The organism is Acidovorax delafieldii, assembly GCF_007993815.1.
Lineage (GTDB): Bacteria > Pseudomonadota > Gammaproteobacteria > Burkholderiales > Burkholderiaceae_C > Acidovorax > Acidovorax delafieldii.
In genome coordinates this window covers 1-57,671 of record NZ_VJWE01000004.1, presented here as the reverse complement: position 1 = coordinate 57,671, position 57,671 = coordinate 1, and the positions used below count along the sequence as shown (strand labels likewise).

Below are 57,671 nucleotides of genomic sequence, written 5' to 3'. Positions count from 1 at the left end.
GACCGGGGCAACCCACGCGGCGCAGACCGCAGGCCCCGGATTCCAACCCCACCATCGGAGACAACCGTGCCCCAGCCCACCCCTGCTTTTGACATGCACCGCATCGCGCCCGCCCGCCATGGCGTGCTCACGCGCCGCCAGGCGCTGGCCACCGGCGCGGCCGCGCTGGGCGCCGCCGCCTGGGGCCTGCCCCGCATGGCGCATGCCCAGGGCGACGGCAAGCCGCTGCGCGTGATCCTGCCGCTGTCGGCGGGCTCAGGGGCCGACGGCGCCATCCGCGCCATCAGCACCAGCCTGGCCAAGGCGCTGGGACAGCCCATCGTCATCGAGAACCTTCCGGGCGCGGGCGGCATCACCGGCACCACGCAGATCGTGCGTGCGCCCAAGGACGGCTCGGTGATCGGCGTGGTGTCCAACAACCACGTGGTCAACCCCAGCGTGTACAAGAACATTCCGTTCGACTCGCTGGCCGACATCACCCCCATCACCATCCTGGGCGCCACGCCGTTTGTGCTGGTCGCGCACCCTGCGGTGCCCGCCAAGACGGTGCAGGAGCTGATCGCGCTGGCCAAGTCCAAACCTGGCGTGCTCAACTACGGCTCGTCGGGCAACGGCACCATCCTGCACCTGGGTGCGGCCATGTTCGTGGACCAGGCCAAGCTCGACATCAAGCACATCCCCTACCGGGGCATGGGCCCGCTGATGAACGACATCCTGGGCGGGCAGGTGCAGCTGGGGGTGGTGGCAGTGGCACCGGCGGCTGCGCACATCAAGGCAGGCGCCTTGCGGGCCCTGGGGGTGACCACGGCCACCCGCGTGGCGGCACTGCCGGGCGTGCCCACCATTGCCGAACAAGGCCTGCCGGGCTATGAGCTGGACGGGTGGATCGCCCCTGTGGCGCCTGCGGGCCTGCCCAAGGCCGAGCTGGCGCGGCTGTACAACGGCTTCAAGGCCGCCATGGAGATGCCCGAGGCCCGTGATGCGCTGATCGCGCAGGGCTACGAGATCAAGCTCACGCCGCCCGAGCCGGCCGCCGCCTTCTTCCGCAGCGAAGCAGCGCGCATGGCGCAGGTGGTGAAGAACGCGAACGTGAAGATCGACTGACGCAGCGTAGGAACTGCCTGCAGCGTGTTTTTGCGCAGCAGCAGGCAGGTTTTGAGGGTTTTCGGGCGCTTGCGCTAGTGCAATATGCCTGAGTAGCTATTGTATTGATAGCATTTGCATGGCCGCCGTGGCCCTGTGCCCGCAGGGCTGCGGTGCCACCGCGGGTGCGGTGTGATGCGCAACTGCCTTGCGGCAACCCCCGTCAGGCGCGCGGCGCGGGGAGCGCGGGGTGGGCGGGATGGGCGTGGCGCAGGCGGAACACCTCCACGGCCTCCACCAGTTGCTGCGCTTGCCCGCTCAGGCTGCCTGCGGCAGCGGCGCTTTCTTCGACCAGGGCGGCGTTCTGCTGTGTCGCCTCGTCCATGCGCACGATGGCCTGCGTCACGCGCAGCATGTCGCTGGTCTGCGCGGCGCTGGCCTGGCTGATCTCTTCCATCAGCGCGCTCACACCCTGGATGGACGACACCACCTCGGCCATGGTGGTGCCTGCATTGCGCGCCAGGTCCGAGCCGGCCTGCACGCGCTCCACGCTGGTCTGGATGAGCTGCTTGATCTCGCGCGCGGCGCTGGCGCTGCGGGTGGCGAGGTTGCGCACCTCGCTGGCCACCACAGCAAAGCCCCGGCCTTGTTCACCGGCGCGCGCGGCCTCGACGGCGGCATTGAGCGCGAGGATGTTGGTCTGGAATGCGATGCCGTCGATGACGCCAATGATGTCGGCAATGCGGCGCGAGCTGTCCTGGATGCCCTGCACTACCTCCACCATCTGCGTGACCACATCGCCACCCCGCTGCGCCACGGTAGCGCCGTTGCGCGCCAGCTCGTTCGCGCGCTGGGCGTTGGAGGCGTTCTGCTGCACGGTGGACTGCAGCTGCTGCATGGACGAGGTGGTCTCGTCCAGCGACGAGGCCTGTTCTTCGGTGCGATGGCTCAGGTCGGCGTTGCCCTGAGCGATTTCAGCGCTGGCGCTGGCCACGCCCTCGGCGTTGCTGCGCACGCCGGAGACCACGTTTTCGAGGTTGTCCTGCATGGCGCGCAGGGCCTCCAGCAGGCGCGCGGGCTCATCCTTGCCCTCGACCTCGATGCGGGTGGTCAGGTCGCCCGCCGCCACTTTGTGCGCCACCGACACCGCCACCCCCAGGGGGCGCACCACCGAGCGGGTGAGCAGCCAGCCCGCGCAGGCGCCCAGCGCCGTGACCAGTGCAAGTGCCACCAGGCTGCTGAACAGTGCGCGCCGGGCGTCCTGCGCAGCCTCCTGGGCGATGGCCGCACTGCTGGCGGCCACCTGCTGGCTCAGCTCGGTGAGCAGCTTGGCGGGGCCCTGGTCGATGTCGGCCACGTCCGCATCGCCCGCCGAGGGCACAAAGCCCAGCGACTGGAACACCTCAAAGCCCTTGCGGTAGCCCTGCGCCATCTGGGCGTGGGCCTGGGTGAACTTTTGCAGCGCCGCCTTTTCCTGCGCGTCGGTCAGCTGGGGCTCCAGCGCCTTGGCGGCATCGGCTACCCGCTTTTCACTGGCCTGGAAGGCGTTCCAGTGCAGCTCGCGCTTGCGCGAGTCCTCGCCCCGCAGCAGGGTGTTCTTCCACTCCAGCACCTGGGTCTTGAACTCGCTTTCCATGCGGCTCACGGCGCGCTCCTGTGCCACGCGCTGTTGCACCGTGGTGTCGTAGGTGCCCAGCGTTTGGTACAGAGCCGCAATGCCGAACAGCGCGGCCCCCAGCAGCAGGGCCAGCACCAGGCCCAGGGCCGTGGCCATGCGTGCGCCGATGGAGTAGTTGGACATTTTCATCAGAGGCTCCAAAGGTTCTGCAGCAGGCCGGTCGGCTGGTGCTCAGAGGCGCTTGCGGCGGGGGTGTTCAGACCTTCTCAGGCCTTCAGCTTGAGCAGGTACACCATCACGCGGGCGGTCGTGAGGTCCAGTTCCATGAACTCTGCCAAATCCTTGCCGGTGAGCCAAGAGGGTTCCCACCGGTTCTGTTTGAGCGTGCGCAGCCAGGATTCGTGGCGGGTGGCGGCCTCAACGGCGGCCAGCATCTCCGCCGTGCGTGCGGCGGACACGCCCTTGCCGGTGAACACACCGCGCCAGTTCGCCATCACGGCATCCAGCCCTTGTTCGCGGAACGACGGCAGGCCAAAGACGCTGCGGCGCGACGACACGCCCACGGCGCGCAGCTTGCCGCTGGCAATGGTATCGTTGAACTCGCTGTAGCCCGACAAACCCAGGGCTGCGTTGCCCGACAGCACGGCCTCGACCACCTCGGCACCGCCAGGGAAGGGTTTGTAGACCAGCCCCTCCGGGTTGGCCTTGGCGGCGCGGGCCAGCACGCCTGCGTAGATGTGGTCCACACCACCGGCCGAACCGCCGGCAATCGGCACGGCCTTGAGGTCGGCACGCAGCGCATCGGCGAGGTCCTTGGTGGTCTTGATGGGCGAGTTGGCCGCCACGGCCGCCACCAGATAGTCGCTGGTGAGCCGCGCCAGGGGCTGGATCTGTGTCATGTCCACTGCAGGCTTTTGCAGCGCAACTGCGCCCACCATCACCATGCCACCCATCAGCAGCGTGTTGGGGTCGTTGCTGTACTTTTCGGCGTATTTGGCCAGGCCGATGGTGCCGCCCTTGCCACCGATGTTTTCGTATTCCACCTGGTCCGCAGCGCCGGCTGCGACCATGGCTGCTCCTAGGGCTCGGCCTGTCTGGTCCCAGCCGCCACCGGCATTGGCAGGGATCACGATGCGCACGGTGCCCGCCAGCTTGGCAGGCTTGGCGGCTGCAGGGGCAGGACGGGCTGCTGTCGCAGCGCTTTGCGCCCAGGCGGAGGGGCCGAGCGCAGTCCAGGCCAGGGCGGTCGCAACGGATTGGGCAAGGGCACGGCGGCGGTCGATGGCTGCAGACATGGAAAGTCCTTTGACAAGAGGGAAGGCAGGAAGGGCGTCGGGAACCAGATCTCAGGCCGCTGCGGGAGCGCCCTGACTGGGTTGCTTGCGCGTTGCCACGCCGAAGCAACGCAGTCAGCCTGTGGCGGCATGCACAGGGAAGGGACCTGCGCACCACCTGGGCTGCGCGCAATGGTCGCCAGCCAAGCTGTCAGTCTGCTGTCGCTGGCATCAGGGTAAACGCGGGGTTTATGGCCCCGTGCAGAGCGGTGCGCCGATCAGCGCACCATGAAAAACGCCCTGCGCCGCAGGTGCGGGGCAGGGCGTTGGAGCCAGTAAAGGCTGGGTCGCGAGGCTTACAGCGAGTCGATGAAGCTGCGCAGCTTGTCAGAGCGGCTGGGGTGCTTGAGCTTGCGCAGCGCCTTGGCTTCTATTTGGCGAATGCGCTCGCGGGTCACGTCGAACTGCTTGCCCACTTCTTCCAGCGTGTGGTCGCTGGTCATCTCGATACCGAAGCGCATGCGCAGCACCTTGGCTTCGCGCGGCGTGAGGCCGTCCAGGATGTCCTTGACCACGTCGCGCAGGCCGGCCTGCATGGCGGCTTCGATAGGCGCGGTGTTGGCACCGTCCTCGATGAAATCGCCCAGGTGGCTGTCGTCGTCGTCGCCGATCGGCGTTTCCATGGAGATCGGCTCCTTGGCGATCTTCATGATCTTGCGGATCTTGTCCTCGGGGATCTCCATCTTGGCCGCCAGGATGGACGCATCGGGCTCGAAACCAAACTCTTGCAAGTGCTGGCGGCTGATGCGGTTCATCTTGTTGATCGTCTCGATCATGTGCACCGGGATACGGATGGTGCGCGCCTGGTCGGCGATCGAGCGGGTGATGGCCTGGCGAATCCACCAGGTGGCGTACGTCGAGAACTTGTAGCCCCGGCGGTATTCGAACTTGTCCACCGCCTTCATCAGGCCGATGTTGCCTTCCTGGATCAAGTCGAGGAATTGGAGGCCACGGTTGGTGTACTTCTTGGCGATCGAGATCACGAGGCGCAGGTTGGCCTCGATCATTTCCTTCTTGGCATCGCGCGAGGTGGCTTCACCTTCGTTCATGCGCTTGTTGATGCCTTTGAGCTCGGCCAACGGCACGACCACGCGCGACTGCAGGTCGATCAGCTTTTGCTGCAGGTCCTGGATGGGCGGGATGTTGCGCGCGATCACGGCCGACCAGGGCTTGCCGGCGGTGGCCTGCTTCTCGACCCATTGCAGGTTCAGCAGGTTGGGCGGGAAGTCCTTGATGAAGGTCTCCTGGGGCATGCCGCACTTGTCCACGATGATGCGGCGCAGCTCGCGTTCCTTCTTGCGCACGTCGTCCACCTGGCCGCGCACCATGTCGCACAGCTTCTCGATGGTCTTGGCGGTGAAGCGGATGGTCATCAGCTCGGCCGACAAAGCGGCTTGTGCTTTGACATAGGCGGGCGTGCCGTAGCCTTCCTTGTCGTAGACCTTGTGCACTTTTTCGAACAGCTCGCGCAGCTTGTCGAAGCGCTCCAGTGCCTGCTTCTTGAGTTCTTCCAGCTTCTTGGTCAGCGCCTTGGAGCCGCCCTTGCCGTCGTCGTCATCGGCCTCGTCGAACTCGTCGAAGTCCTCTTCGGCCACATAGTCGTCGGCCTCGTTGGGGTTGGAGAAGCCGTCCACGATGGTCGAGATGACGACCTTGCCTTCGCGGATTTCCTCGCCCATGTTGAGGATCTCGGCGATGGTGGCGGGCGATGCGCTGATCGCCTCCATCATGGCCATCAGGCCGCCTTCGATGCGCTTGGCGATTTCGATTTCGCCTTCGCGGGTCAGCAGCTCCACGGTGCCCATTTCGCGCATGTACATGCGCACGGGGTCGGTGGTACGGCCGAATTCCGAGTCCACGGTGGACAGCGCGGCTTCGGCGGCTTCTTCGGCCTCTTCCTCGGTGGCACCTGCGGGAGCGTTGTCCGTGATGATCAGCGCTTCGGCATCGGGCGTCTGCTCGTACACCGCCACGCCCAGGTCGTTCAGGGTGGTGATGACGGCTTCGAGGGTTTCGGCATCGACCAGCTTGTCGGGCAAGTGGTCGTTGATTTCAACGTGCGTGAGGTAGCCGCGGGTCTTGCCCAGCTTGATCAGGGCCTTCAGGCGCTGGCGGCGCTTTTGCATGTCCTCTTCGGACAGGACGGTTTCGTCCAGGCCAAATTCCTTCATCAAGGCGCGTTCCTTGGCCTTGCTGATCTTCATGCGCAGGGGCTTGACCTTCTCGACCGTGGCGGCTGCCTCGGGGGTCTCTTCGATCTCGCCTTCGAGATCGGCCTCGATGTCCGACAGGTCGGTATCGTCCACGCTCTCATCGCCACCGGCGGCTGCCTTGGGCTTGCGGCCACGCTTGGCGGGGGCCTTGGCTTCGGCAGCACCAGCGGCCTTGGCGGGGCGGCCAGGCTTTTTCTTGGGCACTTCTTCGTCGTCGGCGGCTGCGGCGACGGCCTTGGCGCGGGCAGGTTTCTTCTTCAGCAACTCATCGGCAGCTTTGATCAGCTCGGCGGTACTTTTCACGGGCACAGTTTTCACTTTCTTGGCGACCGGGGCGGGCGCGGCGGCAGCGGCCTTTTTGGGGGGCGCTTTGGCCGGCGCTTTTGCCGCGGTTTTGGAGACAGCCTTTGCGGCGGTGCCTGAGGCAGACTTGGGCGACTTCGCGGACTTTTGAGCGGGCATGGAGCAACCTCAGAATCAAAAACGGACACAAAGAAAACGCAAGCGCCTCAGATCCCGGCGCGGGTGGCAACGCAAAGCAACGAGGGCTTTGCGCCTGGAGGGGACACCCTCAGCGGCAAGATGTCTGGGCGATCATTTGGTGTGCAGTCCTTGCGATAAGTGGGCCCATCAGCGCATAGGTGCGCGTTTGTCACGGTGGCCCGGCTCGGAGGTGCTGCTGTCGCTCTTGCCAATAACTAACCTTATATTATACCGCCCGCACTCGATTCAAGTGGTTTTTGGCGCTATTTGCTCCAGTTCCTTGCGCTTTTCGGCCAGCGCCCGGTAGCGCTCCAGGGCCGAGGGGTCTTGTGCCACCTGCAGCACCAGCACTTTTTGCTGCTCCTTGATGTCTTCGATCTGCATGCGGGTGAGCAGGTCGCGCAGCTCCAGCCGCAATTCGTGCAGTTCGCCCTCGGTCTGCGCATGCGAGCCGGTCATCACCTTGACGGCCAGCTCTTCGCACTCGTGATCGCGCAGGCTTTCGCGCAGCACGGCCCACGCCAGGGGGCCATGTTCGTGGAACTGCGCCTCCAGCCACGCAAACAGTGGCCCATGGGGCGCTGGTTGGGCCGCCAGTGTGGTGTGGTCGTCGTGCGTCAGCTCTTCCAGAAACGCCATGTGCGACAGCAGCAGCCGCGCCGCGTGGTCCGCCCGGCCCATGGCCGGCGTGCGGGGCAAACGGGGCTGGGGCGGCCAGGGAGCGTCCTTGTCGCGTTTTTTCCAGCCCCCGCCGCTTTTCCAGTCGCCTCCCTTGCGGAACGGAGGCTTGCCGCCGCTGCCATAGCCATTTTGGCCTCCGTAGCCTCCCTGATTGCCGTAACTGCCGTAGCCGGGGTCGTAGGCCGTGCCTGTCGACTCGCTGTGGGGTTGCCAGCCATCGGTGTCGAGCGGGGCATCCCAACTGGGGGCGTCATCAGGGGCGGTACGGGGCGGGTGGCGCTGCGGGGGGGCATGGTGTGCAGCGCGCAGGCCGTCGCGGGCGGCGGCCTGGCCCCACAGGTCGGACAGGTCGCGGGCATTGAGCTGGGTCAGCTCGGCCAGCTCGCCCAGCAACTGGCGCTTGAGCACGCCGTCGGGCAGCGCCGTCCACAGCGGGCGTGCATTGCTGGCCATGTGGGCACGTCCTTCGGCGGTGGCCAGGTCGCAGCCCTCGCTGGCCGATTCGACCAGGAAGCGGCTCAGCGGCATCGCGTCGCTCACATGGCGCGCAAAGGCGTCGGTGCCATGGTCGCGGATGAAGCTGTCCGGGTCGTGCTCTGCGGGCAGGAACAGAAACTTGATGCTGCGCGTGTCGGTAGCGTGGGGCAGGGCGCCGTCCAGGGCCTTGCGCGCAGCGCGCCGTCCGGCGTTGTCGCCGTCAAAGCTGAACACCACCGCGTCGGTAAACCGCAGCAGCTTTTGCACATGCTCTGGCGTGCACGCCGTGCCCAGTGTGGCCACCGCGTTCGGAAAACCCAGCTGCGCCAGGGCCACCACGTCCATGTAGCCCTCGGTGACCAGCGCGTAGCCCGCCTCCCGGATGGGCGTGCGGGCCTCGAACAGGCCGTACAGCTCGCGCCCCTTGTGAAATACCGGGGTTTCGGGGGAGTTGAGGTACTTGGGCTTGTCGTCCCCCAGCACCCGGCCACCAAAGCCGATGTACTCGCCCTTGACGTTGCGGATGGGGAACATCACCCGGTCGCGGAACCGGTCGTAGCGCTTGCCACCGTCTTCGTCGTTGACGATGACCAGGCCGCTTTCCTCCAGCAGCGGGTCGTCGTAGCTTGGGAACACGCTGGCCAGGCTGCGCCAGCCTTCGGGCGCGTAGCCCAGGCCGTAGCGCTTGGCCACCGCGCCCGAAACACCCCGGCCCTTGAAATACCCAATGGCGCGCTGCGACTCGCGCAGGTGGCGGCGGTAGGCGTCGGCGGCTTTCTCCAGCACCTCGTTCAGCGTGGCTTGTTTCTGTCGCGCGGCGGCGGCGCGTTCCTTTTCCTGCGGGGAGATGTCGTCATCGGGCACCTGCAGGCCCACGCTCTGGGCTAGGTCCTGGACGGCCTCGACAAACCCCATGCCCGCGTGGTCCATCAGAAAGCTGATGGCATTGCCGTTCTTGCCGCAGCCAAAGCAGTGATAGAACTGCTTGGCGGGGCTGACGCTGAAAGAGGGAGACTTCTCTCCGTGAAAGGGGCACAGCCCCATGAAATTGGCGCCACCTTTTTTCAGCTGGACGTAGCGCCCCACGATGTCCACCACGTCCACACGGGTGAGCAGTTCCTGAATGAAAGACTGAGGGATCGTCACGCGCCCTATTGTCCGCGTAAACTCTTTGTAACCAGTTATTGCTGGAAAGGCTTTTGGCATGGGGTTCGCGGCATGTGGGCGGGCGTTGGCGGGTAGGGCGCTGCACGGGTGGCGCGCCAGCCTGCCCGTGCTGCTGTTCGCGCTGGCGGGGCTCGCATGGCTGCCGGGGTCCTCGCAGGCCGCGACGGTCCTCAGGGTGCTGGCCTGGCCGGGTTATGCCGACCCGGACTTTGTCGCGGTGTTCGAGAAGCGCCACGGGGTCAAGGTGGAGATCACCATCGTGGCATCGGACGACGTCTTGCGCGCCAAGATGGACAGCACCGACGGGCCGGGTTTTGACCTGGTGGCTGCCAACACGGCGGAAATTGCGCGGCTGATCCTCCATGACAAGCTCGCGCCGTTGCCGCTCGGCAACATCCGCAACACTGCTGGGCAGCTGCCCCGGTTTCGCCAGCTGCACACCATCTCGGGCATTGGCTGGCGGGGCGAGGTCTATGCCATGCCCTTCACCTATTCCGAGATGGGGCTGGTGTACGACCGCCAGCAGTTCAGCACGCCACCGCAGTCGATCGCCGTGCTGTGGGACCCGCGCTGGCAGGGCAAGGTGCTGGCGTTTGACGGCAGCAGCCACGGGTTTTCGCTGGCCGCCATGCACCGGGGCCTGCCGCCGTTTCGCATCGACCCCGCCCGTTTCAGCCCGCTGGCCAAGGACCTGGTGGCCCTGCGGCGCAATGTGCGGTCGTTCTACAGCCTGCCCGAGGAGTCGGTGGAGCTGTTTCGCAAGCACAAGGTGGCGGTAATGCACGCCAACTACGGCCAGCAGCAGCTCAAGCAGCTGCGCGATGCGGGGCTGGATGTGGGCTACGTTGTGCCCAAGGAGGGCGCGCTCGCCTGGCTGGATTGCTGGGCCATCACCCGCCGCTCCACCCAGGTGGCGCTGGCTGCCGAGTGGATCAACTACATGCTCGACCCGGCCGTGAGCCGCGAGTTCACGCGGCGCCAAGGGCTGGCCAACACCCTGGACGAGCCACCAGCGCTGGCGGGCGATGTGCCCGGGGGCACCATGGGCCCCATCGTGTGGCTGGAGCCGGTGGAAGACGAAGCCCTGCGCGCACGCCTGTGGCAACGCATCGTGTCGGGCGACCGACCCAACCGGTTCTGACCGATGGCACGCGTGAAATGGAGCATCGCGCTGAGGCTGGGGGCCCTGCTGGCCTCGTTCAGCGTGTTCGCGGCCATTTTGGCGGGCTACTACACCTTTGACTCGAGCCGCGAACGCCTGCAGGGGCGGGCCGAGCGCTCGCTGCTGGCCACCACGCAGGTGCTGGCGCGCCACATGCAGGCTGGCTTTGGCACGGTGGCGCGCGACACAGCCTTTCTGGCCGACGCCGCTGCCGTCGAACAAGACCAGGGACGGCTGGCCGACCTGTTCAAGGCCAACCTGCAGGCCCATCCCGCCTATTTGCAGATCCGCTTCATCAGCGCCAGCGACTACGGGCTGGAGCTGGTGCGCATCGACCGCCAGGGCGACAAGCTGGTGCGCGTGCCCGATGACCAGCTGCAGGAGAAGTCGCACTTTCCGTTCGTTTTCGAGGCCCTCAGCCTGCCCGATGGGGAGGTGTATGTGTCCGAGTTCGGCATCAACCATGAAGACGCCGCGCAGGAGGCGGCCGTGCCCGTGTTCAACATGGCGTCGCCCGTGGTACAGGGGGGGCAGCTGCGGGGCGTGGTGGTGGTGCGGGTGGCGGCCGCGCCGTTCCTGCACAACTTCAACGCAGCGCTGCCGACCCCCTACGGTTTTTATCTGAGCAACCGCTGGGGTGACTTTCTGGTGCACCCGGACGCCGCGCAGACCTTTGGCTTTGACCGGGGCCAGCGCATCCTGATCCAGGAGTCGTTCCCGCAGGTGGCCGCGCTGGTCGATGGCCGTGCCGAAGAGGCGGTACTCAGCCAGTCCGGCACCGACGACGAGGAGGCGCGTGTTTTTGCCTTTGTGCGCATGCCCTTTGGCAACGCGGACGAGGGGCGTTTCATGGTCGTGGGGCTCTCGCAGCCGCTGGCCGTGGTGCAGGGCGAGGTGCTGGATCTGGGCCGCAGCATCCTCAAGATCCTGCTGGTGCTCAGCGTGGTGGGTGTGGCCCTGGCGGCCGGGGTGTCGCGCCTGGTGACCCAGCCGCTGCAGGCCATGGTGAAGGCGGCGCAGGCGTTTTCACGCGGGGAGGCCCACGGCGCGCTGCCGGTGCACCGGGGCGACGAGGTGGGCGAGCTGGCCCGCAGCTTCCAGGACATGGAGCAGCAGATCAGCCGCCAGTTGGCTGAGCTGAACCTGAGCCGTGACGCCATGGCCCACCTGGCGCACCACGACGCACTCACCGGCCTGCCCAACCGCCGCATGTTCGAGCAGCGCCTGGCCCAGGTGCTGGAGCTGTCGCGCCGCAGCGGCCGCAGCTGTGCCCTGTTGTTCGTGGACCTGGATGAGTTCAAAGCCATCAACGACACGCGCGGGCATGCCGTGGGCGACCTGGTGCTGCAGGCGGTGGCACGCACCATCGTCGGCGCCGTGCGGCAGGTGGACACCGTGGCCCGGCTCGCCGGGGACGAGTTCACGGTGCTGTGCGAAAACGTGGATTCCGAAGAGGCCGCGCTGCAGATCGTGACCAAGCTGCAGCACGCGTTCGAGCCACCGCTGGACATCGACGGCGAGCCCCTGGCCGTGCGCGCCAGCATCGGCCTGAGCCTGTTCCCCCGCGACGCGCAGGATGCGCGCACACTCATGGCCAGCGCCGACGCGGCCATGTACCGCATCAAGCAGAGCCACAAGCGAAGGTTGTGAGGCTGCGCACCGCAGTCCATCCGCGCCTGCGCCGGCCCGTGTTGCTTTCGTGTCAGCCTGCGGCGCTAGGCTGTGTGTAGTTCACCTTCTTGCACCGACCCATGACCTCCATCTTTGACCAGCACCTGCCCCGCAACGAAGCCAACTTTGCCGCCCTGTCGCCCCTGTCGTTCATCGAACGCACGGCCGAGGTCTACCCCGACCGCCTGGCCATCGTGCACGGCGCGCTGCGCCAGACCTGGGCCCAGACCTACGCGCGCTGCCGCCAGCTGGCCAGCGCGCTGACCCAGGCCGGCATCGGCAAGAACGACACCGTGGCCGTGATGCTGCCCAACACGCCGCCGATGGTGGAGGCGCACTTTGGCGTGCCCATGGCGGGCGCGGTGCTCAACACCCTCAACACCCGGCTGGACCCGGAGGCCATCGCCTTCATGCTTGACCACGGCGAGGCCAAGGCCGTGATCGTGGACCCGGAGTTCACCGGCACCATGGCCAAGGCGCTGGCCCTGCGCACGGGCACCACGCCCATCCGCGTGATCGAGGTGCAGGATGCCCTCTACGGCCCCGCTGTGCAAAGCCTGGGCGGCACCGACTACGAAGCCTTTGTGGCCAGCGGCGATGCGGCCTTTGCCTGGAGCCTGCCCGCCGACGAGTGGGATGCGATTGCGCTCAACTACACCAGCGGCACCACCGGCAACCCCAAGGGCGTGGTCTACCACCACCGGGGCGCCGCCACCAACGCCATCAGCAACGTGCTGGAGTGGGACATGCCCAAGCACGCGGTGTACCTGTGGACCTTGCCCATGTTCCACTGCAACGGCTGGTGCTTTCCGTGGACCATTGCGGCGCGTGCGGGTGTCAACGTGTGCCTGCGCCGTGTGGACGCGCAGGCCATCTTCGACGCCATCCGCACCCACGGCGTTACGCACTACTGCGGTGCGCCCATCGTGCACGGGCTGCTGGTCAACGCGCCCGAGGCCATGAAGGCGGGCGTTCCTGCAGGCGTCAAGGCCATGGTGGCGGGCGCCGCGCCACCGGCCTCGATGATCGAAGGCATGGAAAAGATGGGCTTTGACCTGACCCATGTGTACGGCCTTACCGAGGTGTACGGCCCCGCGACGGTGTGCGCCAAGCACGAGGCCTGGGATGCGCTCGACATTGGCGAGCGCGCCCGCCTCAACGCCCGCCAGGGCGTGCGCTACCACCTGGAGCGCGACGTGCGCGTGCTCGACCCCGAGACCATGCAACCCGTGCCGCAGGACGGCGAAACCATGGGCGAGATCATGTTCAAGGGCAACATCGCCATGAAGGGCTACCTCAAGAACCCCAAGGCCACCGACGAGGCCTTTGCGGGCGGCTGGTTCCACAGCGGCGATCTGGCCGTGCAGTACCCTGACGGCTACATCAAGATCAAGGACCGCAGCAAGGACATCATCATCTCGGGTGGCGAGAACATCTCGTCCATCGAGGTCGAAGACGTGCTCTACCGCCACCCCGACGTGCTGGCCGCTGCCGTGGTGGCCAAGCCCGACCCCAAGTGGGGCGAGACGCCCTGCGCGTTTGTAGAGCTGAAGGCCGGTGCGCAGACCACGCCCGAAGACATCGTGGCGCACTGCAAGAAGCACCTGGCCGGCTTCAAGGTGCCACGCGCCGTGGTGTTTGGCGAGCTGCCCAAGACCAGCACCGGCAAGATCCAGAAGTTTGAGCTGCGCAAGCAGGCCGGGTCGGCAGCGGCCATCAACGTCTGAGAAGGCGTGACACGCCTCGTGGAGGGGGCGCGCGCGGTGGGTGGTTATTTGCTATGTAATTAATAGCTGTTTGCGCATATTCCACTAGCGCATCCGCCGCTTTTGGCTTGAAAACCGGGGCCAGGGGCTCCTGGGTGCCCCTGCGGCGCTGCCTGGGCTGGGTGTCAGCGCCCTTCGCCCCCCGCTTCGCGCCAGTCCCTTGCCGACATCCCCAGCTTTTGCGCAAACACGCGCGACAGCGCCGAGGGGTTGGCATAGCCCAGTTCGTGGGCAATGGATTTGAGCGACCGGCCCGCACGCAGGTGAGCCTGCGCCAGCGTCAGCCGCCAGTGCGCCAGGTAGTCGGCGGGCGTGTCCCCCACCACGGCCTTGAAGCGGGCGGCAAACGCGCTGCGCGACATGCCCGCCTGCTGCGCCATCTGCGCCAGGCTCCACGGCTCGCCAGGGGCCTCGTGCAGGGCCGTGAGCGTGCGCGACAGTTGCGGGTCGGCCAGGCCCGTCAGCAGGCCGGGGGGCATCTGCGCCTGCTCCGGGTGGTCCAGCAGCCAGCGCAGCAACTGCAGCAGCACCACTTCAAACAGGCGGTCGGCCAGCACGCGGTGGCCGCAGCGCAGGCGGTCGGTTTCGGCAAACAGCAGGTCCAGCGACTGCTGCAGCCCGTCCACCGCGCCCAGCGGCAGCACCACCAGCGGGGGCAGGGCGCGGGCCAGTGGGTGGCTGGCGCCGCCGTCAAAGTCCAGCGCGGCGCAGGTGAAGTCCGAGCCCTCGGTGGGCGCGTTGTGAAAAAAGTGTTCCAGCGGCCGGGCATAGAACAGCAGGCTGGGCTCGCACACCTGAAGCCGCTCGGGCTGGCCCGCCTGGGGCTGGTGCGTGACCACCATCTCGCCCTGGCGCAGCACATGCAAAAAGCCCCGGCCCGGCGCCGCCGCAAAGTGCGTCACGCCACACAGCGGCCCGTTGTGGAACAGGTGCGCCCGCACCCGAAACCGCTCCAGCAGCGGCGACAACCGGTCGAGCGGGGTGGAGGCCTGCGCGGGCGTAGGAACGCTTGGTGGCATGGTTTTGGATGATTGGGTATGAATTATGGATTTTATGTGCCCAATGGTACACGCTGGCGCCGGACACTGCAGGGGTGCCGAGAACAGGCACAAGTTCTCACCCACCCTTCATGACCTTCAAGGAACACACCATGTCCGCTACTTCTTCTTCCATCGCCCGCGTCCCCCTCGTCGACCGCACTGCCGCCACCGGCACTGTGCTCGCGGTGCTCGACCAGGTCCACGGAGCCTTTGGCGCCACGCCCAACATGTTCCGCGCCGTGGCCAACTCGCCCGCTGCGCTGCAAAGCATGTGGGGTGCGTTTGGCGCCTTGGGAGGCGGCGTGATCGGCGCCGCCCTGGGTGAGCAGATCGCCGTGGCCGTGGCCAACCGCAATGCCTGCGACTACTGCCTGGCCGCCCACACCGCACTGGGCCGCAAGGCAGGCGTGAGTGGCGAGGCCCTGGCCGCCGCGCAGGCGGGCGAGTCAGCCGACCCGCGCACAGCGGCCGTGCTGCGCTTCGTGCTGCAACTGGTCAACGAACGCGGCCAGGTCGATGCGGCCGATGTGCAGGCCCTGCGCGACCAGGGCGTGAACGACGAGCAGATCGTCGAGATCGTGGCCCATGTGGCGCTCAACCTGTTCACCAACTACGTGAACGTGGCGCTGGCCGTGCCGGTGGACTTCCCTGGCGTCAAGCTGCGCCCGGCGCGCTGAACGATGGGGCGGCGCGCGTCTGGCCGGTGGGCTGGGTGCGCGCCGCTTCTGTTGCTGCTGGCGCGGTCCTGTGGCGAAGCCATCGCAGGCAGTCCTTCGCCAAACCCATGCGTGCATTTTTTGCACGCATGACCGGCTGCAAAGTCGTTTGTCAGCGCGGCAGGCCTGCTGCACCATGGCCGCTCCCTTGCCCACCCACCCGAAGGAAGCCGCCCCATGACCCCCGCCCGCGACGAGCACGCCATCGACACCCTGCCACGCCTGGAGGCCCTGCTGGGCACGCTGAGCGATGCCTCCGTCCACAAAGAGCTGCCGTATGTGCACCCCGCCTACCGCGCCATGATCGCGGCGTCGCCCTTTGCCGTGCTGGCCACCACCGGCCCCGGCGGGCTGGACGCCTCGCCGCGCGGCGACCCCGCCGGTTTTGTGCAACTGCTGGATGACAAGACCTTGCTGCTGCCCGAGCGCCGTGGCAACAACCGCGCCGACAGCCTGCGCAACATCGTGGCCGACCCGCGCGTGGCGCTGCTGTTCCTCATCCCCGGCGTGGGCGAGACGCTGCGCGTCAACGGCAACGCGCGCATCAGCGTCGCGCCCGACCTGCTGGCGCGTTTTGTGGTCAACGGCCAGCCGCCAAAGTGTGTGATCGTGGTCGATGTGCAGGCGGTGTACTTCCAGTGCGCGCGCGCCATCCAGCGCTCGCGCCTGTGGCATGCCGTGCCGCCCGGCACCCCGCGCCCCGTGCCCACCCCGGGCGCCATCCTGGCGTCCATCACACAGGGCGCATTTGACGGCGCTGCCTACGACCGCGAACTGCCTGCGCGCCAGCAGGCCACGCTGTATTGAACCGGCACCGCGATCCGTCGCCACAGCGTTGCCCCTGCTGCCAGCGCACACAATGGCGGCTGGATGCGCAGGGCTTGCGCTTCATGGACTCTCCGGCCGAACGCGCAGATGCGTGAGGAGCGTGGAGCTCCGTGGGGCGTGCAGCCCACTCACGCGCACGTTCACACCAAGTGAGGGGGAGACATGGATTCCGTGCTGTTGATCGTGGCCCTGGGCGCAGTGGCCGCCGGGTTTGTGCAGGGGCTGTCGGGTTTTGGTTTTGGCATGGTCGCCATGTCGTTCTGGGCCTGGACGCTGGAGCCCCGCCTGGCCGCGCTGCTGGCGGTGTGCGGCGCGCTCACTGGACAGCTGGTGGCGGCGGCCACGGTACGCCGGGGGTTTGACCGGGTGCGCCTGCTGCCCTTTGTGCTGGGTGGCCTGGTGGGCATCCCCATTGGCGTGGCCGTATTGCCCCGGCTGGACATGGACGCGTTCAAGGTCATCCTGGGCACGCTGCTGGTGCTGTGGTGCCCGGCGATGCTGATGGCCAAGCAGTTGCCCCGCATCACGCGCGGCGGGCGCGTGGCCGACGCGCTGGTGGGCATGGCCGGCGGCGTGATGGGCGGCCTGGGCGGCTTCACCGGCGTGCTGCCCACCCTGTGGTGCACCTTGCGCGGTCTGGACAAGGACGTGCAGCGCGCCATCATCCAGAACTTCAACTTGGCCATGCTGCTGGTGACCTTCATCACCTACCTGGCCACCGGTCTGGTCACCCGCGAGGCGCTGCCGCTGCTGGCCATCGTGGTGCCCGCCATGCTGGTGCCCGTGCTGCTGGGAGCGCGGCTGTACCACGGTATCAGCGATGCGCGGTTCCGGCAGATCGTGCTGGGCATGTTGACCTTGTCGGGCGTGGCGATGCTGGTGGCCAGCCTGCCCAAGGTGCTGGCGCGGCTCGCGTAGGGTTCCATTTGCGTGGGCCGCGTCCGGTGGCCATCCTGTTGTCGACTTGCTGCACATGCCCCGCTACATTTCGAGGGGCATGGAGCAAAAAGATGACACCACGCGGCCACCGGACGCGGACGACCGTCTTGAGGCCGGGGCCCCGCGTCGCCGCTATCGCCTTGTCACGCCGCTGAGCCTGGCGATTGCGCTGGGCTGCATCGTTGCCGTGGCGGGCTTGTGGCTGGTCACGCTGCAGCGTGTGGCGTTCGAGCGCGAGCAGGCCGTGGCCTCCGCCATGCAGTCCAATGCCAACCTGGCCATCGCCTTCGAGCAGCAGGTGTTCCGCACCCTCAAGGCGGCCGAGCAGGTCGCCGCCTTTGTGCGCGAGCAGTACCTGCAGCAGGGCACCGACATTGACCTGCGCGACTGGGTGGAGCGGGGGGTGATCCGCGAGCCCATGTTCACCATCATCAGCGTGGTGAACGAGCAGGGCGACATCGTCAGCAGCAGCCAGGAGACCGGGGCCGTCAACTACAGCGACCGCGCCTTTTTCAAGGCGCTGCGTGCCAGTGATCGCGATGACCTGTTTGTGAGCGAGCCTGTGCTGGGCCGGGTGTCGGGGCAGTGGCGCATTCCGATGGCGCTGCGCATCGTGAGCGAGGGAGGCCGCTTTGGTGGTGTGGTGGTGATGTCGGTGGACCCGACGAACTTCACCGACTTTTACCGCCAGGCCGACCTGGGCGCACAGGGGCTGCTGGAGCTGACAGGGCTGGACGGCGTGGTGCGCGGCCGCAAGGCCGGGGGCAAGATCAGCTTCGGCGGCGATGCGCGGGGCCTGCCCTGGTTTCAACTCCGCGTGCAAGACCCTGAAGGCGAACTGATCGATGAGAACGGCGCGGTGGACGGTGTGCCGCGCATCCTCAGCTACCGCAGCATGGCGGGCTACCCGTTGATGGTGACGGTGGGGTCGACCTCCGACGAGGTGCTGGCGCCGGTGATGCAGCGGCGCGTTGACTACCTCGCCCTGGCGGCGGGGGCCAGTGTGGCGCTGCTGTGTTTTGGCGCGCTGCTCATTGTGGTGCTGGCACGCCAGCGGGCCGTGGCCGATGCCCTGGCGTCCAGCGAAGGCTTGTTCCGCGCCACCTTTCACCAGGCGGCCACCGGCATCGCCCACATCACGCCCGAAGGCCGCATCCTGCGTGCCAACGACAAGTTCTGCCGCATGCTGGGCTATTCGCTGGAGGAGCTGCGCCAGCGCGACCTGTTTGCGCTGAGCGACGAGGGCGAGCGTGAAGCCCTGCGCCGCTTTCTGGCGCGGCGCCTGGTGGCGCACTCGCCCGTGTTCTCCCCCGAGATGGAAAAGGCCTACCGGCGCAAGGACGGCGGCCTGTTGTGGGTGTACGAAGCGCTGGGCCTCGTCAAGGACGCCCAGGGTCACCCGGACTTTCTGGTGGTGGTGACGCAGGACATCAGCGCACGCAAGGAGCTGGAGATGCGCCTGTCGCACGATGTGCTGCACGACGCGCTCACAGGCCTGTCCAACCGCGTGATGTTCCACGACCGCCTGGCGCGTGTGCTCGAAACGGCCCGGCGCCACGGGCGGCACGCCGCAGTGCTCTATGTGGACCTGGACGGGTTCAAGTCCGTCAACGACCAGTGGGGCCATGCAGCGGGCGACCTGCTGCTGCAGCAGGTGGCTCGGCGGCTTGAAGACTGCGTGCGCGCCGAAGACACCGTGGCGCGCCTGGGCGGCGACGAGTTCGGCATCGTGCTGGCCACCATCGAGCGGGCAGACCACTGCGAGGTCGTGGCCGGCAAGGTGCTGTCTGCGATGGAGCAGCCTTTTGTGCTGGAGGGCGCTGTTGCCCACATCTCGGCCAGCGTGGGCGCGGCGCTTTACCCGCGCCATGGCACCGATGCCGATGCGCTGCTCGCCCAGGCCGATGCTGCGATGTATGCGGCCAAGCAGGCAGGCAAGAACCGCTTCAACATCGACACCGCACTGAGCCCGCTGGCCGATGACGGTGTTGCAGGTCCACCGGTCTGATGAGGTGCCAGCCATCGAGGGATGGTTCTGGCGTCTTGCTCCTCATTTGGGAGCATTGAGCGCATTATCTATAGGCGCTAGCGGCCTGTTTCATTCAAATCACCGCGTCATGATCGGAAAGTCACGCACCGGCTTGTCCAGCATGCCCATCAGCTGCCGCAGGGCCTGCGCATCGCCTTCCATGCGCAGCGCGCCAGAGGCGGCCAGCTCCTGCGGTGTGGCCTGGCCGTTCATCAGGCGCAGGAAGGCGGGTTTGGTAAGCAGCAGCGTGGCGTCGGCGGGCCAGGGTGGTGTGCCCGGGCGGTGGTGCAGCACCGCGTTCTCAATCCACAGACCATGGTTTTCTTCGGCGTCGGTAAAGCGCAGTGCCACGGCCAGGCGCACGCCGTCCGCGCGCGGGCCATTGAGCGAGGCGGCCATTGCATCGAGGAACTGCGGGATGGGGGTCTGCATGAGCATGTCGGCCACTGCAGCGCGCGGGCCTGAAGCGTTGCGCGGTGCAGTGCCATGCCGCAGTTCCTGCGCGCCGGTCAGGTAGAAGTTGCGCCAGGGCGCGGATTCAGCGGCGTAGCCCATCTGCTCAAAGCTGCGCGCCATCAGGTCTTTGGCCGCTGCGTTGTTGCTGTCCGCCAGCAGCACATGGCGCAGCAGCTCGGCCGCCCAGCGGTAGTCGCCCGCGTCAAAGGCCTGGCGCGCGGCGGCCACTGCAGCGTCCGCGCCGCCTGCCAGGGCCACGTAGCGGCGCGCGGCCTCCACAGGCGGCAGCGGGTCGAGCGTGGCGGGGTGCGCGTCGAACCAGCCCAGGTAGAACTGCGCCACCGCGCGCACGTTGTGTTTGACGGTGCCGTAGTACCCGCGCGATGCCCACTGCGCCGCCAGCGTGGAGGGCAGTTGCACGGCCTCGGCGATCTCGCCGGGTGTCAGCCCGGCGTTGAGCAGGCGCACCGTCTGGTCGTGCAGGTAGCGGTAGGTGTCGCGCTGCGTGGTCAAGAAGGTGTCGATGCGCTCGCGGCCCCACACGGGCCAGCCGTGCTGCAGGAAGACCACATCTGCACGGCGTGCGTGCGCAATGGCGCTGTCGATGTAGCGCGACCACGCCAGCGCGTCGCGCACCTTGGCGCCGCGCAGGGTGTAGAGGTTGTGCAGTGTCTGCGAGACCAGTTCTGCCGCACCGAACGCGCGCAGGTCGGGCAGCTCGAACGCCATCTCGGCCGGGGCTTCGGAGCCTGGCACGTTGTGGAACACGAAGCGCACGCCATCAATGTCGAGCGACTGCGTGGGCTGGTCGATGAGCACGGTGGGCGGCAGGATGCCGATGCGCCCGACCGCCACGGCCATGCCCAGGCCGTTGTCCACCACGCCGCGCGCATCGCGTGGTAGCTGGCTGCCATACATGAAGCCCGCGCGGCGCGACATGGCGGGGCCGAGCAGCAGGTTCTCGCTGGTCGCCTCCTCCATGAAGCCCACCGGCGCCACGACGGGCACGCTGCGTGCCTTGGCGTCCTGCGCGGTCAGCACGCCCAATGCGCCGCCGAAGTGGTCCACATGGCTGTGCGTGAACACCAGGCCCGACACCGGCTGCGCGCCCAGGTGCTGGCGCGCGAAGGCGAGGGCGGCGACCGCCGTCTCCTGCGTGGTGAGCGGGTCCACCACGATCCAGCCCGTGCGGCCCTGGATGAGCGTGAGGTTGGTCAGGTCGAACCCGCGCAGCTGCCAGATGCCCTCACGCACCTGGTACAGGCCGGGCGTCTGGTTCAGGCGCGCATGGCGCCACAGGCTGGGGTGCACGGTGGCGGGGGCCTCGCCCTGTGCAAACTGCAGCGCATCAAAGTCCCACACCACCTGGCCCTGCGCGTTGCGCACCTGGCCGCTGGGCGTGGCGATCAGGCCGCGGCGCGCGTCCTCGAAGCTGGCGGGCGCGTTCACGTCCAGTGTGCCCAGGGATGCGGCCTGGCGCGCACGCGTGGCGGCGGTTGCGTCCTGCCGGACATCGGCCACCTGCGCAAAGGTTGCAGGTGCCTGGCCCAGCAGGAGTGGCAAGGCGAGTGCCGCGAGCGTTGGGAGGTTTCGCATGGGGGGTGGAACCTTTTTTGAGATGAAAAGGCCTCAAGCGCACAATTTATATGCGCTGGCAGCTATCAAAATTGAAGTAATGCGTTGCCTGGTATGGACGGGTAGGGCCGCGCACGTGGGTGCGATCACCCCTTCGCGCCATCACATCGGCTCCAGCCTGATGCGTTTCATCATCGCCTCGGTGAAGCCGATTTCCTTGCCGAAGGCGCGTGTGAAGGTCTCGCCGTCTTGCGGGTTGACCATGCCGCCTTGTTCTTCGAGCGCGGTCACCACGGCGGGCTGGCGCAAGGCGGCTTCGAACGCGGCGCGCACGCGGGACACGATGGCATCGGGCGTGCCGGTGGGCACGGAGACTCCGCCCCAGGAGGTCAGCTCCACCCCGGGCAGGCCCGCCTCGGCCAGCGTGGGCACACTGGGCAGCTTGGGATTGCGCGCGGGCCCGGTCACGGCCAGTGCGCGCAGCTTGCCAGCCACGATGTTCGAGTACGCCACGGCGGTGATGGGCGCGCCAAAGGCCACCTGCTGGCCCAGTACCGCATTGACGATTTCCGACGCGCCCTTGTACGGCACATGCGTGGCCTGCGCCTGGCTGACGCTGAGCACCATCTCCACCCCCAGGTGCGAGGGCGTACCGACACCGCCCGACGCGTAGTCCAGCTTGCCGGGCTGCGCACGCATGCGCGTGAGCAGGTCGGCAAGGCTGCGGATATCGCTTTGCGCGTGGACGATGACCACCGTGTCCGAACTCGTCAGGCCGATCACATGGCGAAAGTCCTTGAGTGCGTCGTAGCCGGGCTGCTTGTACATGCGCATGCTGGCCGCCATGGGTGAGGCGGAGTACACCCAGGTGTAGCCGTCGGGCGCGGCCTTGGCCGCCTGGCGCGCACCCAGGTTGCCGCCTGCGCCGCCCTTGTTTTCGATGACCACGGGCTGGCCCAGCTCCTTCGACACCGCTTCGGCCACGATGCGGGCCGTGGTGTCCGGGCCCGTGCCGGCGAGGTAGGGCACCACCCACTTGATGGGGCGCGCGGGCCACGGCTCGGCGGCCATGGCGGATGTACTGGCCAGCAGTGGCAGCAGGCTTGCAGCGAGCAGTACGCGGCGGCGCAGGTGGGGGATGGGTTGATTCGTCATGTCTTGTCTCCGTGTCATTTTCTGTGAGGGTTGTTATGGCGCGCTGTGGGCGGCGCAGCCGCTCAGGGGCATGCCATGAGTTCTTTCGCGATGGTGTTCCGCTGGATCTCGCTCGTGCCGGTGAGCACGCGGTACATGCGCAGCATGCGGAACAGGAACTCCACGCGCCGGCCCTGCACGATGCCCTCGCCGCCGTGGATCTGCACCGCGCGGTCGGCGATGCGAAAGGCTGCCTCCGAGCAGAACAGCTTGGCCATGGACGATTCGGCGCGTGGCTCGGCGCCCGCATCAATCGCGCGGGCCGTGGCCAGCATCAGCCCGCGTGCGGCGGCCCAGTCGGTCGCCATGTCGGCCAGCATGTGCTGGATGGCCTGGAACTGCCCGATGGCGCGACCGAACTGGTGGCGCTGCTGCGCGTAGTCGCGCGCATCGCGCAGGGCCACCTGCGCCAGGCCCAGCATGGCGGGGCAGTGCAGCAGCCGGTTCACGCTGATGCGGCCCAGCGCCAGCGCCAGGCCGCGCCCGGCCTCACCGATCAGGTTGGCGGCGGGCACGCGCGCTCCGTCCAGCACGATGTTGCCCGTGCTCGTCTGTCCGGCCATGGTCTTGTAGCCCGACTCCACACGTACGCCGGGTGCATGCAGGTCCACAAAGAAGGCCGTGACCTCGCGCTTTTTCGGATCGGGGTCGTCGTGTGTGGCGGTAGACGCCATCAGCACCGCGTAGTCGGCAAACGGCGAGCCCGAGATGAAGCGCTTGGTGCCCGTGATCACGTAGTCGTCGCCCTCGCGCACGGCGCGTGTCTGCAAGTTGCCAGCGTCCGATCCAGCCTCGGCCTCGGTCAGTGCGAAGCAGATGGCCATCTCGGCCCGCGCCACCGGCAGGATGAACTGCTGCATCTGGTGCGGTGTGGCCATGCGCGCCAGCGCGCCCACGCGTGGCGGGCCGCTCAGCTCGCCAAACACATGGGGGGCAAACGGCGAGCCACTGGCGTAGATGGCTTCCTTGACCAGCACATGGTCCAGCGTGGACAGGCCCAGGCCGCCCATCTTCTGCGGCAGCGTCATGCCGTAAAAGCCCAAAGCGTGCGAGCGCTTCCACACCTGCTGCAGCAAGGCCTTGTCGGGCGCGTTCTCGTGGTCGATGCCATGCTCGCGCGCCAGCGCCGCCAGCTCGCCATACAGAAACTCGTTGATGCGCGCGATCAGTTCGGCCGCCTGTGGCGAGCCTTCAAAAGGCATGCCGGGAAACAGCGGCGCGGGGAGGGGGGATGTGATGTCGTTGTTCATGGTCGGTATTCCTTGTGGTTGGCGGCTACCTGCTGCCGCTGGAAACTGGCGCGCCCCGTGCCAGGGACGCCGAGCAAGGGCCGCCCCGCAGCGAGGGCGTCGTCCCCCTTCCCGCAGCGCGCAGCGATGCGAGAGAAGGGGGAAGGCGCGTAGCGCCTCAGGGGGATGTACCTAGTTCACCATCCGCCCACGCCCTTCCCAGTACGGGGCCTGTACGGCACGGCGCATCACCTTGCCGTTGGGGTTTTTGGGCAGGGTGGTGACGAACTCGATGCGCCGGGGCCGCTTGAACCCGCCCAGGTGCTGGGCGCAGAACGCGTCGATCGCAGCGGTGGTGTCGGCGCCGGCCGCACGGCCGGGCTTGAGCACCACGTGCGCGGCCACGGCCTCGCCCCACTTGTCATCGGGCACGGCGAACACGCAGGCATCGGCAATGGCGTCGTGCTGGTACAGCACGGCCTCGACCTCCGATGGGTACACGTTGAAGCCGCCGCTGATCACCATGTCCTTCTTGCGGTCCACGATGTAGACGTAGCCCTCGTCATCCACGCGGGCCAGGTCGCCCGTGTGGTACGCGCCGTCCTTCAGTACCTCGGCCGTCAGCTCGGGGGCGCGCCAGTAGCCCGCAAAGATGTCGTCGCCACGCACCACGATCTCGCCGATCTCGCCGGTGGCCACGGGCAGGCCGTCGTCGCCCAGGATCTGCACATCGCATTCCAGAAACGGGCGTCCGCACGACGCCAGGCGCTCTGGCCGCGCAGCGCGGGCAAACAGATGGTCTTCCACCGACAGGCCACACACGCCCGAGGTCGTCTCGCCCGCGCCGTAGCCTTGCTGCAGGATGGGCCCGAACACATCCATGGCCTGCAGGATGCGCGCAGGCGCCATGGGGGCGGCGCCGTAGCCCAGGCGCAGCAGGTCGGGCAGGGGGCGGTACTGGCCCTCCAGCTCGGTCAGCAGCATGTTGATCATGGTGGGCACCATGAAGGTGTGGGTCACGCGGTCGGCCCGCATGTCGGCGATGAAGCGCGGGGGCTCGAAGCCGTTGAACAGGCGGATGGTGACCCCCTGGCACAGCGCCGGCACCATCTGCATGCCCGATGCGTGGGTGATCGGGCCAACCAGTCCCAGGATGTGGCCGGGCTGCTGCCCGTCCGAACGCGTGAGGAACTTGCGCAGCTGCGCAAGGCGGTTGCCGAAGGTCTGCATGGCCGCCTTGAGCACGCCGGACGAGCCCGAGGTGTAGTGCAGCACGGCGACTTCGTCCTCGCACACGACCACCGGGGTGAATGTGTCGCTGGCCTGGGCCAGTGCCGCTTCATACCCTGCGGGGCCCGCATCGTCGGTCAGCAGCAGCCGGGGCATGGCGCCGGGCATGCATTGCTCCACATGCGGGCGGATGGTCTCGGCACGCTCGGCGGTGGTCACGATCAGCGCCGCACCGCTGTTGGCGGCAATGGCGCCGACCTCGGTGGGCGAGAGCCGGGCGTTGAACGGCGCCTTGATCAGCCCGGCCTTGTAGCAGGCGATCTCGATCTCGACGACCTCGACACAGTTGGGCAGGTAGATGCCCACGCGGTCACCGCGCTGCAGGCCCAGGCCGAGCAAGGCGTTGGCCAGGCGGTTGGTGCGCTGCTCCAGATCGGCATAAGTGATGCTGCGTGCGGGGCTCTTGACCGCCATGCGGCGGGCATGGGCACGGGCGCTGCGCGCCACGAGGGCGCCGACGTTGGCGACCACGCGCGGGGGAATGGGGGGCGAGGTGGTAATGGCTGTCTCCTGAAACACCGGCCCCGTCGAGCGCGGGGCATGGGGTCACTGTTCCAGAAGACGGGGTATCAGGGAAATACCGATTGCTGATGGTCAGGCATCACTGAAATTGATGCCCGTGCCGTAGCGTGCCTTCCGCACACGCTGCGTGCGCGGCTGCGACAGTGTTATGCCGCCTTCGCACGGGTGGCGGGCTTTTTGGCGGCGGATCTGGCCGGCTTGGCAGCGTTGAGTGCCACTGCCGCGCGGATGAGCGACTTGAACGCCTCCGCATCCACCACGTCGCCTTCGTGGATGTCGATGGCGCGCCGCGCATTGCCATCCAGGCTGGCGTTGAACAGCCGCGCCGGGTCCGGCAGCGAGGCGCCCTTCAAAAAGGTGAGCTTCACTGCGGCCTTGTAGCTCTCGCCGGTGCAGAGGATGCCGCCCAGCGACCATACGGGCGTTCCCATCCACTTCCACTCTTCCACCACGCCGGGGGCGGCCTCATGGATGAGCGCACGCATGCGTGCCAGCACCGGGCCGCGCCAGTCGGCCAGGTCTGCGATGCGCTGATCGATGAGGGTGGAGGCGGGTTGGGGCGATGCAGTGGTTGTGGATGCCATGGCGGTGTCTCCTGAAGCGGAATCGTTAGAGCCTTTATGGGAATGTGATCACTCGGCAGCCAGGGGCTTGCCCGCCGCCCGCAGCACCTGCGTGATGAAGCGGGCCTTCTCCTCGCGGTAGCGGTCCATCCCCTCGGATGCGAATCGCTGCTTGAGCCGGTTGTACTCTGCCACCAGGGCGGAGTCGGCGCGCAAGGCATCGCGAAAGTGCAGAAAGCATTCGAACGGCGAGCCGCAGGCCACCACCTGCAGTGCAACGTCCATCGTGGCGCCGGGCCACAGCAGCATGCACAGATCGGGCGCGCGCAGGGTGTCGGCCTTGGCGCTGCAGCCTGCGGCCTCGAGCGCTGCCACGCCCGGTGCATGGTCTTGCGGCGGCACCAGCACGCAGATATCGAGGTCACCCTTGGAGACTGCGCCGGGAATGGACGAGGCGCCGATGTGTTCGATGCGCGCCTGCGGCACGATTGCAGCCACCTGGGCGGCCACCGCGGCAAACGTGGCTGCGGCGTCGTCCTGGTACTGCGCGGATTCGAGCAAGGTCACTGCGGTCACTCGGGTCACACTGCGGCCTCCCACCTGCCCGATGCCACCAGCTCCCGCACCACGGCCTCCAGGGCGTCCATCACCACCTGCATCACCCCGTCCACCTCGCGGTCCGCAGCGGTGGCCAGGGTGTAGCTGCGCGTCATCTCCGGGTTGACCACGCGGGCCACCATCCAGTCGGTGCCGGAGGCAGGGGCATCCCCCAGCGCGCAGGCAGGGGTGAAGGTGAAGCCGCCCCCGCACGCATACAGCGAGCGGATCACCCGCGCGGAGTCGTGTTCGTGGGCGATGTTCAGTGCCACACCGCGCGCGGCGGCGGCTTCTTCGACCCGCTGGCGGATGGTGTAGCGGCGCGACTGCAGCACCAGGGGCTGTGCGGCCGCATCGGCAAAGTCGATGGTGGAGCGCATGGTGGGGCTGGCGGCGCGCGCTGCCGTGGCGCGGGCGCCGGCCCGGCGCGCAGCAGGCGCTTGGGCTGTGGCTGCTGCGTCAGGCGCTGGGCGCAGCAGCGCACGCACCGTGGCGCCGGGGTCGTGCCCGCAAAAGTACATGGCCTCGCGCACCAGGGGACGGCAGTGCAGGCCCTCCACTTGCGCGGCGTCGACCAGTACGCCGATGTCCGCACGCCGGTCCAGCATGGCTTTCCTGACCATGAGGCTGAGGTCGTCGAGCACGAACACCCGAATGCGCGGGTGCGTGTCCTTCAGGTGCGCCAGCAACGGGCCCATGAGCAGCGATGACAGCAGAAACGGCACGGCAATCGTGACCGATCCCTCTGGCCCTTGCGGCAGGCGCTGGATGCGCTCCCGCATGGCCGAGGCGTCGCTCAAAAGCCGCCGGGCGTCCTGGTAGAGCTGCACGCCAGCCTGTGTGGGCGTGACGCCCGCGTGCGAGCGTTCCAGCAGCTGCGCGCCCAGCTCGGACTCCAGCTTCTTGATCTGGGCAGTGAGGGCGGGCTGCGCAATGTAGAGGCTGCCCGCCGCCCGCGAGAGGCTGCCGGCCTCGACCACGGCGATGAAGTAGCGCAGGCTTCGGAGATCCATGGGGCAAGACTGTAGCGGGGTCCGTCCTTGGCGCGCGCCATGTCCGCCCAGGCGGCTGCGCACTCGGCGCGCAGCACCGTGGTGGGCCGCGCAGGGCTGGCTCTCAGTCGCCCATCACCACGCCCTCGCGGCGTGGATCGGCCCCGCCCATCCACAGCTTCTTGCCATGCGCCTGGCCGCGTGTGATGGCTTGCAGGCCGCTGGTCATGTTCATCTCGCGCACCTCGGCACCCCGGGCGCGCAGGGCCTCGACGGTGGCGGGTGGGAAGCGTTTTTCTTCCAGCAGCGTCGGGCCGTTCATCGAGCCGAAGTTGGGCAGGTTGATGGCCTGCTGCGGCATCAGGCCCCAGTTGAAGACGCCATACAGCGTCTTGGCCGTGTAGTGGATGATGGCCGCGCCGCCGGGGCTGCCGCCGCTCATCAAGAGCTCGCCCGTGGCTTTGTCGAACACCAGCGTGGGTGCCATGGACGAGCGCGGGCGCTTGCCGGGCTGCACGCGGTTGGCAATGGGCTGGCCTTGCGCGTCGGTGGGGGCGAAGCTGAAGTCGGTGAGTTCGTTGTTGAGCAGGAAGCCTTTCACCATCAGCCGCGCACCGAACTGGTCTTCGATGGTGGTGGTCATGGCGACCGCGTTGCCAAACGCATCGACGATGCTGATGTGGCTGGTGCCGTATTCAGGCTGGTCGGGCATGGGCGCAAAGCCCGTCTTGACGGCGCCGGGGTTGCCGGGCTGGGCGACCTTCATGCTCTGGGTGCCGATGAGCTTGGCGCGCTCGGCCAGGTAGGCGGGCGCGAGCAGGCTGGTCCAGCTGCCGGCGGGCGGCTGCACAAAGTCGGGGTCGGCCACATACAGCGCGCGGTCGGCAAAGGCCAGGCGAGCGGCTTCGGTGTACAGGTGCAGCCAGTCGGCCGATGGGATGCCGTCCTGCAGGGGCTTGGCGGCGGCGTCGGTGTTTTTCAGGATGCCCAGGATCTGCCCGATGGCGATGGCTCCGGAGCTGGGCGGTGGAAAGCCGCACACGCGGTAGTCCTTGCTGGCCACCTGGTAGTCGTGGCACAGCGCCTCGCGCTTCTTGGGCTGGTAGCCAGCCAGATCGGCCAGGCTGAGCTTGCCGGGGTTGGTGGGGTGCTTTTGCACCTTGTCCACGATGGCCTGGGCGACCTCGCCTTCGTGCAGGGCTTTGCTGCCTTCAGCGGCAATCTTGCGCAACACGGCGGCCAGCTCGGGGTTGCGCAGGTTCACGCCCACATCGCGCGCGTCGCCGTCGGCCTTGTAGAAATAGGCGGCGGCCACGGGGTCCTTCTTGAGGTGGGCGTCGGCCTTGACCAGGGTGTTGAGCCTTGCGCTGACCTTGAAGCCGCCCTCGGCCAGGGTGATGGCGGGCTGGAACAGCGTGGCCCAGGGCAGCTTGCCGTGCTGCTTGTGCGCCAGCTCCAGCATGCGAACGGTGCCGGGCACACCCACCGAGCGGCCGCCCACCACACCGTCGTAGAACGGCACGGGCTTGCCGTCGGCACCCAGGAAGAGTTTTTCATCGGCGGCAGCGGGCGCGGTTTCGCGGCCATCGTAGGCCTCCACCAGCTTGCCGTTGCTGTGCAGCAGGAAGGCGCCGCCGCCGATGCCGCTGGACTGGGGCTCCACCAGCGTCAGCACCATCTGCACGGCAATGGCCGCATCGACGGCCGAGCCGCCGGCCTTGAGGATCTGATAACCCGCATCGGTGGCCAGCGGGTTGGCAGCAGCCACGGCAAACTTCTCCGTGGCCCAGCCCGGTTTTTCGGTGTAGCCGGACGAACCCTCGGGCTGGGCGGGCACGGTGTAGGCGAACTGGGATGGCGCACCGGCGCAACCTGTCAGGGCCATCAGGGTGGCGATGGCCGCAGGGGCCAGCAGGTTGCGACTGAACGGGCGGCGCAGGTGCGACGTGGCAGGCAGGGCAGTGGGTGACATGCGGGTCTCCTGTGGGTGCAAGCAGCGAAGCGGCCATGGTAAGGGGCCTTGCTGCAGCCTGCGAGGGCGTGCAGGAGGCTACCCCTGGGGTTTGTGCACCGATTGAAGGTGTTTTGCGGCGGTAGCGCTAATGCAATATGCCTGAGCAGCTATCAAAAAGATAGTTGTTACCGACCGTCAGCGGCGGTTCACAGGCCATCCCGGGGCCCTGGCGGGGCGCAACGACCGGGGGCTCGCCTGCCCGGCGGGTCGGGTCACGCCTTCCCCGGTCGCCTCAGGCCGCCTGGGGCCCTGCGCGGCCGTCTTCCACCACAAACCGGGCGAGCGTGGAGGCGCCGCTGTCAGCGCGCAGCGGGTCGTCCACCACACGCAGCGTGGTGGACCAGCGCGTGGGGGTGATGTCGGCCAGGCCATAGCCGCGCTGGTCGCAGCGTGCCAGCAGCACATGCGGGTTGTGGCGAACGATGGCGTCCACCTTGGCCTGCGTGGTGCCCGACCGCGAACTGATGGACGTGCCACAGAACTCGCTGGCCACCACGGCCGAGTCGGCGCGAGCGGCATCGGCATGCACGCGGCAGACGTAGTTCTGGTGGATGTCTCCGCCCAGCAGCACCGTGTTGCGCGGCGTGTGCCGGGCTACGGATTGCAGCAGGCGCTGGCGTGCAGCGGGGTAGCCGTCCCAGGCGTCTGTGGGCACCGTGCCAGAGGGGTAGTGGCGCGGCGAGAACAGCGTCTGCTGTGCGATCACGCTCCAGCGCGTGGCCTGTGCGCTGGCTGTGTCGGCGGCCAGGCCCGCGTCCAGCCAACGCTCTTGCGTGCTGCCCAGCAGGGTGCGCTGTGGCTGGCCCAGCTCTGCGCAGTCGGCGGGGCGCACGGCGGGTGCGCTGCTGGCCTCGGGTGTGCGGCAGGCCTGCCAGCTGCGGTACTGGCGGCTGTCGAGCAGGTGGATGTGCGCCAGTCGGCCCCAGCGCAGGCGGCGGTAAATCTGTAGCGTGTCCCAGCCGGTGGCGGACGCGGGGCCCCGGAGGCTGGTCGTGCGCAGCGGCATGTTCTCGTAAAACGCCTGCCAGGCCGCGCTGCGCTGGGCCAGAAAGGCGGCGCTGCCCGGGCCTTCGCCCCGGCCCGCATCGGCGGCGTAGTCGTTTTGCACCTCGTGGTCGTCCCAGGTCACGGCCCACGGGCAGGTGGCGTGGGCTAGCTGCAGGGCCGGGTCGCTCTTGTGCAGGGCGTAGCGGTCGCGGTAGTCGGCCAGCGTGGTGGCGTGGCGCAGGCTGTGGGTGCGCGCCAGATCGGTGGTGGTTTTGGGTGTGGCGTATTCGTAGATGTAGTCGCCCAGGAACAGCACCAGGTCTGGCTGGTCAGCGGCCAGATGGCGCCAGGCCGCGTAGTGCCCATGCTCCCAGCGCTGGCACGAGGCAAACGCCACCCGCAGCGCCCCGGGCATGTCGCCCACCGCAGGCGCGGTGCGCGTGCGGCCCGTGGCGCTCACCGCGTCGCCCAGCATGAAGCGGTAGTGGTACCAGCGTGCGGGTTGCAGGCCTTGCAGCTCCACATGCACGCTGTGGCCCAGCGCGGGCAGCGCAGTGGCCTCGCCCTTTTGCACGATCTGGGCAAACCCAGCGTCGTGCGCCACCTCCCACCGCACGGTGTGGGTGCTCAGCATCTGCGCTGGATCGACGAGCAAGAGCCGCGTCCAGAGCACCATGCCATCAGGCGCCGGGTCCCCACTGGCGACGCCAAGGGCAAAGGGGTTGTTTTGCAGCGCGGGCGGATTGCTCCAGGCCCAGCGGGGGAGGGTGGCGACGGAGGCAGCCAGGGTTGCGTTGCGCAGGAACTGCCGTCTTTGCTCGGATGTCAATTCAGCTGCCCTTTGCGTCGGGCAGCCGTGCTTAGCAACTGACGCAGCCCAGACCAGTGGCCGCCGCGCAAGGGCCGCCCCGCCGCGCTGGCGGCGTCCCCCTGCCCGCATCGCGTAGCGCTGCGAGAGCGGGGGGAAGGCGCGCAGCGCCTCAGGGGGGTGTTCCTGCTCACGCCGCCATCACCCGGTTCTTGCCCGAGCGTTTGGCCAGATACATCGCCTGGTCGGCCCGGACAATCGCGTCGGTGGCGCTCTCGCTGTCACTCAACTGGGCCACGCCCGCGCTGAAGGTGATGAGCACCTTCTCGGTGCCTTGCAAGAAGAAGCGCGTGGTCAGTTCGCGCTGCAGGCGTGTCATGGCCGCCACGCCGGCTTCGACCGTGGTGTCGGGCAGCACGATCACGAACTCTTCGCCGCCATAGCGGGCAAGCAGGTCCTGTGGCCGCATGACTTCGCGCGTGACCTGTGCCAGGTGCACCAGGGCGGCGTCGCCCCCGGCATGGCCCAGCCGGTCATTGATGGTCTTGAAGTTGTCCACGTCCAGCAGTGCCAGGCACAGGGACGAGCCCAGGCGGCGGGCGCGGGCGATCTCGCGTTCCACAGCCTCGTCCAGGCCCTTGCGGTTGAGGCTGCCCGTCAGCGGGTCGTGGCGGGCCTGGGCGCTGGCGCGGTCCAGTTCTTCCTGCAGCTTGGCGACCTCGGCACGCTTGGCCTCGGTGCGCTCGCGCAGGTCCTGCAGCTCATCGTGGGTCACGCGGCTGTCGAGCGCCATGGCGCGGGTGGCGCTCATCACCTCCTGCAGCACCGGGGCAATCTCTTGCAGCGTACTGGCCTTGCCGATCAGGTCGGCGCAACGCTCCATGGTGCCCTGGTAGCTGGTGCTGGATGCGGTGATGCGCGCCAGCCGCTCGATGAAGGTGGCCAGCATTTCCTTCATCTGCTCTTGCGCCTCCAGCGACCGCGCCTTGGCTTCGGTCTGCTTGAAGATCACGTCCTTGAGGCGGCGCTGCACATCGTCCAGCCGCCGCAGCGTCAGGGGCGGGGTCGAGGCACTCATCAGCGCCTCGGCCTGGCCCTGCAGCCAGCGGTCGTCCACGCTGAGCACGGCGATGTTCTCGAAGATCATGTGCAGCAGCTCGAGCAGGCTCGCGCGGATGGAGGCTTGTTCTTCGGTGGCGAACGACAGGCGGTAGCTGAAGTTGCCCAGCATGAGCTGCGCGGTGGTCACCAGGGGCGTGGGTTCGCGCAGAAAAGTGATGAGCTGCTGCGCCATGTCGATGACGCGGGGATCGTCGTCACCCAGGGCGGGCAGGGTGTTGTCGATGAGGCGGGCCAGGGCTTCGGCAAACTCGGCGGGCAGTTCGCCCAGTGCGGTGGGCGCATCGGCCACCTCGATGGGTTTGGAGGCAGTGGCCGGGTGCAGACCCAGGTTGGCGTAACCCACCATCACGCTTTGCAGCGATGTCCAGTCCTTGGTGATGATGGCGCGTTCGAACTGGCCCAGCAGGCGTTTTTGCGCAGGTGTCTGGCCGGGCAGCACACGCTGGATGCTGCTCAGCGGTCCCTCGGGGAAAGGCTGCGGGCTGCGGATGCCCGCTATTTCATCGTAGATCGCGAGGTAGTTGTCTGGCGTGGGGGCCAGTCGGCGAGCGGCCAGTTGTTTGAGCGTCTCGCGCGCGATCTCGGAAGGTGGTCGGTCGGCCATGGGCGGGCACCAGTGTCAGGAGGCTGGAATGCACAAGTGTGACACAGGCAAGGCGCTGTGCGTGCTGGCACACCGGGCCACACGGGTATGTCAGCCAGGAACATGGGGAGGACCCATTGCGAGATCTGCCCACACGTTCCCAAGGGGGCGGCTGGCCGTCAGTTCACCATGACCAGCTTGCCCATCACCCCGCGCGAGCCCATGTGGGCGTAGGCGGCGGGCAGCTCGGCCATGGGCATGGTGCGGTCGATCACGGGTTTGATCTTGCCCTGGGCATACCACTGTGCCAGCTCGCCCATCATGGCGGCGTTGGCCTTGGGTTCGCGCTTGGCAAAGTCGCCCCAGAACACGCCCACGATGGACGCGCCCTTGAGCAGCGCCAGGTTGAACGGCAGGGCCGGGATGGGGCCGGACGCAAACCCGACCACCAGATAGCGGCCGCGCCAGGCGATGGAGCGGAACGCGGGCTCGGCAAAGTCGCCACCCACGGGGTCATAGATCACGTCGGGGCCCTTGCCGTCCGTGAGGGTCTTGATGGCCTCGCGCAGGTTGTCCTTGCTGTAGTTGATGGTCGCGTCGGCTCCGATGGAAGTGCACAGCGCGCACTTTTCGTCGCTGGATGCGGCAGCGATCACACGTGCGCCCATGGCCTTGGCGATCTGGATGGCGGCCGTGCCCACGCCCCCGGCAGCGCCCAGCACCAGCACGGTCTCGCCCGCCTTGAGCTGTGCGCGGTCCACCAGCGCATGGTGCGATGTGGCGTAGATCATGATGAAAGCGGCTGCATCGACATGCGAAAAGCCGTCTGGCAACGGCATGCACAGGGCTGCGGGGGCAATGGTGTGGGTGCCAAAGCCGCCGGTGCCCGACAGGCAGGCCACGTTCTGGCCGACCTTGAGGTGCGTGACGCCTTCGCCTACGGCAGCCACCACGCCCGCGTATTCCGAGCCGGGCACAAAGGGCAGCGGCGGCTTCATCTGGTACTTGTTCTGCACGATCAGCAGGTCGGGGAAGTTCAGGCTGGCGGCCTTGATCTCGATGAGCACCTCGCCCGCCTTGGGGGTGGGGGTGGGCAGCTCCGTCCAGGCAAGTGCCTCGACGCCGGTGGGGTTGGTGCAAAGCCAGGCATGCATGGGGAAGTCTCCTGTCGGTCGGTCTTGTCAATGATGGCCCGCATGATAGGTGGGGCGCTGGCGTGCCGGATGTCCCACGAGCGACGGGCTGCGGCGGCGGCTTCTCTGGCGCCCTCGGGCGCAGCAATGGCCTGCCCACCTACAATCCGTTGCAACCCCTACCCAGACCATGAAGATCCTGATTTCCAATGACGACGGCTTCCAGGCCCCCGGCATCGTCGCGCTGCATGATGCGCTCAAGACCCTCGACGGGGTCGAGGTGGAGGTCGTTGCGCCAGAACATAACAACAGTGCCAAGTCCAACGCGCTGACACTGCATTCACCGCTGTATGTGCACAAGGCGGCGAATGGTTTTCGCTATGTGAACGGCACCCCGGCAGACTGCGTGCACATCGCGCTGACTGGCTTGCTTGGCTACCGGCCCGACCTGGTGGTATCGGGCATCAACAATGGCGCCAACATGGGCGACGACACCATCTATTCCGGCACGGTGGGTGCGGCCATGGAGGGATATCTCTTTGGCGTTCCGGCCATCGCTTTTTCACAAGTGGACAAGGGCTGGGCCGAGCTGGAGGCCGCTGCGGCCAAGGCGCGTGAACTGGTGGCGCAGATGCGTGCGCAGCAACTGGTCAACGAAACCCCGTGGCTGCTCAATGTGAACATCCCCAACATGCCGCTGGAGGCCTTGCGCCCAGCCAAGCTGTGCCGCCTGGGGCGCCGCCATGCGGCGGAACGGGTCATCGTGCAGGAAAGCCCCCGGGGCGAAGCCATGTACTGGATCGGCGGTGCTGGTGCTGCCAAGGACGATGCAGAAGGCACGGACTTTCATGCCACGGCCCAGGGCCATGTGTCCATCACGCCCCTCAAGGTGGATCTGACCGATCATGACAACCTCGGCTACTGGGCGCAGACCGCCGCCCGTTTGGCGGCGGGGGCGGCTGCCGCCCCCGGGGCGTGATGCAGCGCCGCCCGGGGTTTCCGGCCAAGCTGCCGGTGTCCGGTAACGCCGCTATGGGCAAGCCGGCGGTAGCGCCGTCTTCCCCCGCACAACGGAAGCCGGCGGTGGCCGCGGCACCTGCCGGAGTGGGGCTGGATTCGTCGGCCGTCAGGGCGCGGATGGTGCAAAAACTGGCGGCGGGCGGCATCACGTTGGCCCCCGTGCTGCAGGCCATGGGCGCTGTGGAGCGTCACCGGTTTGTGGACAGTGCCCTGGTCAACCAGGCCTACGAAGACACCAGCCTGCCGATAGGCTTGGGCCAGACCATCTCCAAGCCCAGCGTGGTGGCTCGCATGTGTGAGCTGCTGCTTGGCGCAGAGAGCGCACGCCATGGCGGGCTGGGCCGTGTGCTGGAAATTGGGACGGGCTGCGGCTACCAGGCTGCAGTGCTGAGCCTGCTGGCCCGCGAGGTGTACACGCTGGAGCGCCTGCGTGGCCTGCACGACAAGGCACGCGACAACTTGCGGCCGTTCCGCCTGGCCAACGTGCACCTGCTGTTTGGCGACGGCATGCTCGGCTATGCCAAAGGTGCTCCGTACGCGGCCATCATTGCCGCAGCCGGGGGCGATGCTGTGCCCCTGGCCTGGTGTGATCAATTGGCCGTGGGGGGGCGCCTGGTGGCACCCATGGCACTGACCGGCGGGCAGCAAATGTTGCTGGTGATCGACAAAACCCCGCACGGATTGAAACAAAACGTGCTCGAACCCGTGCATTTTGTCCCCCTAAAATCGGGGATTGCGTAAAGGGAATTGCTTATGTTCGTATCGCGTGGTCTTGTGGTGGGTTTTACCGTGGCAATGGCGGGGCTGGTGCTCTCCGGCTGTGGCACCCGCATGAACAAGGCTCCTGTGGAAGATCGGGGCACCTCTTCGTCGTCTTCTGCCCCAGCGCCCGCAGCACAGCCGGGCGTGGTGGTGGGTACCCCCATAAAGCCTCTGCCTGGTGCAGAAAACGCCGGCAAGCCGGGTTACTACACGGTCAAGCCTGGGGATACCCTGATTCGCATCGGCCTGGAGTCTGGGCAAAGCTGGAAAGACATCGCCCGCTGGAACAATCTGGAAAACGCCAACCTGATCGAAGTCGGTCAGGTGCTGCGCGTGCTTCCGCCGTCCGCTGCCCCGGCGGTGGTGGCCTCTGAGAGCGGGGTGGTGACACGCCCGGTCACATCATCCTCCGTCGCTCCAGCCAGCACGCCGGCTGCGGCTCCTGCATCGGCCGCCAGCGGCGCCAAGCCTGCTGCCTCTGCTGCGTCGGGCACGGTGGTGGCGGTGGCGCCAGCCACGCCGGCACCTGCGGCAGCGCCAGCGGGCGAGGATGAGTTGGCGTTCATCTGGCCTGCATCGGGTTCGCTGATTGCCGGGTTTGACGAGGCACGCAACAAGGGCTTCGACATTGCCGGCAAGGCGGGTGACCCGGTACTGGCGGCGGCGGATGGCCGTGTGGTCTATGCCGGAGCCGGTCTGCGCGGCTATGGCAACCTGGTCATCCTGAAGCACAACAACACGTTCCTCACCGCTTACGCACACAACCAGACCCTGTTGGTCAAGGAAGACCAGGCGGTGCGCAAGGGCCAGAAGATCGCCGAGATGGGCAACACCGACGCAGACCGCGTCAAGCTGCACTTTGAAATCCGCCGGCAGGGCAAGCCTGTCGATCCCACACGCTATCTGCCATCCCGTTGAGTCCGATGGCGGATCACTCGCCGGGAGGTGGTCCCGAAGCGTCTGAGGCGACGACAGCGCAGGAGGGCGATTCCCTCCTGCTGGCCGATGAATCGGAAGCCCTGGCCGACGCGGACAGCGAGCTGCGCTCGTTGCAGATGGGCCCAGGCCAGCACGCCGAGCGGCTGGATCGTGCGCTGGTAGAGCTGGTTCCCGAGTTCTCCCGCAGCTATCTCCAGCAATTGCTGGCCCAGGGGCTGGTCAGCCTCAATGGCAAGCCTGCTCTCAAGGCAGCCGCGCGGGTCAAGGCCGGTGACCTGGTGGTGCTGGAGATGCGGCCCACCCTCCAAAGCCAGGCCTTCCGGCCTGAGCCCATGGCGATTGATGTGGTGTACGAAGACGAGCACTTGCTGGTGGTGAACAAGCCCGCAGGCTTGGTGGTGCACCCTGCGCCAGGCAACTGGAGCGGCACCTTGCTCAACGGCCTGCTGGCCCGCGACGACAAGGCACTGCGGGTGCCACGGGCTGGTATCGTTCACCGCCTGGACAAGGACACCAGCGGTCTTATGGTGGTCGCCCGGGACCGTGCGACCATGGACGCCCTGGTGGCGCTGATTGCCGAGCGCAAGGTCAAGCGCCAGTACGTGGCCATGGCGCATGGCGCCTGGACGGGGGGGGCGACCCGCTCGGTGGATGCCCCCATCGGGCGGGACCCTCGCAATCGCCTGCGCATGGCGGTGGTGGACTTGGCGGTACACCCTGGCAAAACCGCCCGCACGGATTTCCTGTGTCTGGAGGGAAGCGAGGGTGGTTGCTGGGTGCAGTGCACCTTGCACACCGGGCGCACGCACCAGATTCGTGTGCACATGGCATCTCTGCGCCATCCTTTGGTGGGCGATGCCTTGTACGGTGGCGCGCCGGTCGGGGCCTTGCAACGCCAGGCCCTGCACGCCTACCGGTTGGCTTTTGCGCATCCGGTGACGGGGGATCCTCTGGAGTTCCGTGCCCCTGTACCCGACGATATGCGCCGGGCGCTGTCAGAATGGGGCCTGGGCTACAATGCGCCCTGAACGGCCGTGACGGCCCTAGCCCGCAGCCGGAATCCCGCCGGGCTCTACCAACGCACCAGCGCCATTGCGCGGTGCACCAATGATTGCCCCTGCTGTTGATGTGACACCCGTTGCAACGCGTGGCACTTTTCCAGGAATCGCTGAACCATGAACACGGTGGATGCCAAAAGGGTCCTCGAAACTGCGTTGATCTGCGCGCAGCAGCCCGTGCCTGTGCGCGAGTTGCGGGTGCTGTTCAATGACGCGCTGGGGTCCGACACCCTCAAGGTGCTATTGCAGGAACTGCAGCTTGATTGGGCGCAGCGTGGGGTGGAGCTGGTACAGGTGGCGACGGGATGGCGCTTCCAGAGCCGTCCTGAAATGCGTGAATACCTGGACCGTCTGCATCCCGAAAAACCGCCCCGCTACACCCGGGCCACCATGGAAACCTTGGCCATCATTGCCTATCGGCAACCGGTCACGCGTGGGGATATCGAGGACATTCGGGGTGTGACGGTCAACAGCCTGATCATCAAACAGTTGGAAGACCGGGGTTGGGTGGAGGTCATTGGCCACCGAGAAACGGTGGGGCGCCCGGCGTTGTTCGCCACGACCCGCCAGTTTCTGGACGATATGGGCCTGCAGTCTCTGGACCAACTGCCGGTGCTCGATGACCCGACAGGCAATGCGAATGTGCTCGAAGCCATGGCAGCCGCCGCCCAGGGAGTCATTGGGGGTGAGCCTGATCTGCTGGCGGTTTTGCCGCACGAAGTCGGTGGGCAAGAGCCAGTGGAGTCTGTGGAGGCTGTGACTGATACGGGTAGTAAGCGGCCCGTGGATGATTTTTTTCAGAATGTGGAGACTGATCTCCGCGACGACCATGTTGATACCCCGGGTGGTATCCAGGGAAATACTTGATGAACGACTCGACCTCCGAAAATCCGGCCGAAGTGCCTGGGTTGAATGCCGCTGATACGGTACCTGCTGCCAAAAAGCCGGCTGCCAAGCGGGCTCCTCGCAAAAAGGCGGAAGCTGTCCTTGCCGAGGAAGCGGTGCCTGAAGCTGTGGTGGCGATGCAGGTCGGTACTTCGGCGCCTGTGTTGGAAGCTGCAGCGCCAGAGGTGCCTTTGGCCCAGGTGCAGGCGGTCGCCATGGACTCGATATCTCCTGAGGCGGTCGTATCGGCGGCCGAAGGCGAGGGCAATACTCGGCAGGCAGGGCACCCCCCTCGTGGCGAATCTCGTGAACGGCCTCAGCGTCCTGATGGGGCAGGGCGCGACAAGCGCAGAGCTGCCGCTGTCGTGGAGGGCTATCAGTTTGAGGATGTAGTGTCCGGTCGTTTCGACGAGGAAGATGCCTCCGCAGACGCGGTGCCGCAGAAGCGGGTGCTGCTGCCGCAGGTCGAGACACCTAAACTGCACAAGGTGCTGGCCCAGGCAGGGCTGGGATCGCGGCTGGAGATGGAGCAATTGATCCTGGAGGGGCGGATCTCGGTCAACAACGAACCTGCTCACATCGGACAGCGCATTCAGTTTGGCGATCAGGTCAAGGTCAACGGCAAGCCGATCCGCTATCGCATCGACCCCCCTCCGGCGCGCGTAATCGCATATCACAAACCTGTGGGCGAGGTCGTGACCCATGACGATCCCCAGAATCGACCCACCGTCTTTCGCAAGCTGCCCCGGCTCATGCAGGGCAAGTGGCAGTCGGTAGGACGCCTGGACCTGAACACGGAGGGTCTCTTGCTGTTCACCAGCTCGGGCGAGCTGGCGAACAAACTGATGCATCCACGCTTTGGGTTGGAGCGCGAGTACGCCGTTCGGGTGCTGGGTGCTCTGAGCAACGAGGAAAAACAAAAACTGCTGGACGGCGTGCGCCTGGATGACGGTATGGCATCGTTTGGTTCCATCGAGGACGGTGGTGGAGAGGGTTCCAACTGCTGGTACCGGGTCACCATCTCCGAAGGCCGCAACCGTGAAGTACGCCGCATGCTCGAATCGGTGGGTCATGCGGTCAGCCGCCTGATCCGCATCCGCTACGGTGCCATGGTGCTGCCGCGCGGCCTCAAGCGCGGAGCCTGGCTGGAACTGGACGAGAGTGATATCCGCGCACTGGTTCAGGCCGCAGGTGCTGGGCGCCTCGAGCCTGTTGAGGGACGTCCTGAAGGGGCTGGTGCTGGCGGGCGCAATGGCAAGCCGCGCAACCGTGGCCGTGGTGGACCACGCGGTGATGGCTCGCGTCGGGACATGTCGCAGCCAGCCGTCCCTGGTGGCCCCCGTGGCCAGAAGCCGCGCCGCGATGGCGGCCAGGGCCCTGCCCGTGGCAACAACGCTGCAGGGGGCGATCGCCAGCGTGGGGGCTCGGCACAGCCCGATCCGATGAAAACGTCGGTGGGCTACATCGGCATGGACAGCCTCTCGCGCCACCGCCAGGACAAACGACGCCCCGGTGGCGGCGGTCCCCGGCGCGGAGGTGGTGGGCGCTGAGTGCGCCTGCCTTCACGCTCCCCGGTTAGAATCGAGGGCTTTGTCCGGTGGACAAACAAATCACAGCAACAACCATTCAGGAAATCAACATGGCAATCGAACGCACTCTCTCCATCATCAAGCCCGACGCAGTGGCCAAGAACGTCATCGGTCAGATCTACGCTCGTTTTGAAGCTGCCGGCCTCAAGGTCGTGGCAGCCCGCATGGCCCACCTGTCGCGCCTGGAAGCCGAGCAGTTCTATGCAGTGCACAAAGAGCGTCCTTTCTTCAAGGACCTGGTGGACTTCATGATCTCCGGCCCTGTGATGATCCAGGCCCTGGAAGGCGAGAACGCCATCCTCAAGAACCGTGAACTCATGGGCGCAACCGACCCCAAGAAGGCAGAAGCTGGCACCATCCGCGCCGACTTCGCTGACAGCATCGACGCTAACGCTGTGCACGGCTCCGACGCCGCTGAAACCGCACAGGCCGAAGTGGCATTCTTCTTCCCTGGCCTGAATATCTACTCGCGCTGAGATGGTGATGCTCCCCATGCCCGCACCCACCTTGGTGGGAGTCCAGTGTCATGGGGGTAGCTATGCCTGGTCTCCAGTGGGTTTGGCACCATGAGCACGAATCTGCTGGAATTCGACCTCGACGGTCTGGCGGCGTTTTGCGAGCGGCTTGGGGAAAAGCGCTTCCGCGCCACCCAGCTGTTTCGTTGGATTCATCAGCGCGGTGCCAGCGATTTCGACGCCATGAGCGACTTGGCCAAGGCCTTGCGTGACAAGCTCAAGGGCTGCGCGCAGGTCGAGTCACTGCCCGTTATTTCAGAGCATGTGTCCTCGGACGGCACTGTGAAGTGGCTGTTTGATGTGGGTGATGGCAACGCGGTGGAAGCCGTGTTCATCCCGGAGGATGATCGTGGAACCCTCTGTGTGTCATCGCAGGCGGGCTGCGCTGTCGGTTGCCGCTTCTGTTCTACGGGCCATCAGGGTTTCAGTCGCAATCTGACGACGGGTGAGATCGTCGCCCAGCTGTGGTTTGCAGAGCACTCCCTGCGCAAGCGCTTGCAGACTGAAGACCGTGTGATCTCGAATGTGGTCATGATGGGCATGGGGGAGCCGCTGCAAAACTATTCGGCATTAGTACCTGCGCTCAAAGTAATGCTGGACGATCACGGGTATGGCCTGTCGCGCCGCCGCGTGACGGTGTCTACATCGGGCGTCGTGCCCATGATGGACCGCCTTGCGCAAGACTGTCCCGTGGCATTGGCGGTGTCGCTGCACGCACCCAATGACCCACTGCGCGACAACCTGGTTCCGCTCAATCGCAAGTATCCGATCGAGGAGTTGCTGGACGCTTGCAACCGCTATTTGGCGCATGCACCCCGTGACTTCATCACGTTCGAATACTGCATGCTTGATGGTGTTAATGACCAGACGGAGCATGCGCGCCAACTGATCGAGTTGGTCAAGCGCAGTGGTATTCGCTGCAAGTTCAATCTGATTCCTTTTAATCCGTTTCCCGCATCAGGGCTGTTGCGGTCCCCGCAAAATCAGGTGCAGGCCTTTGCCAAGATACTCAGTGACGCGGGCATTATCACCACGGTGCGCAAGACGCGCGGTGATGACATTGACGCGGCGTGCGGTCAATTGGCTGGGGATGTCAAAGATCGTACCCGGGCCGCAGAACGCATGGCAAAGCAGCGCACAATCGTGCTCAAACCGGTGACTTGATCAGGCAGTTGGCAAACTTCAAGGAGGCTCTACATGGCGGGAATGGTTGGACGCTGGCAGCATATTGGCCGCTGGACACTCACGGCATGCAGTGCGGTGGTTTGCATATGGGCGCTCCAGGGGTGTGCAACAAACGCATCGTCTGCAGTCAGTGACGCCGATGCAGGCTTGGTGACTCCGTCCGATGAGCCTGAGTCGCGGCGCCGCGCTCGCATCCGGCTGGAGTTGGCCTCCAACTATTTTGAATTGGGGCAAACGGCGGTCGCACTGGATGAAGTCAAGCAGTCGCTGGCTGCAGATCCTTCTTATGCCGATGCTTTCAATCTTCGTGGCCTGATTTACATGCGCCTGAGTGACTATGCACAGGCCGAAGACAGTTTCCGCCGTGCCTTGTCGCTAAGGGCAAATGACTCCAACGTACTGCACAACTATGGCTGGCTGATGTGCCAGCAGCAAAAGTTCGTGGAGGCCGACCAATATTTTGTCCGAGCCATTGCCAACCCCGCCTATACAGCGCGTGGCAAAACGTGGATGGCCCGTGGCCTGTGCCAGTCAGGGGCGGGACAGTTTCCCGAAGCGGAACAGTCTTTCTTGAAGGCCTATGAATTCGATGCTGCGAATCCGGTGGTCGGTTATCACCTCGCAGCGCTCTTGCTGCGGCGCAACGAGTTGTCGCGTGCGCAGTTTTACATTCGACGGCTCAACAACAGCGATTTCGCCAACTCTGAATCGTTGTGGCTGGGCATCAAGGTGGAGCGGGCTTTGGGCGACACCGTGGCAATGAGGCAACTGGCTGCTCAGTTGCGCAAGCGCTTCCCGGATTCCAGGGAGCTGGGTGCATACGAACGTGGGGCTTTCAATGAGTGAGGTGGTGGAGAGCGGAGTGACGGCGGGCGGCTTGCTCAAGGAGGCCCGGCAGGCGGCAGGCATGCACATCGCAGCCCTGGCGGTTGCGTTGAAAGTACCCGTCAGCAAGCTGGAAGCCCTGGAGGCAGATAACTACACAGTGCTGCCTGACACCGTATTTGTGCGCGCGCTGGCTTCGAGTGTTTGCCGTACCCTCAAAATTGACCCAGCGCCCATTTTGTCTTTGCTTCCCCAAAGTCAAAGTCCTCGTCTGTCTGTGGACAGCGCGGGTATCAATGCACCTGTGAAGGGTAGTGCCGGCAAATCTTCGTCGTCCTCTTCGGCGTCATTCGCGGGTTCAGGTTCCGGCTCGCGTTCGGTGGTGTTGGTCGTTCTCGCACTGTTGGTGGGAGCTGTGGTTTTGTTCTTTGTCCCTCGGCATTCCACGCCAGGGGATTCTTCCAATCCAGTGCCCGTTGCGGTGCCAGATGCTTTGCCGGCCAATGCCTCCGAGCCTGCACCTGCAGTGGTGCCACCAACGGTGGAGCGCCCCGCCGATGCATCTATTTCTGCATCGCCCGCCGCTGCTTCGGCGGCTTCGGTGCCTGTGTCTGCTGCGCCACCTGCCGCTGCACCTCCAGCGCCTGCTGCCGCTGGCAGTGGCGTGTCTGCGGGCGCTGTTTCGGCCGCTGATGGCGCGGCAGATGCTCCCTCCGGTCCCCTGGTGCTGCGCGCGCGCGGTGCGTCATGGGTGCAAGTTCGCGATGCCAATGGTGCACTGGCGTTGCAACGCAATCTGGCGGCGGGAGAGTCGGTATCGGTGTCGGCACCCACGCCCCTGGCGGTGATTGTCGGTCGCGCTGACGCGACGGAAGTGATTGTTCGAGGAAAGCCGTTTGATCTGACGGCAGTCGCCCGTGAAAACGTGGCGCGTTTCGAGGTGAAATAGTGGAAAACTCCCCGATTGATTTTGGGCCGGTGGCGATTGCTTCGCCCTTACCTAGACGTTCGCGCCAAGCGAAAGTTGTCTGGGGTTCGCGTGTGGTGACCGTGGGGGGGGATGCTCCCGTGCGCGTGCAGTCCATGACCAACACCGACACCGTCGATGCCATTGGGACCGCGATTCAGGTCAAGGAGCTCGCTCAGGCGGGGTCGGAGTTTGTCCGCATCACCGTTAATACGCCAGAAGCTGCTGCAGCGGTACCGTACATCCGAGAGCAACTGGATCGCATGGGTGAGAACGTTCCCTTGGTGGGCGATTTTCACTACAACGGACACCGCCTGCTCACCGAGTTTCCGGACTGCGCCCAGGCTTTGTCCAAGTACCGAATCAACCCTGGCAATGTGGGCAAAGGTGACAAGCGCGATAAGCAATTTGGTCAAATGATCGAGGCTGCCATGCGCTGGAACAAGGCTGTGCGCATCGGTGTCAACTGGGGCAGTCTCGATCAGGAGTTGCTGGCTGAGCTGATGGATACGAACAGCCGCCGCAGCAATCCATGGGAGGCTCGTCAGGTCATGTACGAGGCCCTCATCACATCGGCCATTGAATCTGCGCGTCGTGCAGAGGCCATGGGGATGGACGGCAACCAGATCATCTTGTCGTGCAAAGTCAGCGGAGTGCAGGATTTGATCTCTGTGTACCGCGAGTTGGCACGCCGTTGCGACTACGCTTTGCACCTGGGTCTCACCGAAGCCGGTATGGGTACCAAGGGAACGGTGGCTTCGGCGGCCGCATTGTCTGTGCTGCTGCAAGAGGGTATTGGCGACACGATTCGTGTGTCGTTGACACCCCAGCCCGGCGAGGCGCGTACCCAAGAGGTGGTTGTGGCATCCGAAATCTTGCAGGCGTTGGGCATGCGGGTTTTTGTGCCCAGCGTTACCGCTTGCCCGGGATGTGGCCGTACCACCAGCACCACCTTTCAGGACCTGGCCAAGCAGATCGACGATTTCCTGCGTGCGCAAATGCCTGTGTGGCGCGTGCGTTATCCGGGTGTGGAATCGCTACGGGTTGCAGTTATGGGCTGCATCGTCAATGGCCCGGGTGAAAGCAAGCACGCAGACATTGGAATCAGTCTGCCGGGGACGGGTGAGGCGCCTGCCGCCCCTGTCTTCATTGATGGCGAGAAGGCAATGACCCTGCGCGGTGACGATATCGCCAATGAATTCCATCGCATCGTCGAGCAGTACATCGAAAAGCGTTTTGGCGCCGGGGTGTCTGCTGCTTGACCGGTAGTGCTGCAGCCACCCGCACCGCAAAGCCTCGGGAGGTGGTCTGTCCAGCTTATGTAAATTTCCGCCAGACATAGAAAAGAAGCGCTGTGAGTAACGAAAAAAGCAGTCCCTCGTCCAAACCAGAGAAGCTGGTTGCGGTGAAGGGCATGAACGACATCCTGCCTCCGGAATCTGCCCGTTGGGAGTGGCTGGAGGCCAAGGTGCGCGACCTGATGGCGCGCTACGCCTATCGCAATATCCGCACACCCATTGTCGAACCCACACCGTTGTTTGTACGTGGATTGGGCGAGGTCACCGACATTGTCGAGAAAGAGATGTACTCGTTTGAGGACCGTCTCAATGGGGAGCAGCTGACGCTTCGCCCCGAAGCGACAGCTGGTGTGGTGCGTGCGGTTGCAGAGCACTCCATGTTGTACGACGGCGGTAAGCGCCTGTACTACATGGGCCCCATGTTTCGTCATGAGCGTCCCCAACGCGGACGCTACCGCCAGTTTCACCAGATCGGCGCCGAGGCACTGGGGTTTCCGGGTGCCGAGGTCGATGCCGAGTTGATTCTTCTGGCGAGTGCCCTGTGGCGCGACCTTGGCCTGCAGAATGTGCGTCTCGAACTCAACAGTTTGGGGCAGCCGGACGAGCGCAAGGCTCACCGTGCTGCATTGATCGCGTATCTGGAACAGCACGTCGATGTTCTTGACGAGGAGGCGCGTCGGCGGCTGCACAGCAACCCTCTGCGCATCCTCGACACCAAGAATCCCGCGATGCAGTCGCTGGTGGAAGCAGCGCCTCGTTTGATTGACTTTCTGGGTCAGGAGTCTTTGGCGCATTTCAATGCCGTCAAGGCCATTCTTGATGCCAACGGGATAGCTTGGACTGTCAATCCTCGCCTGGTGCGTGGCATGGACTACTACAACCTCACTGTGTTCGAGTTTGTGACGGATCAGTTGGGCTCGCAGGGCACGATCTGCGGTGGGGGGCGCTACGACTACTTGATCGAACAAATCGGTGGCAAGGCCGCACCGGCGGTGGGTTGGGCGTTGGGGGTGGAAAGGGTACTGGAGTTACTCAAGGAGCAGCAAAGTGCCACCCCTTTGCTGGTTCCGGACGTCTATGCCATTGTCCCTTCGGCGGCCGCGTTACCTCGGGCTGTGGCTACTGTCGAGCAATTGCGCCAACATGGTGTTCGTGTCCAGATGCACGCGGCCCCTTCGCTGGAGGGCATGGGCAGTATGAAATCGCAATTCAAGAAGGCTGATGCCAGTGGTGCAATGCACGCGCTGGTGTTTGGCGATGATGAGCTGTCTCGTGGCATGGTGACTGTCAAAGCCTTGCGTGATGGCGCAGGTGAGCAAACCGAGCGCCCGCTGGACTTGGTCGCGCAATGGTCGGCCACCCTACAATCCACCCGCTAACCCAATCACATTCCATGGCAAATCATCTCGACCTTGAAGAACAAGAGCAGCTAGACCAGCTCAAGCATTTTTGGAACACCTGGGGCACGTTGATCAGCTCCGTGGTCATTGTCGTTGCAGGTGCAGCGGCTGCTTGGAACGGTTACCAGTACTGGCAAACCCGGCAGGCCACGCAGGCGGCTGCGTTGTTTGATGCTGTGGATGTGGCTGCGCGGTCTGCCGATAACGTCCGCATGGAACAAGCTTTTGCCGATCTGAAGTCTAAATATGCAGGGACTGTCCAAGCTGGGCAGGCAGGCTTGACCCTCGCCAAGGCCATGCAGGGCACTGGTAATGTCGAAGGCGCCAAAGAGGCGCTTATGTGGGTTGCAGAACAATCGTCAGACGAGGGCCTCAAGGCCTTGGCCAAGTTGCGATTGGCTGGTGTGCTCATGGATCAAAAGAACTATGACGAAGCACTCAAGCAACTATCCAGCAGTTTCGCGCCGGAATTCTCCTCTGTTGTGGCGGACCGCAAGGGTGACGTCCTGATGCTCCAGGACAAGCGTCAGGACGCGATTGCTGAGTACACCAAGGCATATAAGGGGTTCGAAGACAGTGTCGAGTACCGCCGTCTGGTGGAAATCAAGCTGAACGCGCTGGGTGTCTCGCTGCAAGGTGTGAATGTGGCTTCTGCTGTCTCTTCAACCGCAACACCTGCGGAGTCCAAATAACCATGTCGTCGCTTATCAACGCAAGGTCAGGGCACCAATTTTTTGTGCGCGGTCTGGTGGTAGCACTAGTGGCTGCCACGTTGGCCGGTTGTTCTTTGTGGAGCGCCGACAAGTCTAAGCCTGTGCCTGCCGACCTCGGAGCCAATGTAGCCGTTCTGGGCGTGCGGCAAGCATGGACTGCGCGCCTTGGCAATGTGGCTGGATTTCCATTGGAGGTCCATGTTGCTGGCAATGTGGTGACCGTCGCGTCAGCTGATGGTGCGGTGGCAGCCCTGGATGCGCGTACGGGGGGGGATATCTGGCGAGCAGCGCTGGCTGAGCCTCTGTCGGCAGCTGTGGGTAGCGATGGCAAGTTCGCGGCGGTGGTCTCGCGTAACAATGCACTGATCGTTATTGATGGGGGGCGTGAGCGCTGGCGTGAGACGCTCGCTGCTCAGGTATTCACACCACCTCTGGTTGCAGGCGGTCGTGTTTTCGTGTTGTCGGCAGATCGATCCGTGTCTGCCTTTGATCTGTCGACAGGTCGTCGTCTCTGGTCCCAGCAGCGCCCCGGCGAGCCTTTGATATTGCGCCAGGCTGGTGTCTTGACCGCTGTGGGTGACACGCTGGTGGTGGGGTTGTCAGGTCGTTTGGTCGGATTGAATCCTGACAATGGCAGTGTGCGATGGGAGACCCCCATTGCCAGCGCACGGGGCACCAATGATGTGGAGCGCCTTGTCGAGTTGGTGGGGCGCACGAGCCGTGTGGGAGAAACAGTGTGCGCTCGATCCTTTCAAGCTGCTGTGGGTTGTGTGAACACGGCAAGGGGAACGACCGTCTGGACGCAGCCTGCTAGCGGAGCAGAAGGCGTTCACGGCGATGCAGAGGCCATTTTTGGCTCTGAGAGCAATGGCACTCTTGTTGCGTGGCGCCGCGCGGATGGTTCACGCTTGTGGGGTATCGATCGACTTAAATACCGCAAACTCACGGCGCCGTTGCTTCTAGGGCGCTCGGTAGTCGTCGGTGACGACTCGGGTTTGGTGCATTTGCTGTCTCGTACAGATGGTTCGCCCCTGAACAGGCTGGCGACAGATGGGTCTGCCATCGCTGCTGCCCCAGTCGTGGCTGCAGATACCCTGGTGGTTGTTACCCGCAATGGCGGCATTTACGGATTCCGTCCAGATTGATCGGTCTTATTCAATGAAGCCAGTTATCGCCCTCGTGGGGCGTCCGAATGTCGGCAAGTCCACGCTCTTCAACCGTCTGACCAAGTCGCGTGACGCTATCGTCGCTGACTTTGCGGGACTTACGCGTGACCGGCACTACGGTAACGGCAAGCAGGGAAAACACGAGTACATCGTCATTGATACCGGTGGCTTCGAACCCGACGCTTCCAGCGGCATCTACCGCGAGATGGCCAAACAAACGCAGCAGGCCGTCGCAGAGGCGGACGTGGTGATTTTTGTGGTGGATGCCCGTGCAGGTGTTTCCGCGCAAGACCACGACATTGCCAATTACTTGCGTCGCCTGGGCAAGCCTTGCGTGCTCGTCGCCAACAAAGCGGAGGGCATGCTCCAGGGCGTCCAACTAGCGGAGTTCTATGAGCTGGGGCTGGGCGAGGTTTATCCTGTGTCTGCGGCGCACGGGCAGGGCATACGCAGTTTGGTTGACATTGCGCTGGAGCCGCTCAATCTGCCTGAGCCTGACGATTCGGATACGGCGTTGGACAAGGGCGTAATCAAGCTTGCCGTGGCGGGGCGCCCCAACGTGGGTAAGTCCACCCTGATCAACACGTGGCTTGGCGAAGAGCGACTGGTGGCATTTGATATGCCCGGCACGACCCGCGATGCCATCACTGTGCCTTTTGAGCGCAATGGCCAGCGCTTTGAGCTGGTGGATACTGCAGGACTGCGCCGCAAAGGGAAGGTGTTTGAGGCTATCGAAAAATTCTCGGTAGTGAAAACGCTCCAAGCCATCGAGTCCGCAAATGTGGTGCTGTTATTGCTCGATGCCACCCAGGGGGTAACGGACCAGGATGCCCATATCGCGGGCTATATTCTGGAGAGTGGCCGCGCTGTGGTTCTGGCGGTGAACAAATGGGATGCCGTGGATGACTACCAACGGCAGCTCTTAGAGCGCTCCATTGAGACGCGGCTAGCGTTTCTGAAGTTTGCTTCGTTGCACTTCATTTCTGCGAAGAAGCGTCAGGGGCTTGGCCCTCTATGGACATCTATTGCCCAGGCCCACCGGGCGGCCATCTGCAAGATGTCCACGCCAGTGCTCACCCGACTGCTGCTGGAGGCAGTTCAGTTCCAAAGCCCCAAGAGGGCGGGGATGTTCCGCCCCAAAATGCGGTATGCGCACCAAGGCGGCATGAATCCGCCCGTGATCGTGATCCATGGTAACTCGCTGGAGCACGTGACTGATGCTTACAAGCGATTCTTGGAAGGGCGCTTCCGCAAGGAGTTTGATCTTGTGGGGACCCCTTTGCGCATTGAGATGAAAACCTCGCACAATCCTTTTGCGGACAAAGACGAGGCTTGACGACAAAGGCTCCTCAGTCGAGGGGCCATGTGTGTTTAAGCCAGAGCGTGCGTCTGGCTGTGGTAAGGTGCTGGTTTACAACAACACTTGAACACGGAGAATATCGTGAGCAATAAAGGCCAGCTTTTGCAAGACCCCTTCCTTAACGCATTGCGTCGGGAGCATGTTCCAGTGTCCATCTATTTGGTCAATGGGATCAAGCTGCAGGGGCAAATCGAGTCTTTCGACCAGTATGTGGTGTTGCTGCGCAATACTGTGACGCAAATGGTTTACAAACACGCGATTTCTACGATCGTTCCAGGTCGGGCGGTCAATTTCTCCACCTCAGAAACCCCTGATGCTGACAACAGCAACTCTTGAGTTGTTGTCTGGTAGCGGGGCTCGCTTTCTGAGCGAGGTAGAGCAGGAAGAGGGTGGTTGGCTTTGAGTTCGGCTTCCGCATCCTCGTCCGCTATGACGCCGGTGTTGCTGGTGGGCGTTGATTTTGGTCTCCCCCACTTCGATGCTGAGTTGGAAGAGTTGGGACTGCTCGCCCTGACGGCGGGTTTACGGCCTGTTGCTCGCATTACGTGCAAGCGGAAAGCGCCGGACGCGGCACTCTTTATTGGCTCTGGCAAAGCGGATGAAATTCGCACCTTGGCCCAGATGCATGGGGCATTGGAGGTGCTGTTTGACCAATCACTCAGCCCCGCGCAGCAGCGTAATCTGGAACGTCATATCGAGCTTCCAGTCAATGACCGCACGCTGTTGATTCTGGAGATCTTTGCGCAACGTGCGCGAAGCCACGAAGGCAAGCTTCAGGTTGAGCTCGCCAAGCTGCAGTATGTGAGTACACGGCTGGTGCGGCGCTGGTCTCACCTAGAGCGCCAAACTGGCGGTATCGGTGCCCGGGGCGGTCCGGGTGAAAAGCAGATCGAGCTGGATCGACGGATGATTGGTGACGCGATCAAGCGCACCAGAGAGCGCTTGATCAAGGTCAAGCGTCAGCGCTCCACGCAGCGGCGCCAGCGCGAGAGGCGCGATACCTTCAATATTTCGCTTGTTGGGTACACCAACGCGGGTAAGTCCACGCTTTTTAATGCTTTGGTGAAAGCGCGAGCGTATGCAGCGGATCAACTTTTTGCCACGCTAGACACTACAACACGCCAGTTGTATCTGGCAGATGCGGCGCGATCTGTTTCTCTGTCCGATACGGTGGGCTTTATCCGGGATCTCCCGCACGGATTGGTGGATGCCTTTCAGGCTACGCTGCAAGAGGCTGTCGATGCAGATTTGCTGCTTCATGTGGTGGATGCTTCCAACCCGGATTTCCCGGAGCAGATGGCGCAGGTGGAGCGGGTGTTGCTGGAAATTGGTGCCTCGGATATCCCGCAGATACTGGTGTTCAACAAGCTTGACGCATTGCCCGAAGAGCGACGCCCCTCCCTGCTGGTAGACCAATACGAAGTGGGGGGGCAGTCGCTTTCCCGTCTGTTCGTAAGTGCTCGATCTGGAGAAGGTCTTGATGATCTGCGCCGCGCTTTGGCCGATAGGTTGCTGGCTACGCGTGAGGATATGACCCCAGCAGACGCCCTTGAATTGCCGGATGTGTTGCCCTGATTGGGCACAATGCATGATCGAATGACGCCATCAGAGAACCAGAGATTTTGCGCATGAATTTTCATACTCGCACCCTACGCTGGGCTTCATTGCCGGACCGTATTCGGGGCATGTTCAATCTGAACGATCCACGCTGGGGTCGCGGGGATGATAAGTCGGAGGACGGTAACGCGCGCCCTGAGGATCGACCTGCAGCGCCACCCGCAGGTCAGAGGGGTGGGGATCAGCGGCCAAGCAATGGCCAGCAGCCGCCTGATCTCGACGAGCTCTGGCGTGACCTTAATCGCAAGCTTGGCAGTCTGTTCGGGGGAAAGAATGGCTCTGGCCGTGGCCCGGGAGGAGGGGCTGGCGGTGGCTTTCAACCTGATATGAAAAGCGCCGGTGTGGGTGTTGGCTTGATTGCTGGCATTGCGTTCGTGATCTGGATGGGCACAGGTTTTTTCATAGTGCAAGAAGGTCAGCAAGCCGTCATTACGCAATTCGGCAAGTACAAAAGCACCGTGGGTGCAGGTTTTAACTGGCGCTTGCCTTACCCAATTGAGCGTCATGAGCTGGTTTTTGTGACACAAATTCGCTCCGCTGATGTGGGGAGGGACACGGTCATCAAAAGCACGGGCTTGAGAGAGTCCGCGATGCTGACCGAAGACGAAAACATCGTGGAGATCAAGTTTGCCGTTCAGTATCGCCTGAGCGATGCCAGGGCATGGCTTTTCGAAAGCAAGAATCCCTCAGATGCCGTGGTTCAAGCAGCTGAGACCGCCGTTCGCGAGGTGGTGGGCAAGATGCGCATGGACACGGCATTGGCTGAAGAGCGGGATCAGATTGCGCCTCGCGTTCGCGCGCTCATGCAGACCATATTGGACCGTTACAAAGTTGGCGTCGAAGTTGTTGGCATCAATTTGCAGCAGGGCGGTGTGCGGCCGCCTGAGCAGGTGCAGTCCTCCTTTGATGATGTCCTCAAAGCCGGACAGGAGCGCGAGCGTGCCAAAAACGAGGCACAGGCTTACGCGAATGATGTGATTCCACGCGCTGTGGGCTCTGCCTCTCGTCTGAACGAGGAGGCTGCTGCGTACAAGGCGAGGATCGTTGCGCAGGCTCAAGGTGACTCGCAGCGGTTTGCTTCTATTTTGGCGGAGTACCAGAAGGCTCCGCAGGTAACCCGTGATCGTATGTATCTGGACACGATGCAGCAGATTTATGGCAACGTGACCAAGGTGCTGGTGGAGTCGCGTCAAGGCTCCAATTTGCTGTACCTGCCGCTCGACAAAATTATGCAAGGCGTAGCAAGCGGGTCCGGAGCGCTGGATGCCCCTGCGGCCACCAGCGTGCCTCCAGCGGTGTCACCAGCAACACCCGCACCAACCTTTTCGAATGACGCTCGCGCGCGCGACACCAGCCGCACCCGTGAACGTGAATCCCGCTAGGAGTAGTTCGTGAACAGAGTCGGTTTTATTGCATCTACCCTTCTGGTGGTGCTTGCTCTCATGAGCTCCATGCTTTTTGTTGTTGACCAGCGGCAGTTTGGAGTGTTGTATGCACTGGGTCAGATCAAAGAAGTGATCACGGAGCCTGGCCTCAATTTCAAGCTGCCTCCTCCATTTCAGAACGTCACTTACATAGACAAGCGGTTGCTGACTTTGGACAGCACGGACACCGAGCCCATGTTGACTGCTGAAAAGCAGCGTGTCGTTATCGACTGGTATGTGCGCTGGCGCATTTCCGAGCCCACTGAGTACATTCGCAACGTTGGGCTGGATGAGACGGCGGGCGCCATGCAGCTCAATCGGGTGGTTCGCAATGCTTTCCAGGAGGAAATCAACAAGCGCACGGTGAAAGAGCTGCTCTCACTCAAACGCGAAGCGCTGATGGCTGATGTCAAGCGCGAAGTCTTGGAGACAGTTCGTGGTTCCAAGCCCTGGGGGGTTGATGTGGTGGATGTGCGCATTACCCGTGTTGATTACGTGGAAGCCATCACTGAATCTGTGTACCGGCGCATGGAAGCGGAGCGAAAGCGCGTGGCCAATGAGTTGCGCTCTACAGGTGCTGCAGAGGGCGAAAAGATTCGTGCAGACGCAGATCGTCAGCGCGAGATCACAATTGCCAATGCCTATCGGGATGCTCAAAAGCTGAAAGGTGAGGGCGACGCGGAAGCGGCCCGCATCTACGCCGAGGCGTTTGGCAAAGATCCTCAATTTGCCCAGTTTTATCGCAGTCTCGAGGCGTACAAGGGCAGTTTCAATAAGAAAAGTGATGTGATGGTGCTGGACCCATCGTCCTCTGACTTCTTCAAGGTCTTTCGCGGCTCAGCTTCTGCATCGGCGCCTGTTGCTCCACGCAAGTAAACAAGTGGCGCTGGTTGTGAGAGGTGAATGATGTGGGACAGTCTTTGGACGGCATTTGCCTTGGTCCTGGTAATTGAGGGTTTTTTGCCTTTTTTGTCCCCCCAGGTTTGGAAACGTACGGTTGCGCAGATCGCTCAATTGCAGGATGGCCAAATACGCTTTTTCGCATTGTTGGCCCTTGCTGCAGGTCTTCTGATGCTTTGTTTCTGAACGCTGTCACACCCCTCGACTAGGAGATTCCTTGGGGAGTCTTGCCCGGTCCCGGTAGAATCACGGTTTTAACAGCCTCCCCTTTTCTCCATGTCTGCTTGGGTCCTTCCGGATCACATTGCCGATGTCTTGCCGTCTGAAGCGCGGCACATCGAAGAATTGCGTCGCGGGCTGCTTGATACAGCCCGCTGTTATGGTTATGAGTTAGTGATGCCCCCGCTGTTGGAGCATCTGGAATCTCTCCTTACGGGCACTGGCGAAGCGCTGGATCTGCAAACCTTTAAACTGGTGGACCAGCTATCTGGTCGTTCCATGGGGTTGCGAGCTGATACGACTCCGCAGGTTGCTCGCATTGATGCGCATTTGCTCAATCGCAAAGGTGTGACACGTCTTTGCTACTGTGGTCCTGTGTTGCACACGCGTCCTGACCGCCCGCATGCCACCCGCGAGCCTCTTCAGTTTGGTGCCGAAATCTATGGGCATACCGGGCTGGAGGCCGACCTTGAGGCTTTGCAGTTAGCTCGGGAGTGCTTGCGAGTTGCCAATGTACGCGACACAACCATTGACCTAGCGGACGTGCGCATCGTCCGCAGCCTGTTGGCTGGTGTGAGCGTGAGCCCGCAACTGCTCAGCGGCATTCATTCTGCTTTGGCGGCCAAGGATGCGGGAGAGTTGACAGTCTTGACGCGTGGCTTTCCTGAGGATTCTCGGCAAGGCCTTCTCGCTCTTGTCCAGTTATATGGAGACTCTGCTGTTCTGGCTGAGGCTGAAAATGCGCTGAAGCGTATTTCTGGTGTGTCTCAAGTGCTATCAAATTTGAAGTGGTTGGCGTCGCGTCTTGATGGAGCCTCTGTCACTTTCGACTTGGCTGATTTGCGTGGATATGCCTACTACAGCGGTGCGCGCTTCGCGATCTATGCGCCCGGTGCCAGCGATGCCCTGGTGCGCGGCGGCCGATACGACGAGGTGGGGGCAGTGTTTGGCCGAAATCGTCCTGCGGCGGGATTCAGTTTGGACATCAAGCAGGTGGTTGGCGTGGTGCCCCCCCGTGCGCTGAAAGCCGCCATTCGTGCTCCTTGGGGCGAGGCCGCGGATGTGAATGCTGCGATTGGAGAGCTTCGGTCCGCCGGGGAAACAGTGGTGTGTGTTTTGCCAGGGCACGAGAGTGAGGTGGATGAGTTCCACTGTGATCGTGAACTGGTTCGGGTTGCGGGCCGTTGGGTCGTGCAGGCTGTTTGAGCAATTGTCATTTGAATTGGGTTTGAGATGAAAGCAACCAAAGGTCGCAACGTAGTGGTGGTCGGTACCCAGTGGGGCGACGAAGGCAAAGGCAAGTTGGTCGATTGGCTGACGGAGAGCGCTCAAGGGGTTGTGCGTTTCCAGGGGGGGCACAACGCTGGCCACACACTGGTGATCAATGGCGTGAAGACGGCGCTGCATTTGATCCCGAGCGGCATCATGCGCCCTGGGGTCAAGTGCTACATCGGCAATGGCGTGGTACTTTCCGCAGCGAAGTTGTTTGAGGAAATTGAGGGACTTGAGAAAGCCGGTGTCGAGGTTCGTTCGCGCCTGCGTATCAGTGAGGCTTGCCCGCTGATCCTGCCTTTCCACGCGGCAATTGATGTTGCGCGTGAGGCGGCCCGAGAGCAGGGGGGGGCTGAGAAGATTGGTACCACCGGCCGTGGCATTGGTCCAGCTTACGAGGACAAGATTGCCCGCCGTGCCTTGCGCGTACAGGACTTGAAGTACCCTGAGCGATTTGCTTCCAAGCTGCGCGAATTACTGGACTTGCATAACCATGTGCTCACCACGTACCTGGGCTCTGCAAAGTTCGTTTTTGGCGATGCGCTGAAGCCATACATCCAGGATGGAAAGGTGCAATTTGATGTCGTGTACGCCGAAGCCATGCGCCATGCAGAGTTGCTGAAGCCCATGATGGCTGATGTATCGTGTGAGCTGAATGAGGCGAATCGCGCGGGCGCCAATCTTCTCTTTGAGGGCGCTCAAGGGACCCTGCTGGATGTAGACCATGGCACATACCCGTATGTCACCTCCAGTAACTGCGTGGCGGGGAACGCTGCTGCGGGATCTGGCGTAGGGCCGGGCATGCTTCATTACATCCTCGGTATCACCAAGGCGTATTGCACCCGCGTTGGTGGCGGGCCTTTCCCTACAGAGTTGGATTGGGAAGTGCCTGGTACGCCCGGTTATCACATGAGCACGGTGGGCGCTGAAAAGGGGGTGACAACGGGGCGTAGCCGTCGCTGTGGCTGGTTTGATGCAGCTTTGTTGAAGCGCAGCGCCCAAGTCAATGGTCTTACTGGCCTTTGCATCACCAAGCTGGATGTGCTGGACGGGTTGAACGAGTTGTTGCTGTGTACGGGCTATGAACTCGATGGTCAGCGTATTGATTTGCTTCCCATGGGCGCAGAGGACATCGCTCGGTGCACGCCAATTTATGAAACGCTACCTGGCTGGAGTGATTCCACCGTAGGGGTGACCGATTACGACAAACTGCCCGAAAGTGCGCGCCGCTATCTTGAGCGCATCGAAGAAGTGACAGGGGTTCCGATCGACATGATCTCAACCAGTCCTGATCGCGACCATACGATCATGATGCGTCATCCTTATGTCGCTGTCTGACCTGTAGTTTGCCCTGCTGCCATCAAGTAAACGCCAATTGTTCAGGAATCATCCACTATGTTGACCGAAGACGGAAAACACCTCTATGTCAGCTATGACGAGTATCACAGCCTCATCGAAAAGTTGGCGCTGAAAGTTCATCAGTCGGGTTGGGCGTTCGACACCATTCTCTGTCTCGCTCGCGGTGGGTTGCGCCCAGGTGACATTCTCAGTCGTATCTTTGATAAGCCGTTAGCGATCATGTCTACGAGCTCCTACCGAGCCGAGGCAGGAACGGTGCAAGGACATCTTGATATTGCACGCTTTATCACCACGCCCAAGGGTGAAATTGCAGGGCGCGTGCTCTTGGTCGATGATCTGGCTGATTCAGGGCACACCTTGCACGCGGTGATCAACATGCTTAAGACCAACTACGCGCCCATCACCGAGCTACGCAGCGCCGTGATCTGGACGAAGGGTCTATCGACGTTTTCTCCAGATTACTCCGTGGAGTTTTTGCCGAGCAATCCTTGGATCCATCAACCCTTTGAGGGCTACGACAGCCTGAGTCCGGAGAAGCTGCTAGAAAAGTGGCGAGTCTGATTTTTCTCGCCGGCCCTGAAAGTCGTGCTATAGTCGAGGGCTTCGCTACTGAGGCCTGAGCGCAAAAGTGTTGGGGTCGATGGGGTGGTTTGTGGTGGCGCTTAGGTGCTGCGGCAGATGGCCCGGAAGGTCGGCGAAGAAAGTTTGGTTTTGTCTTCTTGGTGGTTAAAAACCGGTATAGAATACAAGGCTTCGCTCGGTGGAGATGGTTGCCGCGAATTGCAGGTGATCGTTGAAGCGGGGTGAAAAAGAAAGCAAAAGTTTGACAGTTCTTAAAAAACTGTGCTAGAATTCAAGGCTTCGCTGATCGCAGCGAGGTTTGCAAAACGAAGAAGATTTTGGTCTGATTTGTTTTGTTGGGATCC

At 64.4% G+C, this 57,671-nt stretch carries 47 protein-coding genes and 1 pseudogene; 32 read left to right on the top strand and 16 right to left on the bottom strand.

Annotated features, from left to right (window positions below):
• Positions 1–93: 93 nt before the first annotated feature.
• On the top strand, positions 94–1,104 hold the full coding sequence (locus ATF69_RS02225) for a tripartite tricarboxylate transporter substrate binding protein (protein WP_146869794.1): 1,011 nt from the start codon (positions 94–96) through the stop codon (positions 1,102–1,104).
• A 202-nt stretch (positions 1,105–1,306) separates the two neighbouring features.
• On the opposite strand, the gene ATF69_RS02220 is transcribed toward ATF69_RS02225, so the two are convergent.
• The 4 genes from ATF69_RS02220 to dnaG all read right to left on the bottom strand — a co-directional run bounded on the left by ATF69_RS02220 (position 1,307) and on the right by dnaG (position 9,035).
• Entirely contained in the window at positions 1,307–2,890 is a 1,584-nt protein-coding gene (locus tag ATF69_RS02220; RefSeq protein ID WP_146869781.1) for a methyl-accepting chemotaxis protein, read from the bottom strand.
• Between the two features lie 77 nt (positions 2,891–2,967).
• A complete protein-coding gene (locus tag ATF69_RS02215; RefSeq protein ID WP_146869780.1) occupies positions 2,968–3,996 on the bottom strand; it encodes a Bug family tripartite tricarboxylate transporter substrate binding protein in 1,029 nt (342 codons plus the stop codon).
• A gap of 335 nt (positions 3,997–4,331) precedes the next feature.
• A complete protein-coding gene (gene rpoD, locus ATF69_RS02210; RefSeq protein ID WP_146869779.1) occupies positions 4,332–6,710 on the bottom strand; it encodes an RNA polymerase sigma factor RpoD in 2,379 nt (792 codons plus the stop codon).
• A gap of 267 nt (positions 6,711–6,977) precedes the next feature.
• Entirely contained in the window at positions 6,978–9,035 is a 2,058-nt protein-coding gene (gene dnaG, locus ATF69_RS02205) for a DNA primase (protein ID WP_146869778.1), read from the bottom strand.
• 58 nt (positions 9,036–9,093) lie between these two features.
• On the opposite strand from dnaG, the gene ATF69_RS02200 reads away from it, so the two are divergent.
• The 3 genes from ATF69_RS02200 (at position 9,094) to ATF69_RS02190 (ending at position 13,616) form a co-directional block, all read left to right on the top strand.
• A complete protein-coding gene (locus tag ATF69_RS02200; RefSeq protein ID WP_425291756.1) occupies positions 9,094–10,197 on the top strand; it encodes an ABC transporter substrate-binding protein in 1,104 nt (367 codons plus the stop codon).
• 3 nt (positions 10,198–10,200) lie between these two features.
• Entirely contained in the window at positions 10,201–11,868 is a 1,668-nt protein-coding gene (locus ATF69_RS02195) for a GGDEF domain-containing protein (protein ID WP_233193718.1), read from the top strand.
• A gap of 101 nt (positions 11,869–11,969) precedes the next feature.
• Positions 11,970–13,616 carry an acyl-CoA synthetase gene (locus tag ATF69_RS02190; RefSeq protein WP_146869777.1) on the top strand — a complete coding sequence of 549 codons (1,647 nt, stop codon included), beginning with the start codon at positions 11,970–11,972 and terminating at the stop codon, positions 13,614–13,616.
• Positions 13,617–13,780: 164 nt separating this feature from the next.
• On the opposite strand, the gene ATF69_RS02185 is transcribed toward ATF69_RS02190, so the two are convergent.
• A complete protein-coding gene (locus ATF69_RS02185; protein WP_146869776.1) occupies positions 13,781–14,674 on the bottom strand; it encodes an AraC family transcriptional regulator in 894 nt (297 codons plus the stop codon).
• A gap of 152 nt (positions 14,675–14,826) precedes the next feature.
• Here ATF69_RS02185 and ATF69_RS02180 point away from each other — a divergent pair, with 152 nt between their 5' ends.
• The 4 genes from ATF69_RS02180 (at position 14,827) to ATF69_RS02165 (ending at position 19,186) form a co-directional block, all read left to right on the top strand.
• Positions 14,827–15,372 (top strand): carboxymuconolactone decarboxylase family protein, encoded by a 546-nt coding sequence (locus ATF69_RS02180; protein ID WP_146869792.1) that lies wholly within the window; start codon positions 14,827–14,829, stop codon positions 15,370–15,372.
• A 216-nt stretch (positions 15,373–15,588) separates the two neighbouring features.
• Positions 15,589–16,218 (top strand): pyridoxamine 5'-phosphate oxidase family protein, encoded by a 630-nt coding sequence (locus tag ATF69_RS02175; RefSeq protein WP_099729827.1) that lies wholly within the window; start codon positions 15,589–15,591, stop codon positions 16,216–16,218.
• 183 nt (positions 16,219–16,401) lie between these two features.
• Positions 16,402–17,157, top strand: coding sequence for a sulfite exporter TauE/SafE family protein (locus ATF69_RS02170; protein WP_056743307.1), 756 nt, complete (start codon positions 16,402–16,404; stop codon positions 17,155–17,157).
• Positions 17,158–17,236: 79 nt separating this feature from the next.
• On the top strand, positions 17,237–19,186 hold the full coding sequence (locus ATF69_RS02165; protein ID WP_146869775.1) for a bifunctional diguanylate cyclase/phosphodiesterase: 1,950 nt from the start codon (positions 17,237–17,239) through the stop codon (positions 19,184–19,186).
• Positions 19,187–19,285: 99 nt separating this feature from the next.
• On the opposite strand, the gene ATF69_RS02160 is transcribed toward ATF69_RS02165, so the two are convergent.
• The 11 genes from ATF69_RS02160 to ATF69_RS02110 form a co-directional block, all read right to left on the bottom strand.
• A complete protein-coding gene (locus ATF69_RS02160; protein ID WP_146869774.1) occupies positions 19,286–21,259 on the bottom strand; it encodes an alkyl/aryl-sulfatase in 1,974 nt (657 codons plus the stop codon).
• Between the two features lie 141 nt (positions 21,260–21,400).
• Positions 21,401–22,393, bottom strand: a complete 993-nt coding sequence (locus ATF69_RS02155; protein WP_146869773.1) for a Bug family tripartite tricarboxylate transporter substrate binding protein — start codon at positions 22,391–22,393, stop codon at positions 21,401–21,403.
• A 62-nt stretch (positions 22,394–22,455) separates the two neighbouring features.
• The gene (locus tag ATF69_RS02150) at positions 22,456–23,682 is read right to left on the bottom strand and encodes an acyl-CoA dehydrogenase family protein (protein WP_146869772.1); all 1,227 of its coding nucleotides are present in this window, start codon (positions 23,680–23,682) and stop codon (positions 22,456–22,458) included.
• A gap of 171 nt (positions 23,683–23,853) precedes the next feature.
• Positions 23,854–25,422 carry an AMP-binding protein gene (locus ATF69_RS02145; RefSeq protein ID WP_208758685.1) on the bottom strand — a complete coding sequence of 523 codons (1,569 nt, stop codon included), beginning with the start codon at positions 25,420–25,422 and terminating at the stop codon, positions 23,854–23,856.
• A 197-nt stretch (positions 25,423–25,619) separates the two neighbouring features.
• Positions 25,620–26,057, bottom strand: a complete 438-nt coding sequence (locus ATF69_RS02140) for a DUF1801 domain-containing protein (protein WP_146869771.1) — start codon at positions 26,055–26,057, stop codon at positions 25,620–25,622.
• 48 nt (positions 26,058–26,105) lie between these two features.
• Positions 26,106–26,621, bottom strand: a complete 516-nt coding sequence (locus ATF69_RS02135) for a GrpB family protein (RefSeq protein ID WP_158641475.1) — start codon at positions 26,619–26,621, stop codon at positions 26,106–26,108.
• The gene (locus tag ATF69_RS02130) at positions 26,618–27,646 is read right to left on the bottom strand and encodes a LysR family transcriptional regulator (protein ID WP_146869769.1); all 1,029 of its coding nucleotides are present in this window, start codon (positions 27,644–27,646) and stop codon (positions 26,618–26,620) included. The genes ATF69_RS02135 and ATF69_RS02130 overlap by 4 nt, the downstream gene beginning before the upstream one ends.
• Positions 27,647–27,749: 103 nt before the next feature.
• On the bottom strand, positions 27,750–29,597 hold the full coding sequence (locus ATF69_RS02125) for a gamma-glutamyltransferase family protein (protein ID WP_146869768.1): 1,848 nt from the start codon (positions 29,595–29,597) through the stop codon (positions 27,750–27,752).
• Between the two features lie 274 nt (positions 29,598–29,871).
• Positions 29,872–31,455 carry an alkaline phosphatase D family protein gene (locus tag ATF69_RS02120; protein ID WP_146869767.1) on the bottom strand — a complete coding sequence of 528 codons (1,584 nt, stop codon included), beginning with the start codon at positions 31,453–31,455 and terminating at the stop codon, positions 29,872–29,874.
• Between the two features lie 169 nt (positions 31,456–31,624).
• Entirely contained in the window at positions 31,625–33,160 is a 1,536-nt protein-coding gene (locus ATF69_RS02115; RefSeq protein WP_146869766.1) for a GGDEF domain-containing protein, read from the bottom strand.
• Positions 33,161–33,318: 158 nt separating this feature from the next.
• A complete protein-coding gene (locus tag ATF69_RS02110; protein ID WP_056743289.1) occupies positions 33,319–34,293 on the bottom strand; it encodes an NADPH:quinone oxidoreductase family protein in 975 nt (324 codons plus the stop codon).
• A 169-nt stretch (positions 34,294–34,462) separates the two neighbouring features.
• Between ATF69_RS02110 and surE the strand changes: the two genes are divergently transcribed.
• The 24 genes and pseudogenes from surE to ATF69_RS01995 all read left to right on the top strand — a co-directional run bounded on the left by surE (position 34,463) and on the right by ATF69_RS01995 (position 57,306).
• Positions 34,463–35,251: a 5'/3'-nucleotidase SurE gene (gene surE, locus ATF69_RS02105; protein WP_099729832.1), complete on the top strand. Its 789-nt coding sequence runs from the start codon at positions 34,463–34,465 to the stop codon at positions 35,249–35,251.
• Positions 35,251–36,033 carry a protein-L-isoaspartate(D-aspartate) O-methyltransferase gene (locus tag ATF69_RS02100; RefSeq protein ID WP_146869765.1) on the top strand — a complete coding sequence of 261 codons (783 nt, stop codon included), beginning with the start codon at positions 35,251–35,253 and terminating at the stop codon, positions 36,031–36,033. The genes surE and ATF69_RS02100 overlap by 1 nt, the downstream gene beginning before the upstream one ends.
• A 12-nt stretch (positions 36,034–36,045) precedes the next feature.
• Positions 36,046–36,972 carry a peptidoglycan DD-metalloendopeptidase family protein gene (locus ATF69_RS02095; RefSeq protein WP_146869764.1) on the top strand — a complete coding sequence of 309 codons (927 nt, stop codon included), beginning with the start codon at positions 36,046–36,048 and terminating at the stop codon, positions 36,970–36,972.
• Between the two features lie 5 nt (positions 36,973–36,977).
• A complete protein-coding gene (locus tag ATF69_RS02090; RefSeq protein ID WP_146869763.1) occupies positions 36,978–38,021 on the top strand; it encodes an RluA family pseudouridine synthase in 1,044 nt (347 codons plus the stop codon).
• A gap of 147 nt (positions 38,022–38,168) precedes the next feature.
• On the top strand, positions 38,169–38,918 hold the full coding sequence (gene scpB, locus ATF69_RS02085) for an SMC-Scp complex subunit ScpB (RefSeq protein WP_060986454.1): 750 nt from the start codon (positions 38,169–38,171) through the stop codon (positions 38,916–38,918).
• Positions 38,918–40,486 (top strand): pseudouridine synthase, encoded by a 1,569-nt coding sequence (locus ATF69_RS02080; RefSeq protein ID WP_146869762.1) that lies wholly within the window; start codon positions 38,918–38,920, stop codon positions 40,484–40,486. The genes scpB and ATF69_RS02080 overlap by 1 nt, the downstream gene beginning before the upstream one ends.
• Positions 40,487–40,575: 89 nt before the next feature.
• Positions 40,576–41,001 (top strand): nucleoside-diphosphate kinase, encoded by a 426-nt coding sequence (ndk, locus tag ATF69_RS02075; RefSeq protein ID WP_008905954.1) that lies wholly within the window; start codon positions 40,576–40,578, stop codon positions 40,999–41,001.
• Between the two features lie 90 nt (positions 41,002–41,091).
• Positions 41,092–42,204, top strand: a complete 1,113-nt coding sequence (gene rlmN, locus ATF69_RS02070; RefSeq protein ID WP_099729838.1) for a dual-specificity RNA methyltransferase RlmN — start codon at positions 41,092–41,094, stop codon at positions 42,202–42,204.
• A gap of 33 nt (positions 42,205–42,237) precedes the next feature.
• Entirely contained in the window at positions 42,238–43,071 is an 834-nt protein-coding gene (pilW, locus tag ATF69_RS02065; protein WP_146869761.1) for a type IV pilus biogenesis/stability protein PilW, read from the top strand.
• Positions 43,064–43,228, top strand: a pseudogene (locus ATF69_RS23380) (helix-turn-helix domain-containing protein); the annotation flags it as partial. The gene pilW and the pseudogene ATF69_RS23380, both read left to right, overlap by 8 nt.
• Positions 43,229–43,531: 303 nt before the next feature.
• On the top strand, positions 43,532–43,999 hold the full coding sequence (locus tag ATF69_RS23205; protein ID WP_244303640.1) for a RodZ domain-containing protein: 468 nt from the start codon (positions 43,532–43,534) through the stop codon (positions 43,997–43,999).
• A complete protein-coding gene (ispG, locus tag ATF69_RS02055) occupies positions 43,999–45,279 on the top strand; it encodes a flavodoxin-dependent (E)-4-hydroxy-3-methylbut-2-enyl-diphosphate synthase (RefSeq protein ID WP_056061984.1) in 1,281 nt (426 codons plus the stop codon). The genes ATF69_RS23205 and ispG overlap by 1 nt, the downstream gene beginning before the upstream one ends.
• 152 nt (positions 45,280–45,431) lie before the next feature.
• Complete coding sequence (gene hisS / locus ATF69_RS02050; protein ID WP_244303639.1) at positions 45,432–46,694, top strand: histidine--tRNA ligase; 1,263 nt, start codon at positions 45,432–45,434, stop codon at positions 46,692–46,694.
• A gap of 14 nt (positions 46,695–46,708) precedes the next feature.
• Positions 46,709–47,407 carry a YfgM family protein gene (locus tag ATF69_RS02045; protein ID WP_056743271.1) on the top strand — a complete coding sequence of 233 codons (699 nt, stop codon included), beginning with the start codon at positions 46,709–46,711 and terminating at the stop codon, positions 47,405–47,407.
• Between the two features lie 2 nt (positions 47,408–47,409).
• Positions 47,410–48,573: an outer membrane protein assembly factor BamB gene (bamB, locus tag ATF69_RS02040; protein ID WP_146869758.1), complete on the top strand. Its 1,164-nt coding sequence runs from the start codon at positions 47,410–47,412 to the stop codon at positions 48,571–48,573.
• A 13-nt stretch (positions 48,574–48,586) separates the two neighbouring features.
• Positions 48,587–49,930, top strand: a complete 1,344-nt coding sequence (gene der / locus ATF69_RS02035; protein ID WP_146869757.1) for a ribosome biogenesis GTPase Der — start codon at positions 48,587–48,589, stop codon at positions 49,928–49,930.
• 105 nt (positions 49,931–50,035) lie between these two features.
• Positions 50,036–50,290 carry an RNA chaperone Hfq gene (gene hfq / locus ATF69_RS02030; RefSeq protein WP_056743269.1) on the top strand — a complete coding sequence of 85 codons (255 nt, stop codon included), beginning with the start codon at positions 50,036–50,038 and terminating at the stop codon, positions 50,288–50,290.
• Positions 50,291–50,383: 93 nt separating this feature from the next.
• The gene (gene hflX / locus ATF69_RS02025; protein ID WP_208758684.1) at positions 50,384–51,529 is read left to right on the top strand and encodes a GTPase HflX; all 1,146 of its coding nucleotides are present in this window, start codon (positions 50,384–50,386) and stop codon (positions 51,527–51,529) included.
• A gap of 53 nt (positions 51,530–51,582) precedes the next feature.
• A complete protein-coding gene (gene hflK / locus ATF69_RS02020; RefSeq protein ID WP_146869756.1) occupies positions 51,583–52,953 on the top strand; it encodes an FtsH protease activity modulator HflK in 1,371 nt (456 codons plus the stop codon).
• 9 nt (positions 52,954–52,962) lie between these two features.
• Positions 52,963–53,871, top strand: coding sequence for a protease modulator HflC (gene hflC, locus ATF69_RS02015; protein ID WP_056061999.1), 909 nt, complete (start codon positions 52,963–52,965; stop codon positions 53,869–53,871).
• A 27-nt stretch (positions 53,872–53,898) separates the two neighbouring features.
• Positions 53,899–54,081, top strand: coding sequence for a DUF2065 domain-containing protein (locus tag ATF69_RS02010; RefSeq protein WP_056062002.1), 183 nt, complete (start codon positions 53,899–53,901; stop codon positions 54,079–54,081).
• A 90-nt stretch (positions 54,082–54,171) separates the two neighbouring features.
• The gene (locus tag ATF69_RS02005; RefSeq protein WP_146869755.1) at positions 54,172–55,320 is read left to right on the top strand and encodes an ATP phosphoribosyltransferase regulatory subunit; all 1,149 of its coding nucleotides are present in this window, start codon (positions 54,172–54,174) and stop codon (positions 55,318–55,320) included.
• A gap of 27 nt (positions 55,321–55,347) precedes the next feature.
• A complete protein-coding gene (locus ATF69_RS02000) occupies positions 55,348–56,724 on the top strand; it encodes an adenylosuccinate synthase (RefSeq protein ID WP_146869754.1) in 1,377 nt (458 codons plus the stop codon).
• 57 nt (positions 56,725–56,781) lie between these two features.
• Positions 56,782–57,306: a phosphoribosyltransferase gene (locus ATF69_RS01995; RefSeq protein WP_056062011.1), complete on the top strand. Its 525-nt coding sequence runs from the start codon at positions 56,782–56,784 to the stop codon at positions 57,304–57,306.
• Positions 57,307–57,671 lie beyond the last annotated feature (365 nt).

Bases quoted from the DNA above. Each gene is read 5' to 3' on its own strand.
- ATF69_RS02130 (WP_146869769.1), bottom strand. From the start codon at position 27,646: ATGGATCTCCGAAGCCTGCGCTACTTCATCGCCGTGGTCGAGGCCGGC.
- ATF69_RS02010 (WP_056062002.1), top strand. From the start codon at position 53,899: ATGATGTGGGACAGTCTTTGGACGGCATTTGCCTTGGTCCTGGTAATT.
- ATF69_RS02185 (WP_146869776.1), bottom strand. From the start codon at position 14,674: ATGCCACCAAGCGTTCCTACGCCCGCGCAGGCCTCCACCCCGCTCGAC.
- surE (WP_099729832.1), top strand. From the start codon at position 34,463: ATGAAGATCCTGATTTCCAATGACGACGGCTTCCAGGCCCCCGGCATC.
- pilW (WP_146869761.1), top strand. From the start codon at position 42,238: ATGGCGGGAATGGTTGGACGCTGGCAGCATATTGGCCGCTGGACACTC.
- hflX (WP_208758684.1), top strand. From the start codon at position 50,384: ATGACGCCGGTGTTGCTGGTGGGCGTTGATTTTGGTCTCCCCCACTTC.
- der (WP_146869757.1), top strand. From the start codon at position 48,587: ATGAAGCCAGTTATCGCCCTCGTGGGGCGTCCGAATGTCGGCAAGTCC.
- ATF69_RS02165 (WP_146869775.1), top strand. From the start codon at position 17,237: ATGGAGCAAAAAGATGACACCACGCGGCCACCGGACGCGGACGACCGT.
- ATF69_RS02160 (WP_146869774.1), bottom strand. From the start codon at position 21,259: ATGCGAAACCTCCCAACGCTCGCGGCACTCGCCTTGCCACTCCTGCTG.
- ATF69_RS02140 (WP_146869771.1), bottom strand. From the start codon at position 26,057: ATGGCATCCACAACCACTGCATCGCCCCAACCCGCCTCCACCCTCATC.
- rlmN (WP_099729838.1), top strand. From the start codon at position 41,092: ATGAGCACGAATCTGCTGGAATTCGACCTCGACGGTCTGGCGGCGTTT.
- ndk (WP_008905954.1), top strand. From the start codon at position 40,576: ATGGCAATCGAACGCACTCTCTCCATCATCAAGCCCGACGCAGTGGCC.
- ATF69_RS02220 (WP_146869781.1), bottom strand. From the start codon at position 2,890: ATGAAAATGTCCAACTACTCCATCGGCGCACGCATGGCCACGGCCCTG.
- ATF69_RS02225 (WP_146869794.1), top strand. From the start codon at position 94: ATGCACCGCATCGCGCCCGCCCGCCATGGCGTGCTCACGCGCCGCCAG.
- scpB (WP_060986454.1), top strand. From the start codon at position 38,169: ATGAACACGGTGGATGCCAAAAGGGTCCTCGAAACTGCGTTGATCTGC.
- bamB (WP_146869758.1), top strand. From the start codon at position 47,410: ATGTCGTCGCTTATCAACGCAAGGTCAGGGCACCAATTTTTTGTGCGC.
- ATF69_RS02115 (WP_146869766.1), bottom strand. From the start codon at position 33,160: ATGGCCGACCGACCACCTTCCGAGATCGCGCGCGAGACGCTCAAACAA.
- ATF69_RS02000 (WP_146869754.1), top strand. From the start codon at position 55,348: ATGAAAGCAACCAAAGGTCGCAACGTAGTGGTGGTCGGTACCCAGTGG.
- ATF69_RS02100 (WP_146869765.1), top strand. From the start codon at position 35,251: ATGCAGCGCCGCCCGGGGTTTCCGGCCAAGCTGCCGGTGTCCGGTAAC.
- ATF69_RS02195 (WP_233193718.1), top strand. From the start codon at position 10,201: ATGGCACGCGTGAAATGGAGCATCGCGCTGAGGCTGGGGGCCCTGCTG.
- ATF69_RS02155 (WP_146869773.1), bottom strand. From the start codon at position 22,393: ATGACGAATCAACCCATCCCCCACCTGCGCCGCCGCGTACTGCTCGCT.
- ATF69_RS02090 (WP_146869763.1), top strand. From the start codon at position 36,978: ATGGCGGATCACTCGCCGGGAGGTGGTCCCGAAGCGTCTGAGGCGACG.
- hisS (WP_244303639.1), top strand. From the start codon at position 45,432: ATGAACGACATCCTGCCTCCGGAATCTGCCCGTTGGGAGTGGCTGGAG.
- ATF69_RS02150 (WP_146869772.1), bottom strand. From the start codon at position 23,682: ATGAACAACGACATCACATCCCCCCTCCCCGCGCCGCTGTTTCCCGGC.
- ATF69_RS02045 (WP_056743271.1), top strand. From the start codon at position 46,709: ATGGCAAATCATCTCGACCTTGAAGAACAAGAGCAGCTAGACCAGCTC.
- ATF69_RS01995 (WP_056062011.1), top strand. From the start codon at position 56,782: ATGTTGACCGAAGACGGAAAACACCTCTATGTCAGCTATGACGAGTAT.
- ATF69_RS02200 (WP_425291756.1), top strand. From the start codon at position 9,094: ATGGGGTTCGCGGCATGTGGGCGGGCGTTGGCGGGTAGGGCGCTGCAC.
- ATF69_RS02005 (WP_146869755.1), top strand. From the start codon at position 54,172: ATGTCTGCTTGGGTCCTTCCGGATCACATTGCCGATGTCTTGCCGTCT.
- ATF69_RS02170 (WP_056743307.1), top strand. From the start codon at position 16,402: ATGGATTCCGTGCTGTTGATCGTGGCCCTGGGCGCAGTGGCCGCCGGG.
- ATF69_RS02190 (WP_146869777.1), top strand. From the start codon at position 11,970: ATGACCTCCATCTTTGACCAGCACCTGCCCCGCAACGAAGCCAACTTT.
- hflK (WP_146869756.1), top strand. From the start codon at position 51,583: ATGAATTTTCATACTCGCACCCTACGCTGGGCTTCATTGCCGGACCGT.
- ATF69_RS02110 (WP_056743289.1), bottom strand. From the start codon at position 34,293: ATGCATGCCTGGCTTTGCACCAACCCCACCGGCGTCGAGGCACTTGCC.
- ATF69_RS02095 (WP_146869764.1), top strand. From the start codon at position 36,046: ATGTTCGTATCGCGTGGTCTTGTGGTGGGTTTTACCGTGGCAATGGCG.
- rpoD (WP_146869779.1), bottom strand. From the start codon at position 6,710: ATGCCCGCTCAAAAGTCCGCGAAGTCGCCCAAGTCTGCCTCAGGCACC.
- ATF69_RS02215 (WP_146869780.1), bottom strand. From the start codon at position 3,996: ATGTCTGCAGCCATCGACCGCCGCCGTGCCCTTGCCCAATCCGTTGCG.
- ATF69_RS02080 (WP_146869762.1), top strand. From the start codon at position 38,918: ATGAACGACTCGACCTCCGAAAATCCGGCCGAAGTGCCTGGGTTGAAT.
- ATF69_RS02125 (WP_146869768.1), bottom strand. From the start codon at position 29,597: ATGTCACCCACTGCCCTGCCTGCCACGTCGCACCTGCGCCGCCCGTTC.
- ATF69_RS02175 (WP_099729827.1), top strand. From the start codon at position 15,589: ATGACCCCCGCCCGCGACGAGCACGCCATCGACACCCTGCCACGCCTG.